Source organism: Rothia aeria, from assembly GCF_016726365.1.
Taxonomy (GTDB): domain Bacteria; phylum Actinomycetota; class Actinomycetes; order Actinomycetales; family Micrococcaceae; genus Rothia; species Rothia aeria.
In genome coordinates this window covers 1,499,462-1,557,132 of the sequence record NZ_CP068102.1, presented here as the reverse complement: position 1 = coordinate 1,557,132, position 57,671 = coordinate 1,499,462, and the positions used below count along the sequence as shown (strand labels likewise).

At 55.9% G+C, this 57,671-nt stretch carries 48 protein-coding genes (1 of these 48 cut by a window edge); 26 read left to right on the top strand and 22 right to left on the bottom strand.

Annotated elements, in window-relative coordinates; translation table 11 throughout:
* The first annotated feature begins 7 nt into the window (after window positions 1–7).
* From I6I94_RS06640 to I6I94_RS06630, 3 genes are read left to right on the top strand one after another with little or no spacing between them, the layout of a single operon-like run.
* The gene (locus tag I6I94_RS06640; protein WP_201620530.1) at window positions 8–487 is read left to right on the top strand and encodes a hypothetical protein; all 480 of its coding nucleotides are present in this window, start codon (window positions 8–10) and stop codon (window positions 485–487) included.
* A gap of 45 nt (window positions 488–532) precedes the next feature.
* The gene (locus tag I6I94_RS06635) at window positions 533–1,009 is read left to right on the top strand and encodes a hypothetical protein (RefSeq protein ID WP_201620529.1); all 477 of its coding nucleotides are present in this window, start codon (window positions 533–535) and stop codon (window positions 1,007–1,009) included.
* A gap of 6 nt (window positions 1,010–1,015) precedes the next feature.
* Window positions 1,016–2,128, top strand: coding sequence for a zeta toxin family protein (locus I6I94_RS06630; protein WP_201620528.1), 1,113 nt, complete (start codon window positions 1,016–1,018; stop codon window positions 2,126–2,128).
* Between the two features lie 83 nt (window positions 2,129–2,211).
* Here the strand turns inward: I6I94_RS06630 and I6I94_RS06625 are convergent, their stop codons facing one another.
* Both I6I94_RS06625 and I6I94_RS06620 read right to left on the bottom strand, forming a co-directional pair.
* The gene (locus tag I6I94_RS06625) at window positions 2,212–2,787 is read right to left on the bottom strand and encodes a DUF4913 domain-containing protein (RefSeq protein WP_052029807.1); all 576 of its coding nucleotides are present in this window, start codon (window positions 2,785–2,787) and stop codon (window positions 2,212–2,214) included.
* A gap of 269 nt (window positions 2,788–3,056) precedes the next feature.
* Window positions 3,057–3,533 carry a hypothetical protein gene (locus I6I94_RS06620; RefSeq protein WP_201620527.1) on the bottom strand — a complete coding sequence of 159 codons (477 nt, stop codon included), beginning with the start codon at window positions 3,531–3,533 and terminating at the stop codon, window positions 3,057–3,059.
* A gap of 106 nt (window positions 3,534–3,639) precedes the next feature.
* Here I6I94_RS06620 and I6I94_RS06615 point away from each other — a divergent pair, with 106 nt between their 5' ends.
* Complete coding sequence (locus I6I94_RS06615) at window positions 3,640–4,092, top strand: hypothetical protein (RefSeq protein ID WP_201620526.1); 453 nt, start codon at window positions 3,640–3,642, stop codon at window positions 4,090–4,092.
* A gap of 449 nt (window positions 4,093–4,541) precedes the next feature.
* On the opposite strand, the gene I6I94_RS06610 is transcribed toward I6I94_RS06615, so the two are convergent.
* Entirely contained in the window at window positions 4,542–7,427 is a 2,886-nt protein-coding gene (locus I6I94_RS06610) for a choice-of-anchor M domain-containing protein (RefSeq protein WP_006889052.1), read from the bottom strand.
* Window positions 7,428–7,596: 169 nt separating this feature from the next.
* On the opposite strand from I6I94_RS06610, the gene I6I94_RS06605 reads away from it, so the two are divergent.
* Genes I6I94_RS06605 through I6I94_RS06585 form a run of 5 tightly spaced genes read left to right on the top strand, consistent with a single transcriptional unit; the run spans window position 7,597 to window position 14,458 of the window.
* A complete protein-coding gene (locus I6I94_RS06605) occupies window positions 7,597–9,975 on the top strand; it encodes a TIGR03773 family transporter-associated surface protein (RefSeq protein ID WP_128087221.1) in 2,379 nt (792 codons plus the stop codon).
* Window positions 9,965–11,599 (top strand): anchored repeat ABC transporter, substrate-binding protein, encoded by a 1,635-nt coding sequence (locus I6I94_RS06600; RefSeq protein WP_006889050.1) that lies wholly within the window; start codon window positions 9,965–9,967, stop codon window positions 11,597–11,599. Before I6I94_RS06605 ends, I6I94_RS06600 begins: the two co-directional genes overlap by 11 nt.
* A gap of 42 nt (window positions 11,600–11,641) precedes the next feature.
* Window positions 11,642–12,676 (top strand): choice-of-anchor M domain-containing protein, encoded by a 1,035-nt coding sequence (locus I6I94_RS06595; protein ID WP_128087222.1) that lies wholly within the window; start codon window positions 11,642–11,644, stop codon window positions 12,674–12,676.
* A complete protein-coding gene (locus tag I6I94_RS06590) occupies window positions 12,669–13,589 on the top strand; it encodes an anchored repeat-type ABC transporter ATP-binding subunit (RefSeq protein ID WP_128087223.1) in 921 nt (306 codons plus the stop codon). The genes I6I94_RS06595 and I6I94_RS06590 overlap by 8 nt, the downstream gene beginning before the upstream one ends.
* A complete protein-coding gene (locus I6I94_RS06585; protein ID WP_128087224.1) occupies window positions 13,586–14,458 on the top strand; it encodes an anchored repeat-type ABC transporter permease subunit in 873 nt (290 codons plus the stop codon). Before I6I94_RS06590 ends, I6I94_RS06585 begins: the two co-directional genes overlap by 4 nt.
* A 37-nt stretch (window positions 14,459–14,495) precedes the next feature.
* On the opposite strand, the gene I6I94_RS06580 is transcribed toward I6I94_RS06585, so the two are convergent.
* From I6I94_RS06580 to I6I94_RS06570, 3 genes are all read right to left on the bottom strand, one after another.
* Complete coding sequence (locus tag I6I94_RS06580) at window positions 14,496–15,173, bottom strand: hypothetical protein (protein ID WP_128087225.1); 678 nt, start codon at window positions 15,171–15,173, stop codon at window positions 14,496–14,498.
* A 321-nt stretch (window positions 15,174–15,494) separates the two neighbouring features.
* Window positions 15,495–15,929 (bottom strand): hypothetical protein, encoded by a 435-nt coding sequence (locus I6I94_RS06575; protein WP_006889070.1) that lies wholly within the window; start codon window positions 15,927–15,929, stop codon window positions 15,495–15,497.
* A gap of 65 nt (window positions 15,930–15,994) precedes the next feature.
* Window positions 15,995–16,699 (bottom strand): RHS repeat-associated core domain-containing protein, encoded by a 705-nt coding sequence (locus I6I94_RS06570; RefSeq protein WP_201620525.1) that lies wholly within the window; start codon window positions 16,697–16,699, stop codon window positions 15,995–15,997.
* Window positions 16,700–17,131: 432 nt separating this feature from the next.
* Here I6I94_RS06570 and I6I94_RS06565 point away from each other — a divergent pair, with 432 nt between their 5' ends.
* The 3 genes from I6I94_RS06565 to I6I94_RS06555 all read left to right on the top strand — a co-directional run bounded on the left by I6I94_RS06565 (window position 17,132) and on the right by I6I94_RS06555 (window position 20,891).
* On the top strand, window positions 17,132–17,803 hold the full coding sequence (locus I6I94_RS06565) for a carbonic anhydrase (protein WP_128087227.1): 672 nt from the start codon (window positions 17,132–17,134) through the stop codon (window positions 17,801–17,803).
* Window positions 17,804–17,929: 126 nt separating this feature from the next.
* A complete protein-coding gene (locus I6I94_RS06560) occupies window positions 17,930–19,501 on the top strand; it encodes a SulP family inorganic anion transporter (protein WP_128087228.1) in 1,572 nt (523 codons plus the stop codon).
* A 325-nt stretch (window positions 19,502–19,826) separates the two neighbouring features.
* Complete coding sequence (locus tag I6I94_RS06555) at window positions 19,827–20,891, top strand: alcohol dehydrogenase catalytic domain-containing protein (protein WP_128087229.1); 1,065 nt, start codon at window positions 19,827–19,829, stop codon at window positions 20,889–20,891.
* 159 nt (window positions 20,892–21,050) lie between these two features.
* Here the strand turns inward: I6I94_RS06555 and I6I94_RS06550 are convergent, their stop codons facing one another.
* The 11 genes from I6I94_RS06550 to I6I94_RS06500 all read right to left on the bottom strand — a co-directional run bounded on the left by I6I94_RS06550 (window position 21,051) and on the right by I6I94_RS06500 (window position 30,412).
* Entirely contained in the window at window positions 21,051–21,554 is a 504-nt protein-coding gene (locus I6I94_RS06550; RefSeq protein ID WP_128087230.1) for a putative peptidoglycan-binding domain-containing protein, read from the bottom strand.
* A 78-nt stretch (window positions 21,555–21,632) separates the two neighbouring features.
* Complete coding sequence (locus tag I6I94_RS06545; RefSeq protein WP_128087231.1) at window positions 21,633–22,148, bottom strand: peptidoglycan-binding protein; 516 nt, start codon at window positions 22,146–22,148, stop codon at window positions 21,633–21,635.
* Window positions 22,149–22,219: 71 nt separating this feature from the next.
* Window positions 22,220–22,696, bottom strand: coding sequence for a peptidoglycan-binding protein (locus I6I94_RS06540; protein ID WP_128087232.1), 477 nt, complete (start codon window positions 22,694–22,696; stop codon window positions 22,220–22,222).
* Window positions 22,697–22,772: 76 nt separating this feature from the next.
* Window positions 22,773–22,901 (bottom strand): hypothetical protein, encoded by a 129-nt coding sequence (locus tag I6I94_RS11520; protein ID WP_023133911.1) that lies wholly within the window; start codon window positions 22,899–22,901, stop codon window positions 22,773–22,775.
* Window positions 22,891–23,397 carry a peptidoglycan-binding protein gene (locus I6I94_RS06530; RefSeq protein ID WP_128087233.1) on the bottom strand — a complete coding sequence of 169 codons (507 nt, stop codon included), beginning with the start codon at window positions 23,395–23,397 and terminating at the stop codon, window positions 22,891–22,893. The genes I6I94_RS11520 and I6I94_RS06530 overlap by 11 nt, the downstream gene beginning before the upstream one ends.
* A 119-nt stretch (window positions 23,398–23,516) precedes the next feature.
* Window positions 23,517–24,071, bottom strand: a complete 555-nt coding sequence (locus tag I6I94_RS11445) for a peptidoglycan-binding protein (protein WP_236588830.1) — start codon at window positions 24,069–24,071, stop codon at window positions 23,517–23,519.
* Between the two features lie 366 nt (window positions 24,072–24,437).
* A complete protein-coding gene (locus tag I6I94_RS06520; RefSeq protein ID WP_201620524.1) occupies window positions 24,438–24,944 on the bottom strand; it encodes an LURP-one-related/scramblase family protein in 507 nt (168 codons plus the stop codon).
* A gap of 378 nt (window positions 24,945–25,322) precedes the next feature.
* Window positions 25,323–26,075: a uracil phosphoribosyltransferase gene (locus I6I94_RS06515; protein WP_201620523.1), complete on the bottom strand. Its 753-nt coding sequence runs from the start codon at window positions 26,073–26,075 to the stop codon at window positions 25,323–25,325.
* A 125-nt stretch (window positions 26,076–26,200) separates the two neighbouring features.
* Window positions 26,201–26,878 carry a hypothetical protein gene (locus I6I94_RS06510; RefSeq protein WP_128087236.1) on the bottom strand — a complete coding sequence of 226 codons (678 nt, stop codon included), beginning with the start codon at window positions 26,876–26,878 and terminating at the stop codon, window positions 26,201–26,203.
* Window positions 26,879–27,229: 351 nt separating this feature from the next.
* Complete coding sequence (locus I6I94_RS06505; protein ID WP_128087237.1) at window positions 27,230–28,525, bottom strand: CoA-disulfide reductase; 1,296 nt, start codon at window positions 28,523–28,525, stop codon at window positions 27,230–27,232.
* A gap of 321 nt (window positions 28,526–28,846) precedes the next feature.
* Window positions 28,847–30,412: an MFS transporter gene (locus I6I94_RS06500; protein ID WP_201620997.1), complete on the bottom strand. Its 1,566-nt coding sequence runs from the start codon at window positions 30,410–30,412 to the stop codon at window positions 28,847–28,849.
* A gap of 192 nt (window positions 30,413–30,604) precedes the next feature.
* Between I6I94_RS06500 and I6I94_RS06495 the strand changes: the two genes are divergently transcribed.
* The gene (locus I6I94_RS06495) at window positions 30,605–31,195 is read left to right on the top strand and encodes a TetR/AcrR family transcriptional regulator (RefSeq protein ID WP_236588829.1); all 591 of its coding nucleotides are present in this window, start codon (window positions 30,605–30,607) and stop codon (window positions 31,193–31,195) included.
* 101 nt (window positions 31,196–31,296) lie between these two features.
* Here I6I94_RS06495 and I6I94_RS06490 read toward each other — a convergent pair whose 3' ends face one another.
* Window positions 31,297–31,782 carry an SRPBCC family protein gene (locus I6I94_RS06490; RefSeq protein WP_128087239.1) on the bottom strand — a complete coding sequence of 162 codons (486 nt, stop codon included), beginning with the start codon at window positions 31,780–31,782 and terminating at the stop codon, window positions 31,297–31,299.
* Between the two features lie 2,409 nt (window positions 31,783–34,191).
* Between I6I94_RS06490 and I6I94_RS06485 the strand changes: the two genes are divergently transcribed.
* The 7 genes from I6I94_RS06485 (at window position 34,192) to I6I94_RS06455 (ending at window position 42,774) form a co-directional block, all read left to right on the top strand.
* Window positions 34,192–34,380, top strand: a complete 189-nt coding sequence (locus tag I6I94_RS06485; protein ID WP_128087240.1) for a hypothetical protein — start codon at window positions 34,192–34,194, stop codon at window positions 34,378–34,380.
* A 602-nt stretch (window positions 34,381–34,982) separates the two neighbouring features.
* Window positions 34,983–35,303, top strand: coding sequence for a putative quinol monooxygenase (locus I6I94_RS06480; RefSeq protein ID WP_128088165.1), 321 nt, complete (start codon window positions 34,983–34,985; stop codon window positions 35,301–35,303).
* Between the two features lie 121 nt (window positions 35,304–35,424).
* Window positions 35,425–36,237 carry an NUDIX hydrolase gene (locus I6I94_RS06475; RefSeq protein WP_201620522.1) on the top strand — a complete coding sequence of 271 codons (813 nt, stop codon included), beginning with the start codon at window positions 35,425–35,427 and terminating at the stop codon, window positions 36,235–36,237.
* Between the two features lie 258 nt (window positions 36,238–36,495).
* Window positions 36,496–37,098, top strand: coding sequence for a class I SAM-dependent methyltransferase (locus I6I94_RS06470; RefSeq protein ID WP_128087241.1), 603 nt, complete (start codon window positions 36,496–36,498; stop codon window positions 37,096–37,098).
* A 311-nt stretch (window positions 37,099–37,409) separates the two neighbouring features.
* Window positions 37,410–39,188, top strand: a complete 1,779-nt coding sequence (locus I6I94_RS06465) for an ABC-F family ATP-binding cassette domain-containing protein (protein WP_201620521.1) — start codon at window positions 37,410–37,412, stop codon at window positions 39,186–39,188.
* On the top strand, window positions 39,182–41,041 hold the full coding sequence (locus I6I94_RS06460) for an ABC transporter ATP-binding protein (protein WP_128087242.1): 1,860 nt from the start codon (window positions 39,182–39,184) through the stop codon (window positions 41,039–41,041). The genes I6I94_RS06465 and I6I94_RS06460 overlap by 7 nt, the downstream gene beginning before the upstream one ends.
* Window positions 41,035–42,774 (top strand): ABC transporter ATP-binding protein, encoded by a 1,740-nt coding sequence (locus I6I94_RS06455; RefSeq protein WP_128087243.1) that lies wholly within the window; start codon window positions 41,035–41,037, stop codon window positions 42,772–42,774. Before I6I94_RS06460 ends, I6I94_RS06455 begins: the two co-directional genes overlap by 7 nt.
* A gap of 243 nt (window positions 42,775–43,017) precedes the next feature.
* On the opposite strand, the gene I6I94_RS06450 is transcribed toward I6I94_RS06455, so the two are convergent.
* On the bottom strand, window positions 43,018–43,830 hold the full coding sequence (locus I6I94_RS06450; RefSeq protein ID WP_201620520.1) for a hypothetical protein: 813 nt from the start codon (window positions 43,828–43,830) through the stop codon (window positions 43,018–43,020).
* Between the two features lie 209 nt (window positions 43,831–44,039).
* On the opposite strand from I6I94_RS06450, the gene I6I94_RS06445 reads away from it, so the two are divergent.
* Window positions 44,040–44,897, top strand: coding sequence for a bifunctional transcriptional activator/DNA repair enzyme AdaA (locus tag I6I94_RS06445; protein ID WP_201620519.1), 858 nt, complete (start codon window positions 44,040–44,042; stop codon window positions 44,895–44,897).
* Window positions 44,898–45,213: 316 nt separating this feature from the next.
* The gene (locus I6I94_RS06440) at window positions 45,214–46,668 is read left to right on the top strand and encodes an RNA-binding domain-containing protein (RefSeq protein ID WP_236588827.1); all 1,455 of its coding nucleotides are present in this window, start codon (window positions 45,214–45,216) and stop codon (window positions 46,666–46,668) included.
* Between the two features lie 121 nt (window positions 46,669–46,789).
* Here the strand turns inward: I6I94_RS06440 and I6I94_RS06435 are convergent, their stop codons facing one another.
* A complete protein-coding gene (locus I6I94_RS06435) occupies window positions 46,790–47,419 on the bottom strand; it encodes a superoxide dismutase (protein ID WP_037233941.1) in 630 nt (209 codons plus the stop codon).
* A gap of 2,107 nt (window positions 47,420–49,526) precedes the next feature.
* Here I6I94_RS06435 and I6I94_RS06430 point away from each other — a divergent pair.
* The 3 genes from I6I94_RS06430 (at window position 49,527) to nhaA (ending at window position 52,372) form a co-directional block, all read left to right on the top strand.
* Window positions 49,527–50,045, top strand: a complete 519-nt coding sequence (locus I6I94_RS06430) for a MarR family winged helix-turn-helix transcriptional regulator (protein ID WP_006886974.1) — start codon at window positions 49,527–49,529, stop codon at window positions 50,043–50,045.
* A gap of 209 nt (window positions 50,046–50,254) precedes the next feature.
* Window positions 50,255–50,779, top strand: coding sequence for a ferritin (locus tag I6I94_RS06425; protein ID WP_006886973.1), 525 nt, complete (start codon window positions 50,255–50,257; stop codon window positions 50,777–50,779).
* A gap of 243 nt (window positions 50,780–51,022) precedes the next feature.
* Window positions 51,023–52,372: a Na+/H+ antiporter NhaA gene (gene nhaA / locus I6I94_RS06420; RefSeq protein WP_201620517.1), complete on the top strand. Its 1,350-nt coding sequence runs from the start codon at window positions 51,023–51,025 to the stop codon at window positions 52,370–52,372.
* 101 nt (window positions 52,373–52,473) lie between these two features.
* Here nhaA and I6I94_RS06415 read toward each other — a convergent pair whose 3' ends face one another.
* Both I6I94_RS06415 and I6I94_RS06410 read right to left on the bottom strand, forming a co-directional pair.
* The gene (locus I6I94_RS06415) at window positions 52,474–53,619 is read right to left on the bottom strand and encodes an alpha/beta hydrolase (RefSeq protein WP_128087245.1); all 1,146 of its coding nucleotides are present in this window, start codon (window positions 53,617–53,619) and stop codon (window positions 52,474–52,476) included.
* A gap of 199 nt (window positions 53,620–53,818) precedes the next feature.
* A complete protein-coding gene (locus tag I6I94_RS06410) occupies window positions 53,819–54,940 on the bottom strand; it encodes an alpha/beta hydrolase (RefSeq protein ID WP_128087246.1) in 1,122 nt (373 codons plus the stop codon).
* 266 nt (window positions 54,941–55,206) lie between these two features.
* Here I6I94_RS06410 and lysX point away from each other — a divergent pair, with 266 nt between their 5' ends.
* Window positions 55,207–57,671 carry the 5' portion of a bifunctional lysylphosphatidylglycerol synthetase/lysine--tRNA ligase LysX gene (gene lysX / locus I6I94_RS06405; RefSeq protein ID WP_201620516.1) on the top strand. Its footprint extends 862 nt past the window's final position, so only the first 2,465 of its 3,327 coding nucleotides appear in the window; the start codon lies at window positions 55,207–55,209; its stop codon lies off the right edge, out of view.

Here is a 57,671-nt window from a genome sequence, read left to right as displayed (position 1 = left end):
ACACACCATGGAACTGCAAGATACTGTCGCTAAAGCCTACAAACTACGCGTTGAAAAAGAACTCATCGAACTTGCCGAACTCCGCATGGTCAAAGCCCTCGCTGATGCCGGAGCGAAACACAACCAGTTCGCTCGCGGACTCGGCATCAGTAAATATGAGCTGCCCGATATGCTCAAAAAAGCAGAACGTGTTGAGCCTATCCGTGCCGGGTTTAGCTCCGGTTCTCCGTATGAGATCTGCCAACGCTACTATGTTGGTGAACTCACCCGTGCCCAAGCGATTGATGAACTCGTCCGCTGGGAATACAAGCCTCAAGCTAAAGGAGAGGAGTGGGACCCTTGGGGTATGGAAGGAGGAGCACCCCGTGTCCGCGGATCCTGGGACGATATGAATACCGCCAAAACCCACAAACTTATTGATTACGACTTCTACACTGAAGTTGGCGATAAAATCGACGCGAAAGCCCAGGCCACCCCCGAAGGATAAACCCCCTAGACCGCGCACCCAACTACTCGTAAAGGAAAACACACCATGGAACTGCAAGACCTTGTTGCTAAAGCCTACAAACTACGCGTTGAAAAAGAACTCATCGAACTTGCCGAACTCCGCATGGTCAAAGCCCTCGCTGATGCCGGAGCGAAACACAACCAGTTCGCTCGCGGGCTCGGGATCCGTCAAAGTGACATCCCCAAAAAAATTCAAGAAGCTAACGAAGTAGAACCTATCCGTGCCGGGTTTAGCTCCGGTTCCCCGTATGAGATCTGTCAACGCTACTATGTTGGTGAACTCACCCGTGCTCAGGCGATTGATGAGCTTGTTCGTTGGGAGTACAAGCCTCAAGCTAAAGGAGAAGAATGGGACCCCTGGGGCATGGAAGGAGGAGCACCCGAAGTCCCCGGATCCTGGGACGACCTCGACACCGCAGAAGTACACAACCTCATTGACTACGACCTAGTACTAGAAGTCTCTCGGACACGAGCCGCCATACGCCGCGCCGCAGAAGGATAAACCCCAATGACCGACCGTATCACCGATACCCGTACCCATAAAGAAAATATTGATAAACTCTCCGTTCAAGGCGGGCCATTCGACGCATGGGGGGCCAACTCCACCTATCAAAAAGCCATAGACCCACTATCTGAAGACGCGTCTCTTACCAAAGAACGAAAAGAATTACACAAACGGCTTCTGGATAAATATAAAGAAACCCACGGATACGACAATATTGATACCGAACGCAAAACCATTATGATGGCCGGGGCACCCGGAGCAGGAAAAAGCACTACCCTCAAAAGAGCCCTCGACGGAAGCCCTGACACTTACCTGCCCATTGACCCTGACGCCTTTAAAGTGCTCCTCATTGAAGAAGCCATTAAAAGCGGAGAAATTAACACCTTCTACAATATCCCCGAAGTTAAACAGCTCACCGACCAAGGCGAAAAATTCTTCCCCATGGACTTCGGCAGCCTCGTCCACCAAGAATCAACCTACCTTGCTGAAGAACTTCTTAAAGACGCACAACGCGAAGATAAAAACGTTATTCTTGACAGGGTCTACAGTAACCCCAGCACCCTTCAACGAGACATTGACCGGTTACAGAAAAAAGGTTACCAAGACGTTAGCCTTATTAATGTGGAAGTCACCCAAGAAAACTCACATAACCGTGTCTACTCCCGCTGGGAACACGACTACACCCATACCCTCACAACAGGTCAAGGGCTCGGCGGGCGCCCTGTTCCCGCCGAATTCATCGACAGCGTGTTCGACCCCAAACTACGTGGTGAGCACCCCTCAGGGCCCGCCCGCGCTACTTACGAAGCCGCTAAAAACAACGACACTGTTACCTCATATACGGTATGGGACAACAACGGCTCCGAACCGCAGCGTATTTTCGCGGCAAAAGGCGACAGCCTTCACGCTTGGAGAGAAGCAGGGGCCGTCCCCGCCGCCAAGCCTCAACCAAACCGGCAGCAGAGCCCTGAAACACAGCTTTCGCTTAATAACAGGCTCAGCACCACGCGCGGGCAGAGTCCCCAGAAAGATGCAGGCCCCAAGCCTCAACAAAATAATAACGACCAGCACCACAAGAGGAGAAAACCACCAGAGCAAGGCGGCCCGCGCCTCTAACCCCGCCACAGCAGAGCCACCAGTTACATTAACAGTAACTGGTGGCTCTCCTCCATGTGGGGCCCTATCCCACAGCAGGCTAACTAGCCGGGGTTATGTCCGCTGCCGCCGTTAATGCCCCCAACCTGAAAACTTACGAAATCATCAAACCCATCATCAGTGATATACACAAGCTCCTGCATCTGCCGGTGCCCCTGCTGGCACTCCCTGAAATAGCCCTTTAAACGCTCAATGCTTGAGTCGAACAAGCGCTCATGCCAGTAAAACGCGCTGTCTGAAAAATCCCCACCCTGGTAAGCCGCTTTCCAGGAAGCCCACAACGCTGTCAGCTCCTCAACCGCAGCCCCGTGCCGATACCAGCATGGGGCTATCCTAAACCTGCCCGTACTGAAATACCGAAAATTCAGCCAATCAACCCAAGACCTTAACTCGTTCCACAGACGAGTAGCCTCAGCCGGGTCAGAAATATTACGCCAACAATACTTAGAGGGCTCACTCGTTGAGCCCCCACCAGCAGTTTCTACAGCATACACCCGGTCCCGCAGCTCTTCATACATGTCAATAAGCTCAGACATGTTGTTATACAGCTCAACAAGCGTGGCTCCCAGTGAATCAATATTCCACTCAATATCCTCCGGACGGACGCCCCCATCAGCCATAATTCGTTCTCCCTTCGAAACACAGCATATAGCCCCACACGGAAAACCTACACGCTGGTTCTTACTGGCCTCTTTCAATAGCTAAAGTATTTAACTACCACCCTCTAGTTTAAGTCACTATCACATTTTAAAAAGCGAGAAAACACGCAATCAGAAGACTCACCGGGCAAACCCATAGAATGCACCCGCCTCAGGTGTGCACATACCCGCCCAAGTACTTTTAAGAGCTGATTTTAATGACTCAATCCTTGTATTCAGACATCGGATGGTTATCCTTCTGCAGCGCGTCGTAGAGCGGCTCGTGTCCGAGAGACTTCTAGCATGAGGCTGTGGTCGATCAGTTTGTGGGTTTTAGCGGTGTGCATATCATCCCAGGAACCGCGGACGCGGGGTGCTCCTCCTTCCATACCCCAAGGATCCCATTCCTCACCTTTGGCTTGAGGCTTGTATTCCCAACGGACGAGTTCATCAATTGCTTGGGCACGGGTGAGTTCACCAACGTAGTAGCGTTGACAGATCTCATACGGGGAGCCGGAGCTAAACCCGGCACGGATAGGCTCAACACGCTCTGCTTTTTTGAGCATATCGGGCAGCTTGTATTCGTTGATACCGAGTCCGCGAGCGAACTGGTTGTTTTTTGCTCCGGCATCGGCGAGGGCTTTGACCATGCGGAGTTCGGCAAGTTCGATGAGTTCTTTTTCAACGCGTAGTTTGTAGGCTTTAGCGACAATATCTTGCAGTTCCACGTTTTGTGGTGCCTTCCTGCTGAAGTGCTGAAAAGTATCAATATTTACTATAACAAAAGCAATAAATACATATAATGAGGGTATTTACGAAGAGAAGCTCCCCCTTGTGAACAACCTCATGATGCCCCGCCGCACGACAAAATATCTCAGCATTACCGCCGGTGCCACCAGCTACCTCAGCATCAACCCCAACGGAACCATCACCCACCGCACCTGGACCGGACGCCGCATCACCACCCCCATCAACGCCTACACCTACACCCCCACAGAAACCACCGCCGAAGGCGACTTCCACCCCGACCAGCTCAAACTCTACAACAGCAAAGGACAAAAAATAGCCTCCTTCTCCCCCAGGACCCTCAAGGAATACACCATCGCAGCCCACCTCATCTTCCGGCAGACCGAACACCGCTGGGCCAACATGAACACCCCAGAAAACGCACACACCATCACAAAAGCCGCCGCCCACCCCCTCAACATCACCCGATCCCTGCGCAGGTTCCGCAACGGCAACAACCTCGCCACCGAAACCCTCACCCCCACACACCCCAAAAACTAACCCTGGGTTGCATAAGAATCACCGCCGAGGCGGGGTGTTTAAGTCTCTGATTGTTCTAAACCCTCCAAGAATTCAGCGTACCTAGGATGCCAGGAAAGTATGGCTGCAGTTATGAGGAGACTCACCACACTATGCTGACCTATTATTGTGTGACCCTATAAACGAAAATCTGTAAACAATTATTGGGCAGGCACCCTGCACTATATATTTCGTGAAATTTAAAGAGTGCTTTCGGATATTTTTTAGCACGCACCTGCGTGAGGGTTCCATACAATAACTCACATTTATCGTTCACCGTACTCTAATACATTCAGGTTCATACGTAAATAGCCAGATATTGCTCAGAAATATGGCGTCCCGGCCTGTCAGTATTGTTCTACAGGCCGGGACGCCATATACCCCTAGAGGAACGCTATTCACTCGTGGGGCGAGTATGCTGCTGCAAAGAATCAGCGTGAGCTGCGGCGGCGGATGACAACTAAAATAATGCCGCCTGCTAAGGCAGTCGCACCCGCAGCAGCCACACCAGCGGCCGCGAACCCTGTGTGCGCCAGCGCCCCAGCCGAGGAGCCCGCACCGGAAGACCCGCCGGATGCCGCCCCAGATCCGCCAGAGCCGCCGGCGTACGATCCGGCCGCGCCAGCACCACCATCAGCTGAGGCACCGTAACCGTCTGATGAACTGCCATCCGAACCGGTGCCGGCCCCAGTATAGCCATGAGCACCGGCACCGTAGCCATTATTCGCGGGTGCAGGCGCGGCACCGGGTGATGAGTCACCTGCCCCGGACGAGGGTGCTGTGGCCTCAGGTTCGCCAGCGGGTGCAGGCGCAGATGTGGTGTCGTCGGTGGTGCCGGTACCGGGGGTGGTGCGGTCAGAACCGGAGGGTGCAGCGGTACCGCCCCCAGACACGCTGGGGGCTGCAGATCCGGTGGAGTCGCCGGTTGAGCAGCCGTTCGCGGCCTCATCCCCCACCGCAACCTGCATGCGCTGCACCTCGCTCTTTACCTCCGTACCGTCCTTGAGGGTGGCGGTGTAGTACACGTCAAACCCGTACCGGCCGGGTTCGGTAAACACCCAGTTCGCGTGCGCGTGAGTGGCGTACGCAATATCAATCGTGTCTTTGCCGGTGGTGGAGTCAAGAAGCACATCCGCTCCGGTCAGTGACTCTGTGAACACCCCAAACCGGGCGCCGCGCGGCATGGTGCGCGGCACCACGTGCAGTTTCACCCCGCCCGACAGCTGGGAGTAGTCAATATTCTCGGTGCTGTACCCCGGCCAGGGCAGCCCCTTGATCTGGGTCTGGGGCAGCCCGTAGAAGGCGGTGCCTACCGGGCCGATGAAGTTCAGGGCGGGGCTGCTCATGTGCTCATTACGGGTGCGGCGTGCCCGATCGCTCACGGTGAGCACCACCGAGTCAAGGGGGCGCACGGTCGAGTCCGGGTCGATCAGACCGCTATCGTCTTTCAGGCCCACGTGAAGCTGCTTGTTGCGCAGCTGCCCCTGAATGTCGAGGTGCCCGTCGTGGATTTTGCGGCGGCCATCAAGGGTGCGGGCATCACAGGTGGGGTGCGACGGGGCGGGTGGGGGCGCTGCAGCCGATGCGGTAGGCTCACCCTGGGCTGGTCCTGAGGCGGCTGGTGCTGGGCTGGTTGGTTCTGTGCGGGCCGGGGCGGGGGTAATAGGCGCAGCGGGTGTGGCGCTCGGGCTGGACGATGGGTCGGGCGTTTCACCGGCGGGGGCGCTGGGTGCGGGGTCGGCGGGGGCCTGCCCGGCGGTTCCCTCCACGGTGAATGTGCCGGATGCGCTATAGTCGCCGCCGCGCCGGTAGTCACCGGTGAGTTTCACGCTCGAGGCGCGCGCGTTCATATCTGGGTGCGGCAGTACTTTGGCGATCAGTTCACTGTTCTCAAAGTAGCTGTCTTCCCGGTAGGTGAAACGCGCCACCCCGTTTTCGACCGTGGTTTCAATATCGAATTTGGGGTATTCGTAGTCGTTGGGGGCGTAGAACCCGCCGCGAATAAACCCGCGGAAGTTCGGGTCGGCGAAGGTCACCTCAATCGTGCGGTATCCTTCCTGCGTGGAGGGTACGGTGCGCACCGTGTAGTCGCCGCTGGTGGGGGTGTAGGTGGCGGTATTGAGGGTAGTGTTGCGCTCTTCGGGGGTTTTTACGGGCCATTGGCCGTTGCCGTCGTCACTGTACACGCTCTCAGCCCGCCCGGGCTCATACGCGAGTTGATGCGAGATCCAGCGTGCACCGCTGTCGCCTTCAGGGGTGAACACCGCCTGCAGGTGGGATGATTCGCCGCCCATCATTTCGCTCCAGGTGGCGGTGCCGTTGGTGACATCAAGATCCGTCAGAAAGTACCCGTTGTTGTACAGGGTGAGCTTGCCTTTGAGGTTTTTATCGCCCGCTGTGAAGGTGATGTCGCTGAGCTTATCGTCGGCGTCTCTCCTCTTGGCGGGGTCCGGGTCTGGGGTGTGCGGTGCCACGGACAGCACATATTTGGCGGTGTCCAGGTTCCCCACATTCGCGGCGTTATAGCGCTCTTCTGTGGGTACGGCGGTGGGGGTTCCGTCACCAAGAATAGGCTTATTGCCGCCCACCTGCCACACGAGTTTCTGCGGCGCGGACTGGATGATTCTGCCGTCGGTACCGCGGGCCACAGTGCGGTAGGTGACTTCGTACCGCCCGGGCCGGGTGAAGGTGGTGGTGTTGTGGGTGTGGCTGCCTTTGCTCAGCAGCCAGGAGTGCCAGCCGGTGCTGGTACTTGAGAGAATGCGGTTGATCTGAGCGGGGCCGTCGTCGGGGTTGTACCGGAACAGCTCCATACGCCCGGGGCCGTCCACCGAGAGGATGTCGGTGGCGAACACCCCGTCACGGAACTGTTCGGTAGGGATTTTGACAGATGCACCCAGACCCGCCCAGATGGGGTCGTGGTTGCCCCAGGTGAGGGTGGGCGCCATGTAGAGGGTCTGCCCGGGTTCACCTAGAAAACCTAGGCTGGGTGAGTTGGGGAGGGTGAGGGTGTATTGTGAGGCACCGTTACGCCCGTCCCAGCCTTTACCGACCCAGTTGACGGTTTTGTCGAGGTCGTAGAGGTCTGCGCCGGTCTTGTAGGGGTTGGATTCATTTTTGAGAACGAACGTGCCGTTTTCCCAGTAGGCTTTGGGGGCGTCCACGTGGCCTTTGGTAGTGATGATGCGCCCGTCGTCAGGCCCGGCGTGGGCTGTGATGCTGGGGGCTAACCCGGTGAGGATGATCAGCGCCGCGACGGAGAGGCGCGCTAGGGGTTTTCCGGGTGCCCGACGTTGGGTTCGGAGGTGCGTGTTCATGCTTTCCTTTCTAATTTTTACGGGCAATAGCGTAGCATTTTTGCGAATAATTGTCATTAACAAAAATGCTCTGTATAGTGATTCCCGAATACGCCAACGGCGCGGGGGCGAACGTACTCCCCCGCGCCGAACCGCGCCCAGTCACCGCATCACGCACCTGGAGGAACACATGCAACGAAGCACATCCGCCCTGACCCTACTCAGTGCCGCATCGCTCACCTGCGGGCTTGTCCTCACCCCCGCAGTACCAGCCCTCGCGCACGAAGAACACGGCACCGCGAGCGCATCGGACACCACTAGCAACCAGAGAACCCACCGTATTGATGGGGAAAATACTGTTGCCGGGGTGCACGCCAACCTGGTAGATCTCTCCCTGCGCGACGGTGCGTTCACACTGGGTTCGAGGGCCAGCACACACGACGGTGAAGGTATTTACGATCCCGCACGAACTGTTTTCCACCTGCCAAATACTGACTCCACCCGCAGCACTGTGGCTGCAGGCTATGAATTTATTGCCCCCAAAGGCACCCCTATCTGGTATATCCCGCACACCGGCACCGGCGGGGTTCTTCACCCCGGCTTCGGGGCTGATAATATCCCCCGCGACGCACTGAAAGAGAACAAAATATCGCTCGAACTTGTGCGCACCCAAACCCCTGATGGTGGCTCCGTTGAGGTTTTCCGTGAGGACCCCAGCGGCCCCACGCGCCTGTTCAGTTCACGCGAGAATCTGCCCGCCCACACCATAACCGCGGGTGAGCAGGCGCACCCCGGGTGGGCATTTACCGCACCGGGTGTTTACCGGCTTACTTTCCGGGCGACAGCTCAGCGCACCGACGGCACGCCGATCAGTGCCGAGCAGACCTACACGGTGGCGGTGGGCGATGTTCCAGCCAATATTTTTGAGCAGATGCGCACCCAGGAGAGCGAGCGGCACGGCGGCACATCCAAAGCCACTGACCATTCGGCAGCCGCGAGCGCGGCTTCCCCCGCCGGTGCAGGTGCCCCGAAAACCCCGGCCAATATTTCGGGGGCCAACACCCACAATGTGCGGCAGGCGGGTGCCCCCGCCAGCGGGGGTTCGAACGGTGCACCGCAGCAGCCACGAGTCGAGAGCCCTGCCGCGCAGGGGCCCGCGCCAGAGCCCCAAGCGCAGCAGGCTGGTAACAGTGCCAGCCAGGGGTCGGGGGCTGCCGATCGCAGCACCCCGGAGGCGGTCAATGCGGCGGAAGATTCTGGGGGTAATGGTGCCGCCAGCGCTGCCGACTCAGGCGGCACCGGAACGGGCGGTACTGTACAGAGCATCACCCCGCCGGCGGGTGCATCCGGCGGTAAAAGCGTGCGCGGCTCCAATAGTGCCAATGTGGCCCCCGGTGCGTCTCATCAGGGTGCGGCAGCCGGGTCGGGTTCCGCCGGGGGTGGAGCGGGTTCCAGTGGGGCTGGTTCGGGCGGGTCGGATTCGGCGGGGTCGGGCAGCGAGAAATGCTACGCCACCGAGGTTCAGGTCAAAGACGCCAAACAGTCCCTGCGCAGACCCGCGTCCGTCCTGAGTGTTGAGCCTGCGCTGCACACGGCAACGGTGCAGAACGTGGCTGAATACGGCGGGTCAGACCGCGCCACTGAAGGGCACTTCGATGTGGGTCCGGTGCTGAACGGCTCCACACTGAGTTCCGCCGTGAAAGATGACCGGTTCAGCCCGCCCAAGCATGTCTCCCCCGGCTCACTTAATTTCGTGTTGGGTGATGCTGCGAAGCTGAAATTCCCGGCGGGCATGGAAGATATTGCCCCCGCGGGAAGTACCGTGCACATGATTGGGGCTACGCAGCAGGCGGGCGTGCCGTGGCTGGGGTGGAGTACCCAGGATCCTGAGCTTCTCAAGCAGGCCGATGGACCGGTCACCATGAGCTTGAAGGGGTTCGACGGCCCCGGCTCAATGTCGGTGTTCCTCTCGGGTAACTTCGGTTCCGCCGGGCAGAAAGTGTTCACCTCCCGCGGCGGCTCATTTCAGGTTCCGCTGAATACGCACCAGCACAGCAACTGGGTGTTTACTGCGGAGGGCCGCTACCGGGTGACGATCGGCTGGCAGGTGCGCCTGAAGAACGGGCAGACCGTCGAGAGCACATCGACCCTGAACTTTACGGTGGGTAACGGCAGCGGGGAAAACACCTCCGGCGGTGATAAGCAGCAGGGGGCGCAGAAACCCGCAGAGAACGGCGGCCACCGCGGAGGTGCGCACAATGATACGCCCGCTGGCGAGAGCAAAACCCCCGATAAGCAGGCGGGGCGCGGCACTGTGGATGCGGCCAGCGGTATTGTGACGAAACCGGACGGCACGAAGGTGCGCATCGTTGGTAAGACCGCCTCGGGTAAGGACTGCGCCCTCACCAACCAGGAACTTAAGGATGCGCAGCAGGCCGCTGCTGCCGGTCAGTTGGCCAGCACCGGGGCCGGTTTTAACCCGTTTATGGTCAGCACCTCCGTGCTTGCTGTCGCTTTAGGCGGCATGATCGTGTACGCCGTGCGCCGCCGCAAGCGTCATGCCGCGTAATGGGCTCAGCCGCCGCGCTTTCCTGGGTTTTCTGCCTGTCTGCGCGGCGTTAAGCGCCTGCACCGCACAGAATACGTCCTTGGGTTTTGATGCCGACGGGCGTCTTCAGGTGGTGGCGACAACCCCGATTTTGGCGGATGTGGCGCGTGCTGTTGGTGGCGAGCGTGCGCGGGTACACGCCCTCATTCCCAATGGTGCAGACCCGCATTCCTATGAGCCGAGCCTGCGGGATGTGCGCGATGTCGCCTACGCGCGGCTGGCGTTCACCAACGGTCTGCTGCTGGAACAGCGCAAAATGGTGGCGATGGTGAGCTCTAACCTGCCGCAGAGTTCGGCGCAGGTGGCGGTTGCCGAAAGGATTGAGCAGTACGGCGGCAAGCTTGAACCCGTGGTGGAGGATGCCTCGCTGGATTCTATCTGGCTGGGGCTGCGCGTTGAGGGCACCGAGCCTTCGGGCGCATCCGCCAGCCATTCCGCTGATTCGCCTGCGGATTCGGATGCTTCGGTCGCGTTTTCGGTTACCCGGGTGAAGGGTCCCGGGCAGGTTGCGGCGTTTATTACACAGACCTTCGGTGCGGTCGAGATGATGTGCGATTCTCAGGCGCGCGGCACGCAGGAATCCGCTCAGGATGGTGTGAGGGTGCGTACCGGCGATATGGGGTCGCTGGAGCTTCCGCTGCAGGCGCATACGCATCTTTCGTGGGCTTTTGCGGATGCCGGTGTGTACGAACTTGATGTTCTGGCAACGCCCCGCAACGCACCCGAGGGGGTGCGGCAGGCGCAGGGGACACTGCATGTCGTGGTGGGTGAAGACCCTGCCGAGGCCGCCTCTCGTCTGGGCGCAAATACAACCGTTTTAGCCTCCGGACATGCGGATATAGCCTTTCAGGCATATACGGGGCGGCTTGTGATTCGCGCCGATAGCGGCGGGAAAGTCACCGAACACGACTTGGCTCGTACGATCATTGCGGTTCCTTCGCGCACTCTGCAGGAGGTTCCTGCGGGCGGCCAGTACGGGTTCTTGAGGGGGTCTTCGCGCGAACATCGGGGGCAGGTGTATTTGCTGGCGCAGGCGGTGCTCGGCAAACATGTGCACGGCGAGATAGACCCGCATATATGGCATTCGGTGCCGAATATGAAGGCAGCCGCGCAGGTCATGCGTGATGCTCTCGCTGAGGCTGACCCGCCCGGAACCAGCCTGTACACGGCGAATACCGAGCGTGTTATGCGCGAGCTCGATGAGCTGGACTGGGAGATTCGCGGCATCTATGCGTCTTTGCCCGAGGCCTCGAAAAACCTGATTACCACCCATGATGGGTACCGCTATCTGGCGAGCACTTATGGGCTGAGCGTGGCGGGATTTGTGACGCCGGTGGCGGGCAGTGAGCCGAGCATCCAGCAGCGGCAGCGACTGCAGCGCACTATCAGGGATTTGCGTGTACCGGCCATATTTCTTGATAAGAATACCCGCGCGCGAAGCCCGGTTTTGCGTGAGGTCGCCCATGAAAACGGGGTTCAGGTGGGCACCCTGTATTCTGATTCGCTCGATGATGAGGCGCCCCACTATGCGGATATGATGCGCGCTAACGCCCGGGCTATACAGCAGGCCATGGGCGGCTTGTAGACGCCCGCAAAATGCACTTTTAGTACTGTGAAGGAAACACCCTTGAAAAATTCTATTTTTAGCATAAATACTGGTCAGAAGGTTATTTCAGCTGCCCTTAGTGCCGCCCTACTGGTTTCGGCTGGTGGTGTTGCCCATGCCGACCCGTCACCGGCGGCCGCCTCGTCAAGACCGAGTGGGGATAACCTCAGCAAAGAGCAGAAGGCTCTGCAGCAGACGCTCTCACCCGAGCAGCCGGTGGGCACGGGACGCACCGAAATTTCGAGCGGGCATGTTGATATGGGTCCGCGTTTTACCGACGGTAAGTTTCAGCTCATGATCCATGACGATCATGCCGCTACACCCATCTGGCGCAGCGTGGACGATGTACTGTACCGCGGCTCCGATGCGGCCCTTCGCCAGGTTCCTGATGATGACCGGTATTCGTTTGTGGGTGCACGGCCCGGCGAACAGGTGTATGTGATTCCGCAGACCGAGACGAAGGGGGTTGTCTGGCCTGGCTGGACCACTCAGGACCCGGGGCTTGTGCAGAAAACCCCGCGCGGGGTCACCCTCACCCTAGAGCAGGTTCAGGGGCCGGGGCAGTTCACACTGTACCTGGAGAACGGGAACTTCTCGAAACCGCAGGTTTTGTGGGATTCGTCCAAACACGAGCCGCAGGATATATGGGTTGAGAAGAACACGCACACCCACGCCAATTGGGTGTTTACCAAGCCCGGCGCCTATCTGCTGAAGGTGACGGCCCGTGCGGAGCTTGCGGATGGTTCGGTTGTTTCCGATACCCGCTATATGAAGTTCGCCATCGGGGATTCGGTGACTGCGGACGAGGTGTACGCTCTGGCGCAGCAGGCCACGGATCAGGCACCGGCGGGCGAATCGGAGGGCGCGCACTCTGCGGCTGCTTCCGATAGTCCGGGGGCCTCATCCGGCGGGTTCCCTGTCCTGCCGGTGGCGCTCGGCGCGGGGGCTGTGGCGGTGCTTGCCGCAGCGGGCCTCGTCATGATGCGCCGCAATAAGGCCGCGCAGGCGCAGGCCGAGCGCATCACGGCGAGCGGAAAGGGCACGCGGGATGAGTAAAGGTACCACCGTGCTAGGCTCCAAAAACGACCCCGCGCCGGGGAGTGAAAATCCGACGCTGAGCATCCAGAACCTCTATGCGGGGTACGGGCGGCGGGCGGTACTGCGGGACTTTTCGCTCACCCTGAACCCCGGCGAATTTGTGGGTCTTCTCGGGGCGAACGGTGCCGGAAAAACCACGCTGTTACGTGCCATTATGGGGCTGCTGCATCCTGCCTCGGGGAGCATTCGGGTGCTGGGCAGTACTGCGCGCACCGCGCGGGCGCGCATCGGCTATGTGCCGCAGAAGCACCAGTTTCAGTGGGATTTCCCGATCACCGTCAAGGATGCGGTCATGACCGGGCGAACCCGCGAGATCGGCTGGTTTCGTCGCCCTAAAACCGCTGATTGGGTCAAGGTTTTTCACGCCCTAGAACGCACGGATTTAATGCAGCTGAAGAACCGTCCCATCGGAGAGCTTTCCGGCGGGCAGCGGCAACGGGTGCTTCTGGCGCGTGCCCTCGCGGTTGAACCGGCTCTTTTGCTTCTTGACGAACCCTTCACGGGGGTGGATGCGCCCACCCAGTCCGCGCTCACCGAACTGTACCGGCAGCTGGCGGGCGAGGGCGTGACGATTCTGATGTCTACCCACGATATTGTGGCGGCACGGGAGTCTTGTTCGCGGCTGTGCGGGGTGCGCGGTTCCTTGAGTTTGGACGGCAAAGCCGAGGATTTTTCACCGCATCAGCTTTACGCCTGGGTGCACGGGCACGAACTTGAGGGCGAGGGTGAAAGCACAGGTAAAGGCGGAAGCGCGGGCACAAGCCCATCGCCCGAGATACTTGTACCGGGCGCAGGCGGCGACTCGACCAGCAGCACCCGGCAGGGGCATCCTACCAGTCATCGTGTAACCCCGCAGGAGGCAGCAGCATGATTACCCCCCTCGATTTTCTGTTTGACCTTTTCAACCCTTCCCTGGCGTTTCTGCCGCGCGCCCTCGCCGCAGTGACGCTGGCTTCTTTGGTGACGGGCGTGGTGGGGTGCCATGTGATGATGCGCGGCATGGTTTTTATTGGCGATGCGGTTGCCCACTCGGTGTTTCCCGGCTTGGCGGTTGCGTTCGTTATCGGCGGCAACCTGGTGTTCGGGGGCTTGATCGCGGGCGTTATCACGGCGGTTTTGGTGGCTATTTTCAGCCAGAACCAGAAGCTGCGAGAAGATTCGGTGATCGGTATTTTCTTTGCCGGTTCGTTCGCGTTGGGTATTGTGATTATTTCGCTGGCGCCGGGGTATTCGGGGTCGATTCAGGATTTCCTGTTCGGTTCGATTGTGGGGGTTTCACGCGGCGATATTGCCCAGGCGGCGGCTATGTCCGCCGGGATTCTGCTGCTTCTGTGGCTGTTTCATCGGCAGCTGGTGACGGTGAGCCTGGACCGTGAAAGTGCACGCGCGTTAGGGTTGCCGGTGCTGTTGCTGGATATTCTGTTGTATGTGCTCGTGACGGTTTCCGTGGTGATTTCTTTGCAGACGCTCGGGAATGTGCTGGTGCTTGCGCTCATTGTGGTTCCGGCCAGCGCATCGCGGCTCGCATGCCGCCGTTTAGGCACTATGATGCTGTTCTCACCGGTTTTCGGCGTGCTGTGTTCGACGGCGGGGCTGTACTTCTCGTGGGCGTTTAACCTGCCGACTGGCGGCACGATTGTGCTGACGATGGTCGCCGCTTTCGTGCTGGTGTGGGCGTTCACCTGGATGCACCAGCGAGTCAGACGCATTCCTGAGACCGCCCATTCCCTGCCGGTTTAGGATTTGCCGCGCCCGTCTCAAGGCTCTCACCGTCGTACTAGGTCAGTGAGAAATAGTCTGCGATAACATCCCACCGGCGTCGCAGCACGTGCTGATCCGCGAAGAGCGTGGCGTCGCGGTCGGTAAGATGTGCGTGCACGTTCCGGTAGAGTTCATCGCGCAGGTCGTTCATCGTGTTTACGGACAAATACCCGAGCACATCCGGCAGCACGGTATCGAGGCGCTGCTGCTGCAGCTCCTGCCCGGTAAGCGCCACATAGTCCGCCAGATCAAAGGTTTCCATGAACCGATGAGCGGCGGTGCTGAAACAAGTGAATGCTTCTATATTGAGCGTCCCATCGGGCCTCAGGTAAGTCATTCTCGCTTCGTGATCTACAAATTCGTGGTAGCGGGGGTGGCCAACGCTTATAAAGTACAGATCGCCGTCATGCGGGGAGGGCACAGATTTAAGAGGCTGATCGAGGTGTGCCGATATTTTTCGCAGGGTTTTACGCCATTTTTTAGACATCACATAAAACGCCGGGATACCGCTGTAGTTCCCCGGCGTATGGTTGAATGTTGCGTAGAGAAAAGCAGCCCGAAATATGAGGTCTTCACCGTATTCTTGGATGAATACGGGCTGATTTTTGCGTGGTTTCGACCAGCCCAGTGAGCCCAGGTGCTCGCGGAATGCTTCACCGCTGGAAACATCCCGGTATGTGTAGTTGTCCGCCATGCTATCCCCCATATACAGCCTATTTTTAGCAACCACCCTACCATTTGCGAGCGCGTGGCCCTGCGTTTATCGTCGTGTTTTTCTGCCGCCTATGAGGGATTTTACCGGCATCAGAGCGCCTACTGAGGGGAGATGCAGCATTAAAACACTACAAGGCTTTAAAACACGTAAGCCTGTGTCCGACAACAATTACAAAGATAGTAAGAAGTGTTGTGGTGCTGATGTCGCTGCATTATGATCCTGATTGGCAATCCTGGTGAGAAAACCCTAGTGTTAGTATAGCCAAAAGTTGCAACATATAATCAGCAACCTTAGCGGATGCTAATGTTTTTGAAGAAATGCTTCAATGTCGTCACAGAGCTTAGGCTCTGGATAATCACTATTAATCAGCGCCTCCAGACCCACTGGTACACGTTGTTCTTTATCTGGCTCTTCTAACATCAGATAGGTTGCCAAGGCAATTGTCTGCACCTCCAATACCTTACCTGAATTAGGATCTTGGTTTGCCTCCATCTCATCAAGCTGGTCAGAATACTTAGCCATCAACTGCTCACTCTCCTGAAATTTATCAGCAGTTTCGGCATCAGCCAGAGTCAAATGTTCGACAAACTCATAAACATCTTTTGCATCCCATCCAGTCACATCAAGGATCTCCAAGCATTTGCCTTTATAAAATGCCAGACCAAGCCCTTTTGCCAAAAGCTCATTGATGAGATTGTTGGAGCGTTCGCCCAACTGATCACGATATACACTCATCTTATTCTTCTCCTTACATTGCCCCCCACAAGCGGGGTAACAACATTTACATTTTCCACCAATGATTAACAGACGTCTTTACACACACCACGTGATGCAGCCAACTTATTAATCGACAAATTATTGGCTTTGCAATAATTAACTAGTGGCTCTTCAGCATGAGCGTTTCTTCCAACCACCCCTTCTGTTATTTGGCTTCTCACTGCAACAACATCATCTGGCAGATGCCGACGTATATCATTACGCAAGATCGCTCCATCACGACCATTGGAGGCTGCAAGGATTGTTTTGTTTCCTGCGCTGTCAGTGACTTCAGCCATAGCAAGTGCACCATAACGTCGAGCACCATCACCTGCGTTGTCCATTACCCCAACAACTTTTTGTTGCAAATCGTCTGTGGAGTTTCTGATAGCATCAGTGATTGGGTGCGCTTTCAATCCTAGCGCATCAACCCATGTCAAAGGATTAGCGACATACCCCTGCGCAGTCCCCACATTCGACCCCACACCCAACGGATCCTGGGCACCATACACACCACCGGCAGGATCATAAAACCTAAACCGGTTATACACCCACCCAGACTCTTGATCCTCATACTGACCAGCAAACAATACCGGGGAATCCACACCCGACCATTGACGCCTGCCAAACAAAGACTGAGTCACATGACCCGCCACACTCCCCTGCTCAGCATCAATCAACTCCTGCGGGGCACCAGCAAGAACCCACATACGCCCAGCTAGAACATACTCACCCCCCTGATCAGGCACTCGCAGTGTGACAAAGTGTCTTGACATCGCGCCGCAAACACCTGCTAGGATAGGCTGAGCTTAGTTTTTGTCATAACATCACTAAGCACGGTGGGCGGGTTTCCGGACCTGTTTCCCGGCGGCATGGGACGGTGTTTTGCACGGTACCTGCTGGTCCGGTTTCTCCGAACATTTTTAGTAATAAAATAAAGACACACACAATATTTTGAAACGGAATATGCTCACATATCTTATAAGGAGCATTTCTTTAAAGATTTCTGTCCCAATGATCCCCAATTATTTCCTTTTTCTTCAGGGGTGAACTGTGCGTATTCCGTTGTCTTGACTGTTTTTCGCGTCCGTGCGGCCCTTCCAACCCTTCCTTCTGACCGCGCGCTGTAGCTGAGGCGAAAAACCCTTAAATGACGCAAATATATTAGAAAGGAAGAGAACATGAGCCGGTCATACGAGGTTATTTTTGAGAATAACCAGAAGTGGATTGACGCTAAAAAGCAGCGCCAGCCCGACTATTTCAAAGAGTTAGCCGACGGGCAGAACCCCGATTTTCTGTACATTGGGTGCTCCGATAGCCGCGTGTCGGCGGAGGGCCTGATGGGTCTTGAGCCGGGTGAGGTGTTTGTGCACCGTAACGTCGCTAACCTGGTGCACGGGCTGGATATGAACGCCGGTTCCGCTATTGAGTACGCGGTCTCGCACCTGAAGGTTGAGCACATTATTATCTGCGGTCACTATAACTGCGGCGGCGTTAAGGCGGCGATGACAGCCGAGGATTTGGGGGCAATGAACCCGTGGCTGCGCAATATCCGTGACGTGTACCGTCTGCACCGCGAAGAGCTGGATGCGATCACTGATGAGCGTCAGCGCTATGACCGTCTGGTTGAGCTAAATGTGCAGGAGCAGTGCCTGAACGTGATTAAGATGGCGTGCGTGCAGGAACGCTACCTGCTGGATGGTTACCCGATTGTGCACGGCTGGGTGTTCGATATGCGCACGGGCCGTCTGATCGATTTGGATATCGATTTTGAGAATATTCTGGCTGATATCCAGAGCATTTATAACCTGACCGATTCTGAGTGGGTGGTGAACGCGCGTAAGGAATCCTAATAGGGCCACTGCTGCGGCCGGGCGTGAACACCTTATTAACGCGCACGATTATTTTCCGCTGTGCACTGCGGGAGTGTACGGCACGCATCACAACACACAGACAACACATATGAGGAGTATCGGTTTATGGTTAATCAGCCTGTCGAAAAGCTGCCTGTGGGCAGCTTATTAAAGGCCAACTTCGCTTCGGGGTTGGTGGTTTTCTTGGTGGCTCTGCCACTGTGTTTGGGTATTGCCCTGGCATCTGGGGCACCGCCGCTGTCGGGGATTATTTCGGGTATTGTCGGCGGTATCGTCATCGGGTTCTTGAGCACCTCGAACATTAGTGTTTCCGGTCCTGCGGCGGGTCTGGCGGCGATCGTTCTTGAGTCGATTACCAGCTTGGGCGCGTTCGAGCTGTTCCTCTGCGCGGGCCTCATTGCGGGTGCTATACAGCTTGCCCTGGGCTTCCTGCGCGTGGGCAGTATCGCCGAATATATTCCGCTTGCCGTCATTGAGGGTATGCTGGCGGGCATCGGCGTTATTATCATCATTAATCAGCTTCCGTTGGCGTTCGGCAGCGATTTGAAGCTGCGGGAAGACGGCCTGAACGTGTTTGCTGACCTTCACCTCGGGTCGATTCTGGTGACGGTTGTGTCCCTCATCATCCTGATTTCTTGGGATAAAATCCCCGGTTTGAAAAACATTAAGCTTCTGCCCGCCGCACTGGTGGCGGTTGCCGTGGGTATTTTCATGAACTGGATATTTGTGACCTCCAATAGCGGCCTGGCAATTCCGAATAATCAGCTGGTTCAGCTTCCTGTGCCGAAGTCGTGGGGCGATATGGTTGGTTTGGCGACTTTCCCGAATATTTCGGGGTTCTTGGACTCGCACGTGTGGATTACCGGTATCACGATCGCTATTGTGGCCTCGATTGAAACTCTGCTTTCTATTGAGGCAGCCGACCGCCTGGATGTGCACCGCCGTATCACCGACACCAACCGCGAGCTGCGTGCGCAGGGCGTGGGTAATATGGTGTGCTCCACTATTGGCGGGCTGCCGGTGACGTCGGTGGTGGTGCGTTCGTCTGCGAATGCGAACGCGGGTGCAACCCATAAGCTCTCCGCCATTATTCACGGTGTGCTGCTGCTGGTGTGCGTGCTGGCCATTCCGTTCGTACTGAACCTGATTCCGCTAGCGACTCTCGCCGCCGTGCTGCTGGTGGTGGGGTATAAGCTGGCGAGCCCGAAGACCATCTTCCACTTCTGGCGCAAGGGCCTGTACCAGTTCATCCCGTTCGCGGCCACGCTGGTCGCCGTGGTCGTATTTGACCTGCTGGAGGGTGTGGGTATTGGCCTGGCAATCAGCATTTTCTTTGTGCTGCAGGGCAATATGAAGCGCGCCTACTACCTCAGCCGTGAGGAGCTGGCGGAGGCCGACGAAATCACGCTGGATTTGGCGGAAGAAGTATCGTTCCTGAACAAGGCGGCTATTAAGAAGACGCTGAAGAATATTCGCCCCGGCTCGAAGATCACGATTAATGCCGAGAACTCTTCGTATATCGCCAGTGATGTGCTGGAGCTGATTGAGGACTTCTCCAATGTTTATGCGAAGGAGAACGATATTGAGGTGGTGCTCAAGGGCTTCAAGTCGGATTATCACGATGCGGAGCGTGACCGCCACAGCCACGTGAAAGTGGGGCACGCCGCAAGTATCTAAGCGATAAGGCGGGCGGTACCCGTGCCGTATCGCTCCCCCTCGTGTGTATACGCGAGAAGCGGGTTTTTGGCCGGAAAGGTGAGAAAATATCACCCTCTTGGTCAAAAATCCGCTTCTCGCTTTTAAACCTGGCTTAATAATGTACCGCCACCGCCTCTTACAGTCACCACAACCTTAAATGTAATCTGCGTAACATCTAGGCAGCTGAGGTGTTTTAGTGTTTAATAGACATATAACTTATAAACATATATTTATAAGTTTATAGGAGTGGTGATGACATTATCACCGCCGCTCCCCCTCCATAGAACTCAACGAAGGAGTCATTATGAAGGCAGTTGTTTACCACGGCGCAGGCAAGCGGGCGTGGGAGGAAGTTCCGGATCCGACCATCCTTGAACCCACTGATGTGATTGCTCGCGTTGATACCACCACCATCTGCGGCACCGACCTGCACATCCTCAAGGGCGACGTTCCCGAGGTTGAAGAAGGGCGTATTCTGGGCCACGAGGCTATCGGCACGATTACCGAAGTCGGTTCTGCGGTCACCGATTTGAAAGTTGGTGACCGCATCATTATTCCGGCGGTCACGAACTGCGGCAAGTGCTCATACTGTAAGGACAATAAGCCCTCACACTGCCAGACCGTAGGCGGTGTCGGCTGGATTTTCGGGTACATGATTGACGGCACCCAGGCCGAGTATGTGCGCATTCCTTACGCCGAGACGTCGGTGCACATGGTTCCCGAGGGGCTCACGGACGAGGACGTTCTCTTCCTCACGGATGCGCTTCCGACCGGTTTCGAGATGGGTATTCTTAACGGCAACACCAAACCGGGCGATACAGTGGCTGTTATCGGCGCAGGTCCGGTGGGTCTGGGCGCAATTATGACGGCGAACCTGTGCGGTGCCGGGCGCGTGATTACCGTCGATATGGACGATAACCGCATGAACAAGGCGCTGGAACTGGGCGCAACCGATAAGGTCAACGCCGCCGATCCGGACTTTATCGAGAAAATTAAGGCCCTCTCCCCCGACAGTTTGGGCGTGGACGTGGCGATTGAGGCTGTGGGCGTGCCGCAGACCTTCGAGACCTGCACCAAGATCGTTCGCCCCTACGGCAACGTTGCGAACGCGGGTGTGCACGGCAAGCCGGTGGAGCTGCCGATTAACACCATGTGGATCTCGAACGTGAACATCAACATGGGTCTGGTGAACTGCAACACCGTGGGCAACCTGCTGAATATGGTGCGTTCAGGCCGCCTGAACGCAAAGGCGATGGCAACCCACTACTTCACCTTCGACCAGTTCGAGGAAGCATACGACCTGTTCGCAAACGCCGCCGAGCATAACGCGGTGAAGGTTGTGATCTCCCGCGAGCCGATTAAGCACTAGGGAGCCGGGTAAAAACCCGCATAAATACTAGGGGCCTCTGCACTAACCCACGTGCAGAGGCCCCTAGTATATGCTCAACGCCCCTGGAAGGGAACCTGCGGGCTACGAATAGCCTCAAGTATCCCGCCGGGGGCGCCGCGCGTTCACATAGTACTCAGTTTAGGGGTAGTTGCTGCTAAGGAGCTTACGCTGCAGCGCAACAATAGCCGGTGAAGGCGCATCAAGAACCCCGTCTGCCGTCTGGCCAAGGTAAGACTGCAAGGCGCTGATCGTGTTGGGGCCGATCAGACCGTCAGCGTTCACGCCCAGCCACCGCTGCAGGTCTTTAATGGTGTCTGAGCCGGATGCGGCATCATCAGAAACCCACTGCCAGCCACCGGTCAAGCCCGGGTTCGCACTGGACTGGGAGGCAGGCTGGCTGTCGATCCGCCCGTCAAGGGGAAGGCCACCCACAACAGCGGAATTCGCGGCAGCTACACTGTTGAGATGCTTCTGCAGCTCAACCGTCGTTTCGGAGCCCCAGTACCCATCCTCTGCCAGAGCGGTTGCCGCCGGGGCAGTCGCCAGGCTAGCACCAAAGGCTGCAGCACCGACGACGGGAACGCCAATAGCGGCAGTACGCAGCAGCTTACGGCGGGAAACACCGGAATGTTCGTTCGTCATATAACGTCCTTCCTCACGTATTTTTAGGTACAGAAGTTAGAAAAGACCTCAATGAAAGGCCTGGCAGGGTCTTATAAACTAACCAACCCACTGGTTAATTTCGTTTTGCAGACCTTTAATAGTTTTGGAGGAATCATCCAGTACCCCGTCAGCCGGAATACCGTAATGCTTTTGTAACGCAAAAATAAATGAATGGGTAATATGGTACTTCGCAGTGGAGCTGTCAAGACCATGGCGTATATCGCCCAGCCACTTATGCATCCAGTACATAGTAGGCGAACCAGCCGCCTGATTGTCTGGCACCCACTCCCAACCGAACGTAGCAAGACCCGGCTGTTTCAAACGTGATGGCTGCGAACTGATGACACCATCCACAACAAGCCCAGCCTGGGGGTACAAAAGATTCATAAGACGCTGGACACCGGCCGAGGTTTCCTTACCCCACAACCCATCAATAACCTTAACCGTAGCCGCATTAGCGCTCGGTGCGGTCACAAGAGTTGAGCCGAAGGCGAGCATACCCGCAGCAGGTACGCCGATGGCGGTGGTGCGCAAGAGCTTACGGCGGGAAACACCGGAATGTTCGTTCGTCATTTTTATCATCCTCACTTTACTAGAAGGTATATCCAGAGCTTGGTATGGATTCTGAAGCTTTGGATGCTGAACTAGTCGTAAGCGACCCGGTTGAGCTCAGCCTGGAGCCTCTTAATGGTGGGAGACTCAGCGCTCAGCACCCCATCTTGGGTGAGCTTGTAGCGTGCCTGAAGCGCGGAAATAGTGCCCGGCCCGATGAGCCCGTCCTGGGTCACTTTGAGCATGCCCTGAAGGGCACGAATGGTTTGTGAGCCGTTAGCAGAAGCATCAGGAACCCAGTCCCAGCCGCCTGCCAGCCCAGGGTTAGCACTCGCACGGGATGCGGGCTGACTTGAGACGATACCGTCTACCACATCAAGCTTGAAGAGTGTTTGAAGCATCCGTGTGGTCTCGGTTCCCCAATAACCATCGGCGGCAATCATGGCCGCATTGGATGCGGGGGCGGCGATCAGGGTAGCCCCCATCGCAACCGCACCTGCGGCGGGCACACCAATGGCGGCGGTGCGCAGCAGCTTACGGCGGGAAAGTCCGGTGTTTTCGAGATTCATAATATTCCTCCTTCACCTCACCACATACACGAGATGAGAAAATGTCACACTATTTGTGCGATAACAACTTATCCTTTTAGGCCTTAACTTCATGAGAGTTCAGGTAGTTTTGCAGGGCCTCAATAGTCGGTGAGGGCCCGTCAAGTACGCCATCAGCGGGCTGTCCAAGCCAGGTTTGCAGTGCACTAATCGTTTTAGCTGACATGCTGGTTAAGCTCGTTCTGCAGGGCTTTAATGGTGTCTGAGGGTCCATCCAGGCGACCGTCTGCGGTGATGCCGTAGTGGGTTTGCAGAGCTTTAATGGTGTTGGGCCCGATGAGCCCGTCAGTTTCTACGCCTAGCCAGCGTTGCAGGTAGTAGATGGTGAAGTCGTAACCCTGCGTACCGTCATCGGCTGCCCAATCCCAGCCGCTGCCTAGACCAGGGTTCTCTTTTTTGCGTATGGCTGGCTGGAATTTTATGATGCCTTCCTCATACCCGTAGGTGGGCTTGCCAAGCTCCTGCGCGTAGAGGGCGAAGATGAACTTTTGGAGTTGCACCGTGGTTTGTTGCCCCCACCAGCCGTCAGCTTCAAGCGTTGGCTGTGCTACGGATGCGGCCGCAAAGTTTGCCCCTAGACCCAGCGCACCCGCAGCGGGCACACCAATGGCGGCGGTGTACAGTAATTTACGGCGAGAAATACCAGAATGCTCATTCGCCATAGTGGCTCTCTTCCTTCGTGTATTTTTTCAGGCTCAGAACAATGGGAAACACTACGTCAGAGCGCGCTCTAAGCCACAGATAATACGCCCCGGCTATGTAGTAGAGAGGGAATCGTGGGTTAACCAACCCACTGGTTAATTTCGTTTTGCAGCCCTTTAATAACTCCGCCACCACCGGGCAGAGTACCGGGTTTAAGACCGTATTTCTTTGCCGAAACCTCAGTGACGCTGGTGTAACCGTAGTGCCTATGCAGAGCAGTAATAAGCGAATCACCGATCCAATGCGTATTTGCCCAGGTCAACCCTTCATGATACTTATGTAGCCACTCATGCATACGAGTAATAGTTGTTGATCCCTCTGCATGGCCTCGATCTACCCACTCCCAGCCACCGACAATACCTGGACAGTACGGTGCCATAAAAGAAGGTTGAGAGCTTATTACCCCATCAACAGCTACGGGAAAAACCTCCTGATCTTTGGGAAACATAGCGATCATCAGGCGCTGGACACCAGCCGAGGTTTCAGGACCCCACCAGCCGTCGACTTCAACGGCATTCGCGCTTGTTGCGGTCACAAGGGTCGAGCCGAAAGCGAGCAGACCAGCGGCAGGTACACCAATGGCGGTAGTACGCAGCAGTTTACGGCGGGAAAGACCAGTGTTGTCGGTTGGCATGGTCTTTAGTCCTTTCATGCGATTGCGGATGCATGTCTGAGGAATAAACAGTCAAACCTCCGCACTCTTGAGCGAGTTCAGAATGTTTCCTGTCAAAACCCCTCCATCACCTACCCTAGAGACACTACCCAGAACTTTCAACCCTTAGTAAAGATTTTTCTATTTCTCACTCAAAGGTTTACAGATTAACTAGGCGCGCCCCCCGAACCTGCCATAAATATGCTTCCCACCCCAAATATATTGGCGTGCAACCACGCAAATGAGGGGGCATAGCGCCCCCTCTTATCACAACTATTCCACCAAGATTCCGCTGCCAGTTACCCCTCCTGGCGGGGTTTTATCCCCATACCCCGAAGCCTTGCTGCATTATGACGAGCTGCTGCTCTCTCCTGAACCTTTCCTGCGGTCCAAGATATAGTCGATTGCCAGGAAAATTGCTACAACAATATCCTGACACCTATCGTCATACACCATCACCACATACTGGTCGCCGATTGTGAAGTACTTTTTATTGATAGTTGCAACAATGGCCTCTTCGGTACGTACATTAAACTCACGCCCCAGGTACCTGTCCCTCACCTGCATTGGCGGGGCACAGTTGGATTCCACATCAAGCTTTAGCTGGAAGAACGCAAAGTGTTTTTTAATATTCACTAGGGCACCGGTGGAGAAAGCCACATAGAACTCGTTCGTGAAACCTCCCTGGCGGGTAAACATAAAGCTCACCCCAGTTTCTAGGTTGAGTACGGTGATCTTCTTCCCCATCATCCGGAACTCTTCATCAACCTGGTACACCCCACGGCCTAAATCATCATAAATAATATAGTGGTCGGTGATTTTAAGAGCCTGCTGTTGTATGTGAAGGGTGCGCATGCGGTCTCTCCTAGCTCATATCGGCGTCCTTCCAACAGTAGCACCACCGCGTGCGACCAATGAGGATTAACCACATATGTTTTGCTAAGACCGGTGTTTGAGTGCTTTACTTACTGCGATAATCATGATCGCACTGAATACTATTTCCCCCAAAAATATGAGGGACATTAATGTGTCGTATAAAACAGGAGACGGTTCACGGTTTATCGGAAGTACTACAGCAAAAAGCATAACTGACATGAGGGGAGCCCCAGAGGATCCTTAGCAGGTGTGCCCTGAGGAGAAACGTACGGAACGGGATTTTAGGTACGGAATCACCAGGTGCAGCCATTTGTAAAGGGGCTCTACGGTCATTCATGAGAGTTTCCTTCAGGTGTTTCATATTGTTCTTTGTTTTAAAGGCTGCGCGGTCTTCTTAATACTATTTGACGTGACAACAATCATCGCAATACACATAATAAGCTCATAGGCAGCAATAATAGTTCTTATTGCTGTGAAAAGTGCCCCTATATAATAATATGAACTTTCATAAATCACAAATGACCCGAAAAGACCCCCTATAAGAGCTGGCACATAAAAAGCCGCAGCAATAGGGCCAATAATGAGACTGTAAATATTGACGCCCCGTATCCACCGGAACATGACTGATTTCCTAAACCGCTTCAATGCGATAATCTGCAAGACAACGTAGATGCAATAGGGTAATGCAATAATAGTAAAAACAAGCACAAATCCCCATGCGAGAGACCCGTATTCACCGTTTGTAGAGGCGATAGCCACAACTACTGAATAAACATATGCGATGAGGGTAATGACCGCGGGAATAGTAATCAGAATATTCCTCACAATCTGCGCCACAAGAAGACCCCGGTGGGTCTTGGGGTCTATATAGAACTGCGGGGGCGGTACGTCAGTGTCAGGCTGTTCCTTTGTTGGCTCGGACAGCTGAAAATCCAGGGCAGCCTGAGGCTCTGAGGGAGTCTTACCGCTAGTCCCTTCATAGTCATACAGCTGTGTATACTCAGGCTCTTGGCTTGAGCTTTTCGGGTTATTACTTGACGCGCTCTGTTCCCCCTGGGAAGGCTGAGGGCCGCCGTGGTCGGGTACCGAAGGGTTCCTATTAATACTCATATTTTTATTCTAGGTTTCTGCCCTGAGCATCCTATGAAAAGCCTCTGAGTGTTCTCAATAAATAATATTTAGCTATTTTATATATCTGCCCAGATGATTCTTCTGGAACCGCTCTACATAAACTCCTATATATTATTGTAGTAAATTGCTGCTTTAGCTACAGCACGATTATTCAAAGTTTTCTGCGCCGCCACAATCATAATGACGCACAGGGCAACTTCAACGGCTAAAACAGCAACAGCAGGCAGTACTGCGATTTCTTCCCCATATCGCCGAGATGGCCCCAGAAGGAACATAAACCCCATAAACATATATACATAAAAAGCCATAATAGGCGCTAATACCAGACTACAGATATTAATATTCCGCACCCACGACAACCGTACTCCACGGATAAGCTGCGGGACTGCTATAAATTGCAGAGCAAGATGAGCTTCATAAGGGATTAAGATTATAAATATTAGTAAGATGATACTCGCCTGAGGAGGACCGTACGTTTTGAAAAATGATGAAACTATCACCACCACCAAAAGTGCAAGCGGGAGCGACTCCAGAATAACCCTGATCAGCTGAATAGCCACTAGAGTACCCTGATATGACATTAGTTTGTTTGAAGCAGTTTCCGGCGCTCCAGGAAGTCCCGGATACTGTTGCGCCTGTGCCTGTGTTTGAGCCTGCTGCACTGATTCTACCTGCGGCGGCGGTTGGGTATCCTGCCGGGCCAGCTGCATATACTCCGGCTCTTCCTGCCCGGGCTCCTGAGCATGATCATTCGTCGCTGAATAGTTCTTATCGGTGCTCATAATGCTCTCCTTATTCTTCCTGCTGCCTGAGAATAATCCGCTGGCCCTGGATGCCTACGATCAGCTCTTCATGATGCTTCTTTAAGGGTTTGAACTATCACCCGTCTCGTATTAACAACATACGCAGGAGCTGAGGGCTGAGCCTGGGCCGTTCCATGCTGAGATTTCGTAAAATCCTGATTAGTAGTACTCATAGTTTCACTCTAGGCTTCTGCCCTGAACATCCCATGAACAGCCCCTGAACGTTCACGATAAATAATGCTTTGCGGCGTGACACAAAAAGTCTCTTCAGATAAAACGCTGCATACACGCTCTATCTGAAGAGACTTTTAGTATTTGGGGTACTGGTTTTTACTCCGCAGTGTTTTTCGACTGAGGATTTGAGGGGCTGCGTTTTGTCTCTGCGGGGGCCTCCTTGGCAGTGTCCACCGCCTTATCGGGCGATGCCGCCGAACCGTCCGTGGGTGGGGTGGCTTTCGGCTGGGGTTCTGCAGCTGCAGCAGAGCCCTGCCCCGCCGCATCATGCGGCTGTTCGGAGGGTACGGGTATCGTCTCCGTCGCCGGTTCAGCCTGCATGAGCACCCGGCCTTTCTTCCGCTTCCGTTTGCGGCCGAATCGTTTCTTCTTCACCGGCTGCTCCTGAGGCTGGGGGTCTTCGTTGAACCCCGGCTGCCCCTTATCTTTCGGGGGCTTACGTTCCAGGGAGTAGATAATGCGCGCTGGCCTTGGCTCCATACCAATCTTGGCGCGCCCCCAGTTAATGATGCGGTCCAGCCAGTTATAGTCGGCGGTCGTCTCAACCACCTGGTGGTTGCGCGGAATCATGCCCGCATCGCTGAGCACACGCGGGTACTCGTCAATCTCCTGAATGCCCGCCATGTACATGTTCTCACGGAACTGCTGGGCGAACTCGTACTGCCCAATAAAGAGCAGGTCGGAGTAGGTTTTCGCGGTCAGCCTCTCAGCGTACGCCTGCGCCGAGTCGCGGCTTCCCTTACGCGCGCCGTACGTATCCCAGAAATAGAAGTACACGTTACTGGCGATAATCGCCGAACGAATCTTGTTCTGCAAATACCAGAGCCCACCAATAGCGAGAAGCCCAATAATGATAATGACGAGCGACCCAACAGGCATTGAGTAGTCCACATAATTATCGGCGCTGCGCGTTACAAACATGCGGTACAGATACGCCCCGAACGAATACAGCACCGGAATACCCAGGAAAATAGTGGCTATGGGAATCCAAATAAATGCAAAAAGCCACAGAATAAGACGATAGTAAATAATGGAGTCGCCAAACCCGATGGGGGTAGGTTTTACGGGAGAATGGGCGCGTTTCATCAGAAGGTTGAACAGGCGGTTATTCTCAATACCCACCTTTCGCAGCTTCGACTCCAGGGATGCGCGTTTGAGGAACACCCGGTAGTTCTCCAGAATCTCGCGCTGTTCAGCGGTAATCTCATCTTCAGGCGGCAGATTACCAACATCGATTCCCGACTCTGAAAGCAGCTTGCTCCACAGCTCCAGACGGGCCAGCTCGGAGGGCTTCGCCTGGGTTTGCGACTGGTAGTTCTTATAGGAGATAAAAATGGTGCTGGCACCAATTGCCAGCGTAACTATAGGCGCAATCCAGTCTTTGGTGTCCACAGTGTCCCTCCCGTCCCCTCACGCCCCACCTGCTCTCCCTGCCCGCCCCTCGCCAGCATGAGGAGCGGTGCACATTCAGGTGCCCGGTGGTGCCCGTGGGGCGCGTGCTTGCTGAAGCTGATGCTTCTACCGTAGCACCCGCGGGTGTGAGGGGCCGGGACGGTTCTCAACCTGCGAAAGGTGTTTTCCTGGTGCTTTGTTTCCCCTTCGGTGTGTTTCCGGCACCTGCCTCCACGATAAAAAAGAGCCTTTATGTGAATAAAGAGTATTTTTTACCGCTTTATTCGCATAAAGGCTCTTTTTAGCACCAGAATTTTTGGTCTAGTGTTCTGCTTTCTCCAGTTCGGCGGGTGCCGAGCGGAGCATCCGGTAAGTGAAGACCGACAGCACCGCCAGAAGCACGGCGCTAAAGGTTGCGGTCACCAGCACGCCCGAATCGAATGCGGCATGCGCCGAATGCAGCAGCTCAGCACTTAGATCCGAGGGAAGCTGCCCGGCAACTGCGGTCGCGCCGCCGAGGGTTTCGCCCGCCGCATGGGCCGCATCCGCGTTAAGACCGGCGGGAACCGTGACCTGTGCACGGTAAATTGCGGTCAGCATGCCGCCGATCACCACGGTACCCAGCACGGTGCCGAACTCGTAGGCGGTCTCAGAAATTGCCGACGCAGCACCGGCCTTATTCGCCGGAACGCTGGAAAGAATCAGGTCATTCGAGATGGTCTGCGCCGCACCCACGCTCAACCCTAGGAACATGAAGGAAGTCATGAGCAGAAGGTCGTTGCGCGAACCAAAGAACACCACAAACAGGTACCCAAGCGCACCCAAGGCAAGCCCCGAAGACACAATCACCGCCGGGTGGAACCGCGAAACGAGCTTAGCGGCGTACAGGCCCGCAATAATGGTGCACGCCAGCCCGGGAATCAGGAACAGGCCCGCCTGCATGGGAGAGTACCCCGAAACCAGCTGCAAATGCTGCGAGACGAAGAAAAGGAACCCAACATCTACGAACATGGCGAACAGGTTCGCCAGAATCCCCCCGGTAAACACGGTGTTTTTGAAGAGGCGAACATCGAGCATGGGGGTGGTTCCCGCACGCCCGCGGCGCAGCTGACGACGCACGAAGAAGAAACCGAACACGGCGCCAATAAACGCGGTGCTGAGTGCGAGCGCATCCACGCCCGCCTCAGAAATATGGGTGAGGCCGAAGGTTACACCGATCATGGCGATCATAATGAGCAGGATGCTCATCATATCGAGCGGGCCGGGGTTTGGGTCTTTCGATTCGGGCACGGTCATAGGTGCGAGGGCGAGGAACGGTACGAGTACGGGTACCGCCATGAGGAACACCGACCCCCACCAGAAATGGCTCAGCAGGAGTCCGCCCACGATGGGGCCGAGCGCTGCACCGGCGGAGAAGCCAGCCGCCCACACGGCGATTGCGGTGCGGCGTTCTTTCGGGTCACGGAAGATGTTGCGAATGAGTGAGAGCGTGGCGGGCATGAGCATGGCGCCGAAGAACCCGAGTACGGCGCGGGCGATGACAAGCAGCAAGGCGGTGGGCGCGAAAGCGGCGAGCGCTGAGATAACTGCAAACCCGACGGATCCGATCAGCAGGATTTTACGCCGCCCGATGCGGTCCCCCAGGCTTCCCATAGGCACGAGCAGCCCGGCGAGCACGAGCGAGTATGCGTCTACGATCCAGAGCTGTTCGCTGGAGGATGGTTCGAGCGCCTGCGCGATTGAGGGCACGGCGAATGCGAGCACGGTGTTATCGACCGAGACAAGCAGCACCGGCAGCATGAGCACGGTCAGGGCAATCCACCGTTTGATTTTCTGATCGGGCGCGTGAATAGGCAGCGCCTCGGTGACGGGGTATGAGTTGTTCATCGTTGTGTTTACACGCATCTGGGAGTTTTCGGCACTTGCGGCAGATGCGCCGGGCGGCAAGTGCTCATAGCCCGCAGACGGGTTGCTGCCAGAGGCTTGCTTCGGGTAGTGAGGATGCGCCATACAGGCAACCACGGACACACTAACTATACCAACTAGACGGTAAAGTTTCTAATCCGTAGAATGGTGATTATGACTACCCCAGCCAGCGCATCCGAACCCCGCACAACCCGCGCCAACAACTCGCGCGAACAGATCCTAGACGCCTATGAACATCTGCTGGTACAGGCCGGTGAACGTGCCACCACCCTTGATGCGGTCGCCACCCAAGCGAAAGTTTCTAAAGGCGGGCTACTCTATCATTTCGGCTCGAAAAAGGCACTCTTCCAAGCGCTTTTAGACCGCACCCGCACCTACGCAGACGAAGACCTTGAGAAGATGCGCGCCGCACCCGAGGGGGCCAGCGCCTATTACATCAACACCTCAACCTTTCAGGGCACCCCATTCGATATATGCCTGGTTGCCCTCTCGCGGTTGGCGCAGGATAAGAACCCGGCCGCACGCGAACTCATGGACGAGATTCAGGGGCAGTGGTATGAGCTGATTCGCGCGGAGATTGGGGACGATAAGATGGCGCGCACCGTGCTTCTGCTGGGAGACGGCATGTATTACAGTGCGGCGTTTGCGGGAGGCATGGCGAACCCGGCGGCGCGCAAACGCATCAAGGCCGATCGGGATATTCTGCTGGATGTGCTCGACATTCTCAGGCGTGCGGCGCGGTAGTGTTCGTGTCGGCACCTGTGCAGGACGTACTTAGATATTTATCGCGAATCAATTAGGAGCGCGATAACCAGAGGAACATACGAAAAGCGGCCTGTTACACCCTACCCCTCGAAGGTGCGATGCAGTTTCGCCAGCGACAGCGCGATGTTGCGGCGGTTACGCGCGAACGCACCAACCGTACGGAATACGGGCGCAGCGGGGATAAACCCGAAGATTTTCGCTTCGGAAGCGTCCCAGGTTTCACGTACGGTCACGGTGCCGTCGTGGTTATCTGCGATTTCCCAGGTCCAGTAGTGGTCGGCGGGCATGCGCCAGGAGAGGGCCTGGTTTTTCTCGGCGCGCACGACTGTGGGAGACATGCGGTATGGGATGCCCAGGAACATTTTTTCGGTGAAGGTATCGCCCTCGCGCAGTTCGGGGGTGTCGCCGGATACCAGCCCACGTACTGATCCGCCTCCGTCAAGCTCGGCGTGGCGGGCGGGGTCGGCAATTAGGGCGTACACATCACTCGCCGCCGCCCGCAGAGTAGTTTCGGCGGAGATCATGGAGGGGTCTGTCTCAAGGAACTTTATCTGTGCAGTAGTCATACCTTTAACCCTACGCCGAACCCACCCCACGGTTAACCGCGAGCAGCGGGGTTTCGCCTGAAAAACGGGAAAATACCCTCTACCCACGCTTTCTAGATCATATTTCGCATCCAATATGTTTCCGGAATAAAAAATAAGAGGCACCTTAAAAGTGCCTCTTGATGCGAGATCCGTGGGTTTGGCCGGACAACCCGGCATACCCCCCATGGCCGCACCTCCGGTACCCCTTCATCTCAAAGGATGAAGATCCTAACAAAAATAATTGTTAGGCAGAGTTGCTCACGGGGAGCGGAGGACATTATTGTTTTATCTCGCCCATCCAGCATATCATGCACTACTTCACATGAAACATGCCACAAACTCTACAACAAAAGGCACCCCTTACAGGGTGCCTTCTGGGCAAGATCCATGGGTTCTGCCCGCCAAACCGGACATACCCCCCATGGCCGCACCTCCAGAAGCTTCATACAGAAGGCCAGAGGACAATATTGTTTTATCTCACATGCCTAGAATAACACGCGACGCATACACAAAATATATCTGCGTCCATCACTTCCTTATAGGAAGAGGCACCCTTGATAGGATGCCTCTTGACGTGAGATCCATGGGTTCTGCCCGCCAAACCGGACATACCCCCCATGGCCGCACCTCCGGTACCCCCTCACCTCAAAGGATGAAGATCCTAACAAAAATAACTGTTAGGCAGAGTTGCTCACGGGAGCGGAGGACAATATTGTTTTATCTCACATACCTAGAATAACACGCGGTGTATACACAAATTTTGAGCTTAAAAACATGCCTATAACGCTCTTTATTTTTGAAATATAAATTAGCCACCCAAATCGCCACCTCAAAATATGTGGGCCATAAATAATGGAGGACTTCCCTAATTGAAAACTCATGAACGCAGTATGGAGGTACACCAATCACACAAGATACTAGTCATACCTGCACTATATACACGGCTGGGATAAAGTTGTCATATCCTCTGTCTTTGCTTCCCGTAGCAAAAGGCACCCATATTAGGGTGCCTCTTGATGCGAGATCCATGGGTTTGGCCGGACAACCCGGCATACCCCCCATGGCCGCACCTCCGCTACCCCCTCACCTCAAAGGATGAAGATCCTAACAAGAAAATACTTGCTAGGCAGAGTTGCTCACGAGTGCGGAGGACATTATTGTTTTATCTCGCCCACCCAGAATACCACGAGGGTTATTTATTTGGGGCTGTCCCGCCCTGCACTACCAAGGACACCCTGAAGTAGAAAATGAGAGGTCTGCGGGATATTGTGGGCAGTATCTACCAGCACTTGAGGGACACGATAACTCGCTCTGCCACCGTCCGATAGTGGTTAATCTGCCGGCCAGACTCGTTGCCCTCAGTGGTGAGGTTTTTACGGTGCGGTTTTTGGCCGGGCTAACAACGTGTAATCCTTAGGAGCCTTGGTCCTTGCGCGTATCCTTCGGATCTAAGAATCTATCCAGGTCGTGTACTGTCACGTAATATCTGTCGTGACGTGCACTCACAACAGGACCATTGAACGCCAACGGTATCCCGCCCCAAGGAGCAGATTCATGTGGTGGTTGCTTAGAAGATCTACGATGAGAAGACAATATCTTCCATCATCATACGCTTTGCGGGTGAGGGACCGTTGTTCGTTGTTTGTGTATGTCAAGCGCGGAGAGCTATCCCTAATGAATAACACTTCATACAAAAAATATACTGACGGCTTCCCCAAAAAACAGAAGGCGCCCCATATTAGGGCGCCCCTTGATACGAGATCCGTGGGTTTGGCCGGACAACCCGGCATACCTCCCACAGCCGCACCTCCAGAAGCTTCATACAGAAGGCCAGAGGACATTATTGTTTTATCTCGCCTACCCAGCATACCATGCACTATTTCACACAAAACATGCCAACAACTCCCCTACAACAAGAGACATCCCATATTAGGATGCCTCTTGATGTGAGATCCATGGGTTCTGCCCGCCAAACCGGACATACCCCCCACAGCCGCACCTCCGCTACCCCCTCACCTCAAAGGATGAAGATCCTAACAACAAAAAGCTGCTAGGCAGAGTTGCTCACGAGCGCAGAGGACAATATTGTTTTATCTCGCCTACCCAGCATACCATGCACTACTTCATACAAAACATGCCACAAGCTCTACAACAGAAGGCACCCCTTACAGGGTGCCTTCTGGGCAAGATCCATGGGTTTGGCCGGACAACCCGGCATACCCCCCATGGCCGCACCTCCGCTACCCCCTCACCTCAAAGGATGAAGATCCTAACAAGAAAATACTTACCAGGCAGAGTTGCTCACGAGCGCAGAGGATATTATTGTTTTATCTGCTCTACAACAGTACCACGCAGAAAACCAATACAACTTCCCGAAAGAGCACAGCGGTGGTACATAACCTCGCCACCGAAGAAGATGCTTTCCACAATATATCTATGCTTGGCGCAATCAGTCGTTACACCAACACAGATACCAATATTATTGCTGTCCAGACCTCTACACCCTACGGCGCCAGCGAAGAAGAAACCCAGCGCATTATGCGCAATGCTCGTAATGAATCCTTACCACACTCCTAAAACTCGCAACAGATCGTGAGGATCCGGTTAAAGCCTTTGTTATTGAACGTACTCCGGCAATCAGAAGAAAATCAGAAAGATCGACAAACCATACAACACTTAACCCGCAATAACATCATCCCACCCATTAACTACGTCCAAGTATCCTCCACCACAGAACGCAACCTATGGGCCGCAGACGCCGTCGCCTATTCTATGGCCCAAGCCCTTCTACGCAGCGACCTCACCCTACAAGAAAAATCCGGCATCCAACTCAGCATATACGACACACAAACCCTCGGACTCATAGACCTCAAAGCCCCCAACAAGACAACCAAAACACCCACCAGCACAGGCACCACAACACCCAAAATCAGCGGAAAAACCGTGGCGGGCCAAGTCTCTAATCACACATAAATAAGAAGGCTGCACCAAACCCACCCCACGGTTAACCGCGAGCAACGGGTTTTCGCCCGAGAAGAGGTATTTTCTCCGCTTTTCAGGCAAAATACCCGCTGCTCGCGCATCCTCAGTACAAGGTGATGCTTTAGGCGCTGCCCGCGCAGGCTCATCTTGTGAAAAAATAGAAGTGTCCTTTGAATATTCTAATTAAGGAGTCCGCCGTGATTTTTATTGTTGTGAAATTCCCCGTCAAGCCCGAATACGCCGAAAAGTGGCTGGATTTAACCCGCGACTTCACCGAGGCCACCCGCGCCGAGGCAGGCAATAAGTGGTTTGAGTGGTCGCGCAGCGTTGAGGACCCGAACGAGTTCGTGCTGGTGGAGGCTTTCGAGGACGACGGCGCGGCGGCTCATGTGAACTCTGCGCATTTCGCCCAAGCCATAACCGATATGCGCCCGGCTCTGCGTGCAACCCCGAAGATTGTTTCCCGCCAAATTGACGGCGATGGCTGGGACGCCATGGGTGAGCTGACCATCGACTAGCCCACCGGGGCCGCCCCTGGTTCATGTAAGTATCGATGTGCCGGGCGCGCCATTGCGGCAACACCGGCGCTCTCACACCGTAAAATAGAAAAGTATGTGCATACCAGATCAGGAGGCAAGGATGAGCATCTCACCCGACAGCACCCCCGCCGTCGAACTGTACGACGACCACACTGAGGGTGATCACAGTTCGGTTTCGTTGGCGGTTTCAACTGTCATCCTTGCCTTGCGCCCTAAGGAGGGGCAGCAGCACCCGAGCCTGTGGCTGCCGCTGGTGCGCCGTTTGCGCGAGCCCTATAAGGGCCAGTGGGCGCTTCCCGGCGGCCCCTTGCAGTCCCAGCAGTCCCTGGAGCAGGCGGCGGGGTACACGCTCAAGCGCGCGACCGGCCTTGAGCCCGGGTACCTTGAGCAGCTGTATGCGTTCGGTGATGTTTTGCGTGCCCCGGAGGCGCGGGCGGCGCGCATTAACGGCGCGCCGGTTCCGGTGCCTGGGGCGGATCATGAGCGCGTGGTTTCGGTGGTGTATTGGGCTTCGATCCCGGCGACTGAGGTTTCGCAGACTCGCGTGCACGAAAATATTCGCTGGTTCCCGGTAGATGAGCTTCCCGAGCTGGCTTTCGACCACAACGAGATTGTGGAGTACGCCCTGTACCGCCTGCAGAATAAGGTCGAATATTCGCGTATTGCGCACTCGTTCCTGGGGGAAGAGTTCACTCTGGCGCAGCTGCGTGAGGTGTACGAGGCGATTCTTGGCCGTCCGTTGGATCCCGCGAATTTCCGCCGCCAGATTGCAGCCTCAAAATCGATTATTGATACCGGCCGGCGCATTGAAGGTACCCGCCACCGCCCGCCGCGCCTGTACCGTTACAACACGGCTCAGGCTTATGCGGATGCGGGCCCACTGGGCATGTACCGCGAGCGCCACGAATCTTAGGTAAACTCCGGAAGCGGCAACTTTGTGCCGCTCAGGGGTCGTTATTTCGATCGCGTGGGGTACTTGTACCAGGTTTAAAACTGGTGGATTATCAGACACTCTAAATCCGGGGGTGTTTTCTTCATGTGGGAGCACTATACTGCTCCTGCATGAAGAAAACGCCCCCGTTTTTGTACCCTCCTTGTTGCGCGTGAAGGCGGCCAAGGAAACCGGAACACGACCTATCGCGTTGCGCAGTAAACACCACGTGAGGAAACAATGACAGTCAGCAGCAGGTATGGGGCGCGGGCGGCGGAATATTGTGAGGCGCTGGGGTCGCTCGATCAGATGGAACCAACTGATACTGCCCTAATCACGTCGTGGAGTGCTTCCGTGCCAGGCAGTATTCTTGATGCCGGATGCGTTCCCGGGCATTGGGCACGCTTGCTCGCCTCCGCAGACCGGCCCGTCACCGGTATAGATGTGACCCCCGAATTTATTGCCCATGCCCGCGCCGCCTCTAGCGCCCCAAATCTTAGCTTCGAGGTCATGGATATGGCACACACGCCCTATGCTGACGGGTCTTTCGCAGGAATTCTCGCCTGGTATTCGCTCATTCACACGCCGCCAGCTCACCTTACCGGCGCACTCACCGAGTTCTATCGGCTGTTGATTCCGGGAGGAGGCCTTCTTCTGGGGATGTTTCTGGGCGAGCACGGATTGCCCTTCGCACACGCCGTGACAACCGCCTATTATGTGAGCGTTCCAGAGTTTTCCACACTGTGCGAGAAGGCCGGGTTTACGGTGGAAGAAGTTCACACCCGCCGCGCTGGGAGGCACCGCGACCACCTGGCGATAGTGGCACGCAAGCCAAAAGATTAATGCGCCCCATGATTGACAGGCGCTATCGCCACTCCCTACACTAGAGGTTATCCGGGTCACATTCCGGATTGTTCCTGTCTATATCCATCGAGGCGCACGGAAGCGCATCGGCACACGAGGAGGCACCAGCACATGAACGGCTCCCGAGCATAGCCCGGATCAAAACACCAGGTCAGAGCGCTTTTATGCGCCCACCCCACTACCCGGGCTTACGTGTATCTACACACCATGCTCGGGTTTTTTCATGCCCTCACACCTAACGCGCGCTGCGCTGGCGGGGACCCGAGCACCGACTCGAAGGAACTCGGCCCATGCCACACCACATTACACTCGACCATATTTCGTATGCGCATCCGGGTGAACCCCCGCTTTTCACCGACCTCTCCACCGTATTTTCCGCCCCGCTCACCGGACTCATCGGCGATAATGGTACCGGAAAAACTACCCTCTTCAGGCTCATTCTTGGCGAGATAAAGCCTAGTCACGGCACAATCAGCGCCCCGCCGCGCATAGCGTACCTGCCGCAAGATTTAGGGTTGAGCGAGCATCAGCATCTTGCCGATATTTTTGGAATTACAAAAATTCTGCGAGCGCTCGATGCACTGGAATCGGGCAACTACTCCCCCAGCCTTTATGACACCATCGGCGACGCCTGGGATATTGAAGAGCGCACTCTCGCGATCCTTGCCGAGTACGGTTTTAGTCCTGCGCTCACCACGGATGCCGCCGACCCGCACGCCATTCGCGACCTTCTGATGCGCTCCCTTAGCACCTTTTCGGGCGGTCAGACGGTCACTGCCGCGCTCACCGCGCTTCTGCTCTCGAATCCCGAGTTTATTCTGCTGGATGAGCCCACAAATAACCTGGATTCTGCCGCGAAGAATCGGCTTTTCGCGGCTCTTGAAACCCTCGCCTGCCCGGCGCTCATCATCAGCCACGACCGCGATCTGCTCGCGCACATGAAAGCGATTGCCGAGCTGCACGCCGACCGTGAGGGGCGGGCGCATCTGCGCATATATGAGGGCAACTACGACACCTACCGGGCGGCGCGAAAGGCCGAGGAGAGCGCCGTGCATCGCCGCGTGAGTGAGGCGAAACATGAGGCGCGTAAGGCTGAGCGCGAGCGCATTGAGAACCAGATTAAGCTCGATCGTAACGCCCGCCGAGGCCGCGATTTTGAGCGGTCGAAGCGGAAACCTGGCCTGGCGATGGGCCTGGATAAGAACAGTTCAGAGCGTTCCGCAGGGAAACTTCGCGCGGCACACGAAAGCATGGTGGCGGATGCGCGTGCGGCAGTTAGTGAAGCCCAAGAGAACCTGCGCGTGCAGGAGCGTATCTATCTGGAACTCGCTCAGGATGCGCTCCCGGCAGGGCGGAAGGTGCTGGAATTACAGCGGGTGAGGAAAGACTCTTGCGCATCTACACAACAGAGTGCCGAACTTAAGAATGCAAACACCCAAAATACCGTTTCACATGAAACACAACCTTATGAAGTTGATTATCCGTCCCGCGACCAAGACTTTCCCGAGGCTCTTATCCTGACCGGGCCCGAGCATTTGCGCATCACGGGAGCAAACGGCAGCGGCAAGACCGTGCTTCTCAACGCGATAGCGCATGCGAATGACCCCGGCTACCGCTCCCCCGTACCGCCCGTTTACCGGGTGCTTTACCGCCTGGGCAACGCCGCGTATCTGCCGCAGCGCATCACGCTTGACCCTGAACGCACTCTCCTTGAAACCGTGCAACGGGCGAACCCGGGGGCGAGTGAACAGCATTTGCGCGATCAGCTCGCACGACTGCTATTCAAGCGCGAGAGGGTGCATCAGCATATTGGGGAGCTTTCCGGGGGTGAGCGTTTTCGTGCCGCGCTGGCGACGGTTCTGCTCACCGACCCGGTGCCGCAGCTTCTTCTGTTGGATGAGCCCACGAATAACCTAGATATTTCGTCGGTGGATTGGCTAGTGCAGGCGCTCGACGCTTATACCGGCGCGCTCATCGTCGTTAGCCACGATGAGGACTTTTGCGAGCGCATCCGTATCGACCGCACACTCAGCCTTTCGGCAAAGACCCTCAGGGAGGGGTCGTGCTAAACATTCTTCGTTCTATTCCGTGGGCATTCCGTATAACCCTTCACACGGCGCCCGTTCCCTTCATTGCCGCGGTTTGTACGACCCTGCTTCTCACGTTCATGCCGAGCGCGCAGGTGGTGCTGGTGAATGCTGCGGTGGGTTCGGTGGCTTCTGGCGATACTGCAGCATCACTCACGTGGGCCGCGGTAATCGGTGTCCTCGTGGCGGCGTACCTTCTGGTGCAGCGGGCGAGCATGTCGCTCTTCACCATGACGAAGGCGCGCGTGAATGCCGCCGCGCATCAGAAACTCAATACTACCCTGGCGCGGGTGAATCCTGAGGTGATGAGTGAACCCGAGATGCAGAAGCATCTTCGTGCGGCCCGTGAATCTCTTACGAAGCAGGAGATTCCCACACAGGCAAATTCCGTGGTGACTCTCTGTGCTGCCGTGGCGATGGTGCTGCTGCTGTGCGCAACAATTGCAGGTACGAGCCTTCCGGCTGCGTTCTTTGTGGCGGGGTGCATGGTTCCGCTGTCCGCCGCGATGGTGCTGCTGGCGAAACGTGACTACCGTATCTACGGGCAGGTTTATGAGGACCGCCGTGAAGAGGCATATTTTCTGGATGCGCTCACCCACCCCAGCACAGCCCGGGAGATCGCGACCTTAGGAGCCGGTGGTTTCTTCGCAGACAGTGTGGCGCGGGCACGAGCTCGTGCCACCGGGCGGGAATACAATCTGGAGGCGATGCGCGGCATCGTGGTGGGGTTCGCCGGGCTCATCTGCTCGGTGTTGCTGATGGGTGCACTCTACTGCCTGATCGGTTCCGGGGCGAGCGCGGGCGAAATTGCCGGTGCGCTGGTAGGCACGCTCACCTGTATCGCGGCCACGCAGGATGTTGGCTACGCCTTCGGGCAGGTCTCAAACGGGGCGATGTCGATTGCCCCGTATCGCGCGTTTGTGGATAATCCACGCTACGTGCTTGCTTCAGAGACAACGCATCATAATCCGCCCGCAACCGGTGATTCTCCGCGCGAACTCACTGTACGCAATCTGACCGTCACCTATCCCGGGGCGGATGCACCAACGCTGCACCACGTGAACCTACACATACAACGCGGACAGATGGTGGCCTTGGTCGGTGCCAGCGGCGCGGGGAAAACTACGCTGGTGCGCGGACTTCTCGGGCTAACTCCCACCACCGCAGGCAGCGTGCTCTTCGGCGATGCTCCAACCGAGCCGCTAAGCATGCAACAAGTTTTTAAGCACACTACCCTGCTCAGCCAGGACTACGGGCGGTACGAGCTGACCGTGCGGGAAAACCTGCTGTTGGGTACTCACACGCAGGGCCAGGAACCGCCAAACGATCAGCGTCTCTGGGATGCGCTCGAAAAGGCCCACGCCGCCGAGTTCGTGCAGGCTCTACCCGCCGGTTTAGACACACAGCTGGGTGAACAGTGGGGTGGCGTTGGGCTATCGGGCGGGCAATGGCAGCGTTTAGCATTGGCGCGCCTGATCCTGCGTAACACTGCCCTGTGGATTCTGGACGAGCCGACCAGCGCTATTGATGCCCACGCCGAGGAGCAGATTTTCGCTACTCTACGCAAAGTTGCGGCAGATCATATGACGATTCTGGTCTCACATCGAGCCTGGACTCTCAAACACGCAGACGTCATTCATGTGGTGGATCACGGAACCATCGTCGAATCGGGAACCTACGCCGAACTATTAGGCGCCGGCGGGCGGTTCGCCGAAATTTTCGCCTCACAGATAGACGACACACCGGAACACACGCCGTCGGGCTTGTCAGTTGCTGACGGCACCGAATCCACAGACAACACCGGGTTCACGAAAGAAGGAACACCATCGTGTTAAAAACGATCAGACAAACTCTCTGGGCCCTGCGGTATGCGCTGCGGGCGCATCCTATTCTTGTACTCAGCTCGTTCACCCTTCTCACAGTGCTCTCGTTTCTGCCCAGCGTACAGATGTTCCTCATAGCCGCAATCACCGACTCGCTCAGCGCCGGGGATGCGCACACTGCACTCACGTGGGCGGGCGTAACCGGGGGCGTGCTGGCGGGTAACCTTGCCCTGCAGCAGGTGTCTAATTCGCTGGATATGTCGCTGCGGGCGGGTATGGCGCAAACAGGTATCCGGGCGATCGCCCGCAGGCTCGCCTCCCTCACCCCCGAACAGATTTCGCGCGGCTCATTTTCGCAGCGCTCGCGTGCCGCCCAGGATGCGGTCGCCAACGGCCACCTGCACACCCAAGTAACCAGCACCGGCGTACTTCTCTTCACGTTTCTTATGGTGGGTTCGCTCTGCGTCATGGTGGCTCGCGTCAGCTCTGCGGCGGCGGTATGCCTTCTGTTGTGCCTGATTCCGGTGGCGTTCGTAGCGGGGCTGTACACACGGCGCAACGAGCAGACCTGGGATAGCATTTATGCGCATAACCACCGGGCCTGGTACGCTACCAACCAGATAGCCTACCCGAATACCGCCGAAGAACTTTCGACCCTGAAAGCAGGCTGGTTCTTTGCGGCACGGGCTAACCGGCAGCGCGGGCTGGCCGCTGACGAAGAGGTGAAACTTACCGCATATGCCCTGCGTTTGCAGGTAATATCGGGGGTAATGTGCGCGGTATTCCTGGTGGGTGCGCTAGGTTTTCTGGTGTCCTCCGGGGCGAGCGCGGGTATCATCTCTGGTGCGATAGTGGGCGCACTTTCCGCCATGATGTCGCTGACCGCAGCGAGTCACGATATGAGCTCGCTCGGCGCCGGGGCTAACGGAATTACACGGTATCGAGAGTTTCTGGAGGGCTCCGAAAACCCGTCTCGCAAGGTGGCCGCCACTCTTGATGCACCACTTAGTCGTGTGCGCATCGAGAACCTTTCCATCACCTACCCCAACGCTGAAAAACCCGTGGTGCGCGGGGTATCCTTCGAGATTGAGCGCGGTCAAACAATCGCGCTCGTGGGGGCAAACGGTGCGGGCAAGACCACGCTAGTACATGGGATTCTGGGTATGCTCGCCGCTCACGAGGGGCGTGTTCTTTTCGACAATACCCCGGTGGATGTTCTCGATTCCGCCGAACGGCACCGGCTGGCAACTATTCTCACCCAGGATTTTGGACGCTACGAGCTGACGGTTCGGCAGAATCTCCTCATGGGGATTTCCGGGCGCTCCGCAACTGATGAGCAGCTGTGGGACGCACTCAACAAAGCCCGTGCCGCCGAGTTCGTGCAGACTCTGCCTGCCGGTTTAGACACACAACTTGGTGAACAATGGGGCGGAGTTGGTCTATCGGGTGGGCAATGGCAGCGGCTCGCATTGGCTCGCCTAATTTTGCGCAATACCGACCTGTGGGTTCTGGACGAACCCACCAGCGCGATTGATGCCGAAACGGAGGAAGATATTTTCGCCTCTCTGCGCGAGATTGCGGCGGGACACATGACGATTCTGGTCTCGCACCGCGCCTGGACGCTGCGTCATGCCGACCGTATTTATGTGATGGATGCGGGCGCAATCGTCGAATCCGGCACTTACACCGAACTAATGGCGCGCAACTCACATTTCGCCCAGCTTTTCGCCTCACAGACGGGGTGATTACTCAGCCACTTCAGCCAACCCCACCAATCCGGGAGCAGTAATTTGTAGTGGGAGCGTGCTCCCCGCTCCCGCTGCAACTTACCGTTCCCGGAATTAGATAAGCTGACGCCTCGCCAGCTTCGGAACGTTATTTATTTCCTCGCACGCAAGGGACGACATCCCTCAACAGCTGCGAACCGTTACTCACCATGAGGGTCGCTGAATACGTTATTGATTTCAGTAAGAAAATCAAACATTGGTCTATAACCCCTCTTCTTCGTCAGCCTCCGAAATAGATACTGCGCGTGTCCCATGAGTAAAGTTCTCGCCCTCAAATTTCAGGACAAGCTCCTTAGGGGCAGGAGCACTAACGCTCACCTGAATATTTTTAGCTTTGGTGGTATCTGCTAGTACAAACACTGTTTCAAATATGGTTACCGGGAATTTCCACTCTGCCTTCAATGCATCTTGGATAATGTGCGAATCAGCAGGAAGTGTCAGTCCTAGGGTATTTTCAAGAAAACTAAATACATCTTTCACCGTAAAATACACATCAAGAAAATGTACTACACCGTACTGTAGAGTACCTTCTTTATACGTTTTCGCCGGAGCATCTTGGGCGACAATACGCAGGTAGTCATCACCAGTAATGGTCCCCAGCGGTATCCACCGTGTTTCAGGAAAATACCACTCCGTACAGTCTTGCATGTCGTCTAGACCTCCAGCATGCCCCACAGACAGTGGTATACCGTTAATCTCTGGTCCGTAGCCATAGTCCTCCCAGGTGAAGGTGAACTGAGAACTGCTGCGCATCATATACGGCCCTAAATCCTCTGCAAAGTTCTCAGCCGGAACACACATGACAGCAAAATGCATAGCCTCAAAAGATACCTCGAAATTAACACGGGTATCTATATAGTCAGTATCCGTAAGATGCATCTCTACCTGCGAATCTGATATTCCCTGTAAAGTCATAGAAGCGTTAATGGAACCTCCATGTTCACGCCGTATCGCATCAAGAACGTCACGCATATCGCGTAGGGTCTGTCGGTCAAGAGTAAAAGAATTCTCCATTATGGCTCTCCTAAAATTCAGGGATTTATGGCGTTAACTGTCAGCCGCCCTTTGAGCGTATCCTAATATCCTCGCATTTGTCTCTCTAATTCATCACCTAAACTCTACAATCACTTCTACACCCAATGCGCACAAGGTCAAGAATCGGGTCGTTTTCCACCCGGAACACCCGTATTCTCTAGTGTTAAGACCTTGAACTAGGAGAATCTTTGAGCATCACAGACCGTTCCGCAGCGAGCACAGACCCGATCGAGCAGACCGTCCAGTTCGGGCGCATAGCCGCCGCTATCGAGTACCTGTATGACCACGCCGCAGATCATCCCACGCTCGCGCAGGTGTCCCAGGCGGTTCATGTGAACCCCGAATATCTGCAGCGGCAGTTCCAGCAGTGGGCGGGGGTGAGCCCCAAGAAAATGCTGCAGCATATCAGCCTTGAACGGGCGAAGGCGGCGCTCGCTGGGCAGCAGAGCACGCTCGATGCGGCCTGGTCGAGCGGGTTCAGCGGCACGGGACGCCTGCACGATGCGTTCGTCACCGTTGAGGGCATGACCCCCGGCGAGTACAAGAACGGCGGGGCGAACCTGCGCATCGTCTGGCGTTACGCCGCATCCCCTTTCGGCACGGTGCTGATCGCCGCAACGGATAAAGGCATATGTCATATGGCCTTCGCCGATAACCCGGATGCGGCTCTTACGAACCTGCGCGCCGAATACCCGAATGCGCAGCTGCATGAGGGCGAGCACCCTTTTCACGAGCAGGCGTTGAGTATTTTCGGGGGCGGTGGGAAGCGCATCGCCCTGCATTTGAAGGGTACGCCGTTTCAGGTGCAGGTGTGGCGTGCACTTTTGAATATTCCGCAGGGTGCCGTGCAAAGTTATGGGTCTGTGGCTGAGAGTATTGGCCGCCCTCGTGCCGCGCGTGCCGTGGGGACTGCGGTGGGACACAACCCTGTGGCGCTGATTATTCCCTGCCACCGAGTGATTCGTGAGAGCGGCGTGATTGGTGATTACCGTTGGGGTCGCGGCCGCAAAATGGCGCTTCTCGCCCAAGAACTCGGCGCGGCCTAGCGAGCATTGGCCCGTCCCAGTTTTACCCGCTCCCGCTTTTACGCTTTCGAGAGCATGCCACGAGTATGTGTGCCCCTTCGGAAGTCCGCAAAATTCAAAGGGAACCTGTTTGACTCCTCGGTGAAAGTTACACAATTGCCATCGAGAGTTACATTTTTGTCACCTTCACTCGCGTTTTTCATGCCAAAGTGACAAAAACCCGTCTGAAAGTTACATTTTGTCACCCAAAATCATCAGATTTGTAACTTTCAGCCCGGTCAGACACTCATATTGTCACTCTCAGAGTTACAATATTTACATGTATACGCCTGAAGAAGTGACACAAACTCTGAATGAGCTACGCCTCCTCGGTCGGGATAGCCTGACCGTTGAGGTGAAGTCGGCGCATAACGGTTACCCATCGTCCATTGCTGAGACTATCTGTAGCTTTGCCAACCTTCCTGACGGCGGCACCATCATATGCGGCGTGGACGAAGCCCAGGATTTTGCTCCCGTGGGCGTTTACGATCTTGAAGATTTACGAGCAAAAATTATTGACGCCGCGCAGAATCTCAAACCAAAAATCGCGGTAGAAACCACCGATATGGTTCTGGGCGATCATCAGGTGCTCATCGTATCTGTTCCAGGGTTACCGGTACAGGAACGCCCCTGCTTTAAAGGTAATGTGGCGTATCAACGCCTCGGAGACGGTGACTACCCGATGGATAGTTACGCGCTAAGCCTTATGTATGCCCAACGCCATAAACCACAGAATGACCTACGAAATATTCCTGGCACGTCCATCAAAGATTTAGATGAGCCATACACCGAGGACTTTCTGCGTCAGGTTCGCCTCTCCTCAGCACGTTTGCGGCATGACTCTGACCAGGAAATTCTGCACAAACGCAATGTTCTCACCGCCGCGCAGAACGATTTAACCTTGGCCGGATTATGCGCTCTGGGGGATTATCCGCAGCAGTTTTATTCTGGGGCAAGTATTATCGGCGTAGTGTCTATGAGCGGTACAGCCCGTAATGATGACCGTTTTCGGGGCGAAGGCCCTATTCCTGCCATGCTTGAAGACGCACTTGCCTGGCTTGTGCGTAATCTCAAAAACCGCACCGTAACAACCCCTGATGGGGCGGGTCTGGTGGATGAACCCGAAATTCCTCTGGTGGCTCTGCGCGAATTCGTGGCGAATGCCCTTGTGCACCGCAGTTATGAGCGGGATGCTTCGGGCAAGTTCGTGCAGATTTTTATTAAGCGTGGCCGTGTTGAGATCATCAGCCCCGGTGGTTTTTGGGGTATTCTACCTAGTCAGGTTGGTCTTGTGCACCGCCCTTCGGCTGTGAATGAGGCGCTGTACGCTATCTGTCAGAATATTCGTCTCAGCGACGGTCGTCGGCTCATTGAGGGAGAAGGCGGCGGTATTTTGGCGGCGCAGCAGGCCTTACGCAATGCTGGTTTGCGCGAGGCTCGCGTCCTTGATGAAGGTATTCAGGTACGCGTTATCATTTACCGCTCCACGGACGATGCACAGTCCACACGGGATCGACGGGCGGCACAGTCTTCCCAGCATGTTGACGTACTGCAGGAACTATCCGCCACGGAATCACAGGTGTATTCTGCTTTAGCGCAGAAGCCCGCTACGGTCGCCGATCTCGTAGAAGATACCCAGTTAACCGCGCGGCAGGTTCGGTATGCACTGCCCAAATTGGTCAAACGAGGTATGGCAGAGCAGCGAGCGCACTCAGGGCGTCGCGGTTCTGTATACCGTCTCATCACCGTGTAGCCACTAACCCATGAGTTCTATAGCGCAAAGCGGGTGCCCGGCACCTTCGTTAGAAGAGGCACCAGGCACCCGCCCGTAAAAGATACGCCCTGAGTGCGAGCGCATCGTTAATCTTTGAGAACTACTCGGGAAGCACCAGACCCTTGGTCTGCGACACTGCGCGTGCGAAGCGCTCAGCGACATCTGCCCAGTTCACAATGTTCCAGAATGCCTTCACGTAGTCACCCTTCACGTTCTGGTAGTCCAGGTAGAAGGCGTGCTCCCACATATCGAGCTGCAGAACGGGAATCAGTGCAACCGAGATATTGCCCTGCTGGTCGTACAGCTGCTCAATGATGAGGCGCTTGCCCACGGTGTCCCAGGCGAGAATTGCCCAGCCGGAGCCCTGAATGGTGAGGGCAACGTTGGTGAAGTGCTCACGGAACTTATCGAAGGAACCGAAGAACTCGTCGATAGCCGCTGCGAGCTCGCCGGTGGGCTTGTCGCCACCCTCGGGGGAAAGGTTCTTCCAGAAGATGGAGTGGTTGGTGTGACCACCCAGGTTGAAGGCAAGATCCTTGGACAGCTTGGAGACGTTGCCGAATGCACCGTTTTCGCGTGCCTCGGCAAGCTGCTCTAGGGCTGCGTTTGCGCCTGCAACATAGGCTGCATGGTGCTTATCGTGGTGCAGCTCCATGATCTTTGCGGAGATGTGGGGTTCGAGCGCCGCGTAGTCGTAGGGGAGCTCGGGAAGAGTGTACTTTTCAGCCATAGTGTATGCCCTTTCATTCAGAAGATGGCGTCGTTACAAGGGTACCAGCGTTTGCCTGCGAGTTCAGTGGGTTCTGGGCATTGTGCGGGGATGCTGTGCATAGGGTGGAGAAAGTTTTCCACAGGGGTGGATAAACCCGTGGATTTTATTTCAACCTCATCACGATTTCGGGATATTTGCCGGATTTTTGCGGGGTTCAGACCCGCAAATAACAGGTATGTAAGTTATCCACGCTGTGGATAAAGTCTGTGGATACTCGCTGCGGAGGGTGCGAAGGGGCCGTTTTATAGCATCTCAACGCTTAATATGCGGGCAGTATATTACGGCCAGCAGGAAGAACTTTTGGCCGGTTTCGTCTTTCTGCTGCGAGTTTTCTTCAGGGGCGGGGCAAACGGTGGGAGGTAATACATACGGTGAATATTATGCACGGCGCAGAGGGTGGACGGTGGATATTGTGCACAGACTTTTCCACAGGTGTGAATAACGGGCGCGTTGTGGAAGGGATGCACCACCTGAACCCGCCTGTATATTTTGGATGGTGAGATGAGCCGCGTCCATCTGATGGAAATCCCCCGGTATTTCAAGGGTCTTTATGTCATCTCGTTATCACACCGCACGTTATTAAGATCCTATGAATAACACACCTGTAAGTTTTCCACGTTGTGGATAACACCTGTGGATACGCCAGTGGCGGAATGGCATAACCGCATGTTGTTGGCGCGTCTTCGGCGGCAATATTAAACACACGCACCCCCGCAGATATTCCGATATACCCCACGCGCCAGAAGGCGCCTCTCCCCCACTACGCTGCTTTTGGTACCTTCTGCTTCTGGATTCGCCCACGCGTGCACGTATTTTTGCATCCCCAAACCAAGCATCGCCGAATCCTTCACATTCACCCCATACACGCATGTGCTTTTGTCATTTTCTGAACAGTTAAAGGCTTTTTAGATGTGGCGACCTTTATCTCATCGCTACGCGGCCGATCACTCTCAGCACCTCATGCGGGTGGTCATTGCCCGGGTGCGACAAGAAAATATGGGCCTGTTCCGCGTGTTTGCAGGGATGCGCCGAGCGGAGAAGAGATTTAGATGCTGTATTACTGATAGTTCATAGAATGACGGACGCTACAGCCTGGTCAGGCCACCCAATAGCCTCTATGGCCTGTATTTGCAGGGATCGGCAGGGTAATTCCTGCATTACCTAGTGGGTGTACCCACAAGTTTGCTCCGCAGTTAGAGGCGATAACGCTCGACAGGGCACGCAGGGGTACCAATAGGAAATCTCTAGAGGTTGTTCAGAGCGAGTGGTTGAGAGTGCCTCAGAAGGGGCTGGTTAAAAAGATACGGCGCGGAATGCAGCCCAACCACGAACTGCATCCGCACCGCACATCCGTCAGTAGAAATGCGGGTTACCCGCACACTGACGACAATCACCGATAAATAGAGAGTCGAACCCATTCGGTTTGAGCTTCCGGTCTCGCCCCGCGGGCTTCTTTCGACCCCGTTACGTATACCAGTGTACACGGTCTTGGGCCGGTTGCAAACCCAAAATGGTACTTTTTCAGAAAAATTTGTAATCGTTTTGTTATCTTCCCCTAAAGCAGAGTTGAGAAAAGCGTACCAATTTTTTTATACCCCATTTTACCTTGATATTACGCGGTTCTCCCTCAGCTTGAGGGTAGCACTCCTAGACAGCACGCTCTCGACTAGGGGCGAAAAATCACCCCTCAAGCGTTGCTTTAAGTGACCTAAATCCTAAAAAATCCGTATTTTTGACCTTTATCACTCTAAAACCTTCAAGTACAGCTCGGCTTCTTAAGTACCAATTTTTTATCGATTCGGGAAGTAAACACCCAAAAATACTCGCTCCCTACTTTTCAGCGGTGAATAATAAGGAAACGTTTACTATAAGCTGGAACCTATTACATATCTGCGCGCACACTTTAGGTAAACCAAAACTTGTGAATGCGCCGCATTTACTGGTGCCGTTACCGGAATATGAGAGATGATACATATACAATGGGGAATTAATACAACCTTATATCTCGATTACTACTACGACAACATACAGCTCACTAAGACGACGGACCCGGAAGGAGCATCCTGTGTCTGACTCACCGCACGCCGAAGAACCCCGGTGGCTTACTCCCGAAGAACGGGAGGCGTGGCTATTTATAAGCTCTATTATTTTTAACCTCACTCGCAGGCTAGAAAATCAATTACAGCGTGAAGCCGACTTAAGCTATGTTGAATACATGGTGCTTGCCATGCTCTCCGAGTCACCCGAGCTCAGCCTAACCATGACAGAGTTGGCACTGACCACAAACACTCTTCCTGCGCGTCTGTCTCGTGTGGTGGCGCGCCTTGAGAAAGATTCCCTCGTTGAACGCTCCATTAGCCGCGAAGACCGTCGTGTAAGCATCTGCCATCTGCTCCCGGCAGGGCTTGAAAGGATTCAGCAGGTGGCTCCCGGCCATGTGGCTGAAGTTCGCCGACAAATCTTTGACCATCTCAATGAACAGCAGGTGTACGACCTCGCCAATATTGGCACCAGCGTACTGGGAGACACTCCTTCGAAGCTTATATCAATCGATAGTCTTCGCCGCGGCTCGTACCCAGAGTAGGCCCGTATTACGCCGTACTGGCAGCCCCGCAGCTCGCGCACCCTCAACATAGGTTGTGCTCGGTTAGTACACACCGCAGGAGGGCCTAATTCTTGGTCGAGATTAGCCTGTTCTGCGTATACACACACCGAATCGGCGCATACTATGGACTGGTCAGATTGAGTTACGCCCACTTTTTGGGCCCATAAACCACACCCCAGGAGAGTATGATGACCAAGTCTTTCTATGAACTGCTGACCGAGCAGATCGGCCACGAGTTTGCCGCATCCCACCAGTACCTTGCAATGGCTATTTGGCTTGACGGCGAGGATCTGCCGCAGCTGGCCCGTTACTTCTACCGCCAGTCGCTGGAGGAACGCGACCACGCCCTAATGATGGTTCAGTACCAGCTCGACCGCGGCCACAAGGTTCAGATCCCGGCGATTCCGGCAGTACAGAACGATTTTGCCGATGTTCAGGAAATCGTTGATATGTCGCTGGCGCAGGAGAAGGAAGTCACCACCCAGATTGAGGCAATTTTCGCTGCCGCCCGCGCCGAAACCTACCCGCTGGGCGAACAGTTCATGCTGTGGTTCTTGAAGGAACAGGTTGAAGAGGTCGCCTCCATGGAGACTCTGGTGACCATTGTTAAGCGCGCAAACGGCAACCTGTTTGACATTGAGAACTACGTTGCCCGTGAACTGGATGAAAACCACGGTGAGGACGATTCAGCCCCCGCAGTTGCTGGTTCCTAAAACCATATAGCGCATATTTTCGCATTCCCCATCGCCTTTATACCGGCGGTGGGGAATATTTCTTAAGAGTGAGTTTCTGCATTTTATGCTTTATTTTTGTGGGTTTATATCACCATATACAGGGAAATATTCAAAGCTGTCTATTTGTTTATAAAAATTCATATACTGGAATAAAATAAGTTTTTGCTGTGGAAAGACGTTACACTGGTATAAGGAACGCCGCACAAAACCCCTGAGGAGAACATGAGTCAGAAGAGTGACGTACAACCCAACAATACAGCTTTCGGGCGAGGTTCTTACCGCGAATCAGTGCGTATTGCCGATATTCTACGCACAGAGTCGGTGGGCGGCTCCATCCTTCTCATAGCGACCGTCCTCGCCATTATTTTTGCCAACACCCCCTTAGCAGCCGCATACTTTGGGGTGCGGGATGCACAAATCGGCCCGGAAATCCCCGGATTCCACCACCTTCACATGAGTGTTGGCACCTGGGCGGCCGACGGGTTACTGGTTGTCTTCTTTTTCCTCACCGGCCTTGAGCTCAAAAAAGAATTCGTTATTGGCGATCTCAAATCCCCTGGCACCGCGATCATCCCCATTGCTGCGGCGTGCGGCGGCGTCATCACCCCCGCCATCCTCTACTTCATTGTCAACCACGCCAGCGAAACAGCGGTGCACGGCTGGGCCATCCCCACCGCCACCGACATTGCGTTCGCGGTGGCCGTACTCGCGGGTGTGGGCACCCACCTGCCCTCGGCGATGCGCATCTTCCTGCTCACCCTCGCAGTGGTCGACGACCTGATCGCCATCTGCATTATCGCCATCTTCTATACCAATAACTTCCACGGCGAATACCTGCTGGCGGCGGTTATTCCCATTGGGCTTTTCGCGCTCATTGCCTATAAGGGCGAGAAAATGTTCCATCTCAAACCCGCCGCAGCCTGGATTATTCTGCTGCCGCTGGGGTTCATCACCTGGGCGCTCTTCCTCGAATCAGGTATTCACGCGACCATCTCGGGCGTGGTTCTGGGCTTCTGCGTACCCGTGAAATTCAATAAACGCACCGAAGCCGCTGGCGCCGACTCCGGCCTCGCGGAGGTCTTCGAACACCGGTTCCGCCCCATTTCCACCAGTATCTGCGTGCCCGTTTTCGCCTTTTTCAGCGCGGGTGTAGCCCTGGGCGGCTTCGACGGGCTGGGCCGGGCCCTCTCCGACCCGGTAGCAATCGGCATTATCTTCGCACTCGTGGTCGGTAAGACCCTGGGTATCACAGGCACCACCTGGCTGGTCACCCGGTTCAAACACGCCAACCTCGACCCGGACGTGAAATGGATCGACATCATTGGTCTGGCGGTCACCGGCGGTATCGGTTTCACCGTCTCGCTGCTGGTGGCTGAGCTGTCATTCCCGCACGGCTCCCCGCACACCGAAGACGCCAAAATCGCTATTCTCTTCGGCTCCATTACCGCCGCCATCCTGGGTGCGATCATCCTCTCACGCCGCAATAAGCACTACAAGGCAGTCGCAGAAAAAGAAGAACTGGACGAGAACCACGACGGTATTCCCGACGTCTTCGAAGGCAAAGGCGACTAGCCGCCCACGCAGTGCAGCCCCTGCACCAGGTGCCGCCTACCGTACACACGGTAGGCGGCACCTAGCGTTTCATAAGGGGCACCCGGCAGGGGCTGAAGCCGCTAACGCATCCCACCGGGTTTAAACCACTGATATTTCCCCAACCAGGCCAGGGCACGCCAATCATTCGGGTGCCACACATCAAACCTGTGCCCACCAGCCGGTATGGTCACCACACTGAGCATACTGGGCTGACTAATACCGCGCGTCGCATCCGCAAGCTCAGCGGTAACCGTCGTATCGTCGGCGGCGGTAAAGTACCACAGCCTCACGGCAGGCCGTTTCTCACGCAGGATGCGCGCCAGATCGTATTCGTTATCGTCCTCGCTGCGCCACTGCTGCCCCGGCTCATACCGAGGCTTAAAATACCCGGCGAACGAGACTCCCGCCCCCACCAGATCGGGGTGACGCACCGGCAGCATTAATGCGCAATAGCCGCCCGCACTATACCCCCAGGTGGCCCACCCATTAGCGGTAGTAGGCACCCGCAGGTTCCTCTTCATAAACGGGATGAGCGAATCAGTCAGAAAACTCTCCGTGTGCGGGGTGGGGCTGGTATTGGGGTCCCCATCCACACATTCGGTGTCCACCCCCGCATAGAACACATCTGGGACAACGAGGATCGTCTCTCCCACAGTGCCATTAGCGACCGCCCGATCAAGGGCCGGAACAAAATTCTCGTACACATCCGGCATGCCCGGGTACCCCGGGAACGCCAACACCACCGGGTACACGCGCTCCGGCGAATCCAGGTAACTAGCAGGAAGCCACACCAGCGTGCGGATACTCCGCCCGGCACTATCGGGAATATACAGCTGCAGCGGACCGTTGCCCCCACTGGCGCGGCGCTCCTCAAATGCTGCACGCAGCGCCGGGTTAGTGTACGCATCCTTCTGTTCGCTGCTGAGCTCGATCCCGGGCGCATTCGAAGGGTTACCAGGGAAAAACCCGTACGTGCTCGTTGAGGCAGAGGCGTGCGGATCCGCGAAAATACTCTCAAGCGTGGGGTACCAGCGGTTTTGCAGGTTCAGGTAAGCGCCCACCGTCAGCAGGGTCAAGAGGGCGGCTAAAAACATCCCCACAGCCTGCACCGCGTATTTACGCGCACCGGGGCCGCGCATGCGCGGCAGCACCCCAATCACAACGCCGTAACAGAACACCGTGAACACGCCAAACAGAAGCACCGTACCCCAGTTTGAGATATTCACCGGCTGCCTCCCCTACGCGTACTACCCTGGCGGTCAGTACCGTTGAACGTACTTTCCTGTGCCTAATCATACGCAGATTTTTTAACGTTCACTTCACCTTTGCCCCATACACACCGTACAGTTGAGGCATTAAGGCAAAGCTGCGCGGGGGCGGACACGTGTTTTACTCACGTGGGCGTGTTGAGGTGAAAGCGCGTATTTAGGGTTTAAACGGCGCCAGGTAGGTGCCTGCCCACTGGAGGGCGGCAGGTTCGCGGCTGAACCACACATCGTACCTGTGCCCACCCGCCGGGACGGTGGCAAGCTGCACACTGGTGGGGGCCTGAACAGCTTGCGTGAATGCGGGCACCTCGTCCCGAATACTCAGGTCGTCTTCAGCGGTAAAAAACCAGATTTTTACCGGAGGCTTTTTCTCCCGCAGCAGGCGCAGCAAATCATATTCGGTGTCTTCTGTGGGGCGCCACTGCTGACCCTCAAGGTACTGCGGGGCAAAATAGCCGGCGAATGAGACGGCAGCACCAATAAGATCCGGGTGCCTGATGGCGAGCATCGGCCCGCAGAAACCACCGGAACTATACCCCCAGGAGAGCCACCCGTCAGCTTCGGTGCTGACTCTCAGGGTGGTTTTAAGCAGCGGGATGAGGGACTCAACAATGGTGCTTTCTACCTGCGGCCCCTTGGGGTTGGTGCTGTCCACACACTCGGTGTCGATACCGTTATAGAAAATATCTGGGGCAACAAGAATGACATCACCAATGGGGCGGGAGGCACCAGGTTTAAGTTTGGCGGCAAGCTGCTCAAACCCTAAAGGCCAGCCGGGGTACCCCGAGAGCCCAAGAATAACCGGGTAGGTGCGTTCCGGGTGGGAGGCGTACCCCTCGGGGAGCCAAATGAAAGTTTTCATATCCGGTGTGCCGCCCCGCCCGGGTACCGTGATTTCCAGGGGTTTGCCCGGTTCGGCGTGAGCCAGTGCCTCCTTCACGGAATCAGCGCCTCGCGCATTTTCTTGCTCCGGGGTGTGCTCAGAGACCTGCTGTGAGACGGGGATCAAGGGCGCGCCGTAGTGGCTGTCTGTAATAGGGGCATTGGGGTCGGCAAAGATACTTTCCAGGGTTGGGTACCACTTGTTTTGAAGGTTCAGGTACGAGGCAACACTGGTGAGGGTCAGCAGGCAGGTGAGGGTAAGACTCACCGCTTGCAGAACATATTTGCGCACCCCGTCGGAGCGCATGAGCCTGGGCAGAATAAATATCATCCACCCGTAGCACAGGATGGTGGGCACAAGCAGCAGGATCACTACTCGCCATTTCACGATAATCATGGTGTTTTCCTTGAGAAGACTTCTCTGTCTAAAAGCTTTAAGTGTGTTTGAGCGTTTTTAATATTTAAGCTTAATTTTATATAAAGTATAAATATTCACATAAGGTATACGATGTATTTCTGTATATATATTTGGCTCTATTATATCTATAAGTCATTTTCGTTTTCTCAGCACGATCACAAGCAAATTATCCGTAACTTTTAAGGTGCACACACCCAAATGATTTATAGAGTTATAGGTAGGGAGTACAGCCCGAAGGGGGATTCATGACAGGCCAGAAACGAAGCCGCGACGCGGCGGATACAGCCTCACGATACGCCGAGGTATCGGCCCGGTGGCTCATTGGCGCCTACTCTTTCCTGACCGTCATCACAGTGTTCTCTTGGATTATCTCGCCCCTGCGCAGCGGGCGCGGCTTCCGCTGGTGGGAGCTGGGGGTGAGCCTCCTCAATATCCCCGCCACCCACTCACTGGCCAGTGCCGTCACGATGCTCGTCATCACCTGGGGTCTGATTGCCCGCAAACGTCTGGGGCTGTACCTGGCGATCTTCTTTCAGGCAGCGGGTATTGTGCTGGGTATCGACAGCACCCTCGTGGTGTTCTTCCCCGACCCGATCATGGGACCCAAACAGTACCTCATCTCGTGGGTAGACACGATTTCGGTGGTTATTGGGCTAATCGCCATCCCCTTCCTGTGGTCTATTCGTAAAGCGTTCCCGGCCCGTATTGGGCGTATCTCGTGGGCCGTGGCGGCCCTTGTGTTCGTGGGCGGTTTCACCGCAACCACACTCATCACCTGGTACTTTGGGCGGCACCTTCCCGGAGTCACCCCACAAAACCTGGTACTGCACGGTCTGGGGATTGACATTGTCCCCGAACTTAAGGGACCTAACGCTGCGGCCGTCGTGGGCACTGTCGCCTCGGTGTTCTATGGGATTTTCTCGGCGATCGCCGTGTACCTCATCCTGCGCGGGTACCGTATGCCAAACACCTGGACAGCTGAACACGAGGTGCGGCTGCGTGAGCTGCTCCAAGAGTACGGAGGAAACGATTCCCTCTCATACTTCGCCACCCGCCGCGATAAGCAGACCGTGTTCTCCCCAGATCATCGGGCCGCCATCACATACCGCATGGTGGGATCGGTGTGCCTGGCATCCAGCGACCCGGTGGGAGACCCGGCCTCCTGGGGCGCAGCAATCCGGGCGTGGATGCGCGCCGCCCGCACCTACGGGTGGGTTCCGGCCGCTATTAGTGTGAGCGAGGCAGGCGCGCGTGCCTTCGCAAAAGAAGGGCTGAGCATTACCCGCATGGGCGACGAAGCGGTACTCACCACCGACAGGTTCAGCCTGAATAATACGTCGCTGACGCAGGTGCGGCAGGCCTGCCAGCGAGTGCGGAAAGCGGGGTACAGCCTGCGCATCCGCCGCCACCGTGACCTCAGTGACCAAGAACTGAAGCAGATGCAGCAGTACTCCGACCAATGGCGGCACGGCAGGGTGGAACGCGGTTTCTCAATGGCTCTAAACCGCCTGGGTGACCCCGCCGACGGCCGGTGCCTGCTGGTATCGGCGCACGCCGCCGACGGGCAGATGGTGGGTTTACTCTCGTTCGTGCCGTGGGGCCGCACAGGGGTTTCCCTGGATGTAATGCGCCGCTCCCCTGAGGCCCCCAACGGGACTATCGAGTTCATGGTGGCCGGGCTGATGGAGCGGGCTGGCGAGTACGGCATCACCCGTGTCTCCCTGAATTTTGCGATGTTCCGTCACGTGTACGATAACGCCGAGCGGTTTGGGGCCAGCCCGTGGGAGAGGCTTGCCTCCCGTTCATTGGGGTACCTGGACAGGTTCTGGCAGTTGGAACGCCTGTACCGGTTTAATCTGAAGTTCGCCCCGGAGTGGGTGGGACGGTATATGGCGTTTGAACCGACGCTGGCGTTCATTAATACGGTGGTTGCGGCGGGTGTGGCCGAGGGGTTCCTGCCGGATATTTCGATTTCGGCGCGGAGGCAGCGATCCCAGGCGCTGTTATTGGGAGAGGCTGATTGTGAGCGGGTGCGGGAGATTGAACGCCGGTCTCTGGCAGACACCCCGCGGGTGCAGACACGCCGCAGTGAGCAGACTCGGCACCGCATCCGGCACGCTGAGCTATTACGCAGCGCGGGTATGGAGCCATATCCGTTGGGTGTTCGGTGTGATTATTCGGTGGAAGAGCTCACCAATATATTGCATTCAGGAAATATTTCGGTTGAGGAATTTACCCTGTCGGGTCGGGTGCGGTTTATTCGCAACCACGGCGGGGTCGTCTTCCTCACCCTCATAGAGAACGGCCGCACCCTCCAGGTGGTTATTGAACGCGCCGCTGTGGGTGCGCAGGCGCTGCGGCTTCTCAGCCAGACCGTCGATACCGGCGATATTCTGCTCATCACCGGCAGCATGGGAGCCTCACGTAACGGCACCGTCTCGGTGCTGGCCAGCGACTGGCGGATGGCTTCTAAGTGCCTGCATCCCATCCCGTTCGCCTCATTCACCGACCCGGAGGCGCGCCTGCGCCGCCGCTCCACCGATCTGCTGGTTAACCCTGAACAGGTGCAAAACCTGCGGATGCGCTCGGCTATTATTACGTCCATCCGGCACACCCTGGATACGGAAGGTTTCACCGAGGTTGAGACCCCAATCCTGAACACGGTGCACGGTGGCGCCAGCGCCCGCCCCTTCAAAACGTTCATTAACGC

Excerpts from the sequence above, each read along its gene's own strand:
- I6I94_RS06635 (WP_201620529.1), top strand. The coding sequence starts at position 533 with ATGGAACTGCAAGACCTTGTTGCTAAAGCCTACAAACTACGCGTTGAA.
- I6I94_RS06630 (WP_201620528.1), top strand. The coding sequence starts at position 1,016 with ATGACCGACCGTATCACCGATACCCGTACCCATAAAGAAAATATTGAT.
- I6I94_RS06450 (WP_201620520.1), bottom strand. The coding sequence starts at position 43,830 with ATGGAGAATTCTTTTACTCTTGACCGACAGACCCTACGCGATATGCGT.
- I6I94_RS06550 (WP_128087230.1), bottom strand. The coding sequence starts at position 21,554 with ATGACGAACGAACATTCCGGTGTTTCCCGCCGTAAGCTGCTGCGTACT.
- I6I94_RS06410 (WP_128087246.1), bottom strand. The coding sequence starts at position 54,940 with ATGATTATCGTGAAATGGCGAGTAGTGATCCTGCTGCTTGTGCCCACC.
- I6I94_RS06600 (WP_006889050.1), top strand. The coding sequence starts at position 9,965 with ATGCCGCGTAATGGGCTCAGCCGCCGCGCTTTCCTGGGTTTTCTGCCT.
- I6I94_RS06610 (WP_006889052.1), bottom strand. The coding sequence starts at position 7,427 with ATGAACACGCACCTCCGAACCCAACGTCGGGCACCCGGAAAACCCCTA.
- I6I94_RS11520 (WP_023133911.1), bottom strand. The coding sequence starts at position 22,901 with ATGTCAGCTAAAACGATTAGTGCACTGCAAACCTGGCTTGGACAGCCC.
- I6I94_RS06565 (WP_128087227.1), top strand. The coding sequence starts at position 17,132 with ATGAGCCGGTCATACGAGGTTATTTTTGAGAATAACCAGAAGTGGATT.
- I6I94_RS06605 (WP_128087221.1), top strand. The coding sequence starts at position 7,597 with ATGCAACGAAGCACATCCGCCCTGACCCTACTCAGTGCCGCATCGCTC.
- I6I94_RS06590 (WP_128087223.1), top strand. The coding sequence starts at position 12,669 with ATGAGTAAAGGTACCACCGTGCTAGGCTCCAAAAACGACCCCGCGCCG.
- I6I94_RS06560 (WP_128087228.1), top strand. The coding sequence starts at position 17,930 with ATGGTTAATCAGCCTGTCGAAAAGCTGCCTGTGGGCAGCTTATTAAAG.
- I6I94_RS06640 (WP_201620530.1), top strand. The coding sequence starts at position 8 with ATGGAACTGCAAGATACTGTCGCTAAAGCCTACAAACTACGCGTTGAA.
- I6I94_RS06585 (WP_128087224.1), top strand. The coding sequence starts at position 13,586 with ATGATTACCCCCCTCGATTTTCTGTTTGACCTTTTCAACCCTTCCCTG.
- I6I94_RS06540 (WP_128087232.1), bottom strand. The coding sequence starts at position 22,696 with ATGAATCTCGAAAACACCGGACTTTCCCGCCGTAAGCTGCTGCGCACC.
- I6I94_RS06545 (WP_128087231.1), bottom strand. The coding sequence starts at position 22,148 with ATGACGAACGAACATTCCGGTGTTTCCCGCCGTAAGCTCTTGCGCACC.
- I6I94_RS06435 (WP_037233941.1), bottom strand. The coding sequence starts at position 47,419 with ATGGCTGAAAAGTACACTCTTCCCGAGCTCCCCTACGACTACGCGGCG.
- I6I94_RS06425 (WP_006886973.1), top strand. The coding sequence starts at position 50,255 with ATGACCAAGTCTTTCTATGAACTGCTGACCGAGCAGATCGGCCACGAG.
- I6I94_RS06575 (WP_006889070.1), bottom strand. The coding sequence starts at position 15,929 with ATGAGTGTATATCGTGATCAGTTGGGCGAACGCTCCAACAATCTCATC.
- I6I94_RS06495 (WP_236588829.1), top strand. The coding sequence starts at position 30,605 with ATGACTACCCCAGCCAGCGCATCCGAACCCCGCACAACCCGCGCCAAC.
- I6I94_RS06500 (WP_201620997.1), bottom strand. The coding sequence starts at position 30,412 with ATGAACAACTCATACCCCGTCACCGAGGCGCTGCCTATTCACGCGCCC.
- I6I94_RS06580 (WP_128087225.1), bottom strand. The coding sequence starts at position 15,173 with ATGGCGGACAACTACACATACCGGGATGTTTCCAGCGGTGAAGCATTC.
- nhaA (WP_201620517.1), top strand. The coding sequence starts at position 51,023 with ATGAGTCAGAAGAGTGACGTACAACCCAACAATACAGCTTTCGGGCGA.
- I6I94_RS06470 (WP_128087241.1), top strand. The coding sequence starts at position 36,496 with ATGACAGTCAGCAGCAGGTATGGGGCGCGGGCGGCGGAATATTGTGAG.
- I6I94_RS06520 (WP_201620524.1), bottom strand. The coding sequence starts at position 24,944 with ATGCGCACCCTTCACATACAACAGCAGGCTCTTAAAATCACCGACCAC.
- I6I94_RS06530 (WP_128087233.1), bottom strand. The coding sequence starts at position 23,397 with ATGGCGAATGAGCATTCTGGTATTTCTCGCCGTAAATTACTGTACACC.
- I6I94_RS11445 (WP_236588830.1), bottom strand. The coding sequence starts at position 24,071 with ATGCCAACCGACAACACTGGTCTTTCCCGCCGTAAACTGCTGCGTACT.
- I6I94_RS06515 (WP_201620523.1), bottom strand. The coding sequence starts at position 26,075 with ATGAGTATTAATAGGAACCCTTCGGTACCCGACCACGGCGGCCCTCAG.
- I6I94_RS06490 (WP_128087239.1), bottom strand. The coding sequence starts at position 31,782 with ATGACTACTGCACAGATAAAGTTCCTTGAGACAGACCCCTCCATGATC.
- I6I94_RS06625 (WP_052029807.1), bottom strand. The coding sequence starts at position 2,787 with ATGGCTGATGGGGGCGTCCGTCCGGAGGATATTGAGTGGAATATTGAT.
- I6I94_RS06510 (WP_128087236.1), bottom strand. The coding sequence starts at position 26,878 with ATGAGCACCGATAAGAACTATTCAGCGACGAATGATCATGCTCAGGAG.
- I6I94_RS06475 (WP_201620522.1), top strand. The coding sequence starts at position 35,425 with ATGAGCATCTCACCCGACAGCACCCCCGCCGTCGAACTGTACGACGAC.
- I6I94_RS06465 (WP_201620521.1), top strand. The coding sequence starts at position 37,410 with ATGCCACACCACATTACACTCGACCATATTTCGTATGCGCATCCGGGT.
- I6I94_RS06555 (WP_128087229.1), top strand. The coding sequence starts at position 19,827 with ATGAAGGCAGTTGTTTACCACGGCGCAGGCAAGCGGGCGTGGGAGGAA.